This window comes from Arthrobacter ipis (assembly GCF_014694315.1).
In the GTDB taxonomy this organism is placed as follows: Bacteria; Actinomycetota; Actinomycetes; order Actinomycetales; family Micrococcaceae; genus Arthrobacter; species Arthrobacter ipis.
This window is the reverse complement of record NZ_JAAOXD010000003.1, coordinates 526,929-583,655: the sequence shown is the minus strand read 5'-3', so window position 1 is coordinate 583,655 and position 56,727 is coordinate 526,929. Positions and strand designations below refer to the sequence as shown.

Sequence of the window (56,727 nt, the reverse complement as noted above, 5' to 3'; positions counted from 1 at the left end):
GTTTCGGCGGGATCGTCCCCGGCGGAGCTGTGGCCGTGATCGCCGAGGACTGACAGGAGTATTTGTCCAGATAATGGCCGCTAAAGGCCCCCGAAGTGGCCGCGCGCCGGGGACAAGACTAGGGCTTTGCCGGGACCAGCAGCACGTCGACGAGCTCCGCCAGGCCGCCGGCCATGTCCACTTTCTTGTCGTACAGCCACTGCAGCTGAAGGCCGTCGAATGCGGCGATGACCAGCCGCGCGAGTGACTCCGCCGCGACATCAGACCGGACCTCGCCCGCCTCCTGGCGCCGGCCGATGTCGAGCGCCAGCTCCTCCACCAACTGGGAGTATCTGTCCTGGAAGTAGCCGTGCGAAGCGTGCCCGGGATCGTTGGCCGTCGCCGACGCCACGGCGTAGAGCGTGGTAAGCCCGGGCTCCTTCTCGTTCCGCTCCGCCACGGTCGCCAGGGCGGGCAGGCCAAATTCTGTCAGTCCGCCAATATCCCTGCTGCGCCGGTCACGCTCGGCAAGCACCGCAGTCAGCAGCTCCTGCTTGCCGCTGAAGTAGTGGAAGAGCGTTGCTTCCTTGACCCCCACAAGCTCGGCCACGCGCTTGAGGGCCGTACCCTCAAAACCTTCGGTGGCAAAGACATCGGTGGCGGTCTGGATGATCTGCTCGCGGCGTTCGGCGCCTTTGGCGTACTGCCCGCGGGGCTTGGAGGGAGACATTTCGACAGTTTATTTCACGGCCCCGGATCACGGGCGAGAAGTCAATGTTGAGCAAAACCTAGTCACACTAGATTTTTGCCGCTACGCTTTCTCCGAGGCCCAACGGTGGGTCACTTTTCGTCAGGAGGCAATGTGGCCATCGAATCCCTATCCGAAGAGACCACGGCATCACCCGCGCTCTCATCAACCGCCGGACCGTCCGTCAAGGCTCCGCGCGCCTACGTCATCGGCATGCCCATCGCCAGCGCCGGCCTTTGGATGGCCCTGCTCGCACCCGCCCTCGTCGTCCTCGCCATCAAGGTCTCCGAGATCACCACCCCGGAAACCCGGGCCGGAGCGCTGAGCCTGGTGGCCGGCGTCGGGGCTGTCATCGCCCTCGTGGCCAATCCGTTCTTTGGACGCCTGAGCGACCGCACCACCTCCCGGTTCGGCATGCGAAAGCCGTGGATTGTAGGCGGCTCACTGATCGGACTCGGCGCACTCTTCTTCCTGGGCCTCGCCGGCGATGTAGCCGGCGTCCTGTGTGCCTGGGTGGTGACGCAGCTGGGATTCAACGCTGCGCTGGCCGCCCTCGTTGCGACCCTTCCGGACCAGGCCGCCCCCGCCGAGCGTGGCCGCCTCTCCGGACTCATCGGCATGACCCTGCCGATCGGCCTCGTGGCTGCGGCCTACTTCGCGCAGCTCTTCGACAACGCCTTCCAGATGGCGGTGGTTCCCGGCATCGTGGGCACCGCCCTGGCCGTCGGCTTCGCGTTCACGTTCAAGGACCGTGTGCTCACTGAACGGCCGGCACCCCTGAGCCTGAAGGAGATCCTCGGGTCCTTCTACTTCGACCCGCGCCTCCACCCCGGCCTCGGCTGGGCATGGCTGACCAAGTTCATGGTCTACATGGGCTACTGCGCCGGCCTGCTATACCTGCCGTACTTCTTCGCGGACCAGCTCCACGTGGCAGAGGAAAACATCGCCTCCCTGGTCTTCCAGGCCACCCTGGTCAGCTCCGCCGGAACCGTCGTCACCAGCATCGCGGGCGGCTGGATCAGTGACCGGATCGGCAAGCGGAAGACCCTGGTCATCGCCTCCAGCCTCATCATCATGGCCGGGCTCATCGTCGTCGCCATGAGCCCCGGCACGGACCAGGTCCTCGTGGGCCAGGCGATCGTGGGCCTGGGCCTGGGCTGTTTCGGCGCCGTCGACGTGGCCCTCATCGCCGACCTGCTGCCCACCGACCAGACCGAAAATGCCAAGACCTTCGGTGTCTTCAACATCGCCCAGGCGCTCCCCCAGTCCATCGTTCCCGCAGTCGCCTTCCCGGTCATCGCCCTCGGCGGCTACCCCGCCCTCTTCCTCGGCGGGGCCGCCGTCGGCATCATCGGCGCCGTCCTCGTCACCCGCATCAAAGGAGTCAAGTAAATGAACCCCACCCTGTCCGCACAAAAGACCACCTTCCGCGCCGCAAACGCGGAACTGTCGACAGAAGCCGAGGCGCGCCTGCGCGAACTGGCCGCAAGCCTGAGCCTCGAACAGCAGGTGACCCTGCTTACGGGTGCCGACGTCTGGTCCACGCACGCACTGCCGGAAATCGGACTGAGCCGGATCGTGCTGTCCGACGGCCCCGCCGGCGTCCGCGGCGAAGACTTCGACGAGCGCCACGACTCGGTCTCCCTGCCGTCGTCGTCCGCCCTGTCCGCCACGTGGAGCGTGGACATCGCCCGCCGCTACGGCCAGGTCCTCGGCCAGGAGGCGCGCCGGAAGGGTGTCCACGCAGTCCTCGGGCCCACCATCAACCTGCACCGCTCCCCGCTGGGCGGCCGCCATTTCGAGTGCATGAGCGAGGATCCGCGCCTCACCGCCACCCTGGCCGCGGGCTACGTTTCCGGCGTGCAATCCATGGGCGTGGGCGCCACCCCCAAGCACTACCTCGCCAACGAGGCCGAGACGGAGCGCTTCACCTCCGATTCCGTGGTGGATGAGCGGCCCCTGCGGGAGCTCTACCTGGCCGCTTTCGAGGACGCCATCACCGAGGCCCGCGCCTGGCTGGTCATGAGCTCCTACAACTCCATCAACGGCACCACGGCCAGCGAGAACAAGCTCCTCGAGACCCCTCTGTCCACCGAGTGGGGCTTCGACGGCGTCGTGGTCTCGGACTGGACCGGCGTTCGTTCAGTGGATGCCGCAAACGCCCACCAGGACCTGGAAATGCCGGGGCCGGTGGGCCACTGGGGCGCCAAGCTGCTCGCCGCCGTCGAGGACGGCCGCGTCAGCCGGGACGCGATCCTGGAAAAGGTCATCCGTATCCTGCGCCTCGCCGCCAGGGTCGGCTCGCTCGAAGGCTTCGAGCCGGTCACCGCCTACCCCGCAGAGCTCGACGGCGCACAGGTGGCCCGCGAAGTGGCAGTCCGCGGCGCGGTGCTGGTCCGCAACGAGGGCGGCCTGCTGCCGCTCGACGCCAGCATGTTGGGCAGCGTTGCCGTCATCGGGCACAACGCCGAGGAGGCCCGCACGCAGGGCGGCGGCAGCGCCACCGTCATGCCCAAGTACACCGTCTCGCCGCTAAAGGGCCTGCGCAAGGCACTGCCCGACGACGTCACCGTCACCTACGCCCGCGGCGCCAAGGTGGCCGAGGGGCTGCAGCCATTCGCCCGCAACGCCCTGCACAACCCGGTCAGCGGCGCGCCCGGCATGCGCGTCACCTTCCTGGCCGCCGACGGAACGGAGATCTCAGGTGAGGACCGGCTGGCTTCGCACCTGATCTGGTTCGGCGTCGGCATTCCGGAGGGCACGGCGGCCATCCGCATGCAGACCGAGTGGACAGCGGAATCCGCCGGCGTCCGCCACCTCGGGGTCGGAACGGTGGGGCACATCGCCGTCTCCATCGACGGCACCGAGGTCTTCAAGGGTGAACTGGAGGACGACACCGATGTCCTGGGCGCTGCCCTGTTCGATCCGCCCCAGACCATCCATGCCTTCGAGGCCGCCGCCGGCCAGCGGTTCGCCATCGACGCGCTGTACCAGCTGCCGCAGCAGCAGGAGATTCCACTGACGGCCATCCTGCTCGGCGAGGAGGCCATCGTCGCCGACCCGCAGGCCGAGATCCGGGCGGCCGTCGAGGCGGCACGGACGGCGGATGTCGCCGTCGTCGTGGTGGGCACCAACGCCGCGATCGAATCCGAGGGCTTCGACCGCAAGGACCTGGACCTCCCCGGCCACCAGAACGAGCTAGTTGAGGCCGTGGCCGCGGTCAACCCGCGCACCGTCGTGGTGGTCAACTCCGGTTCGCCGGTGCTGATGCCGTGGCTGGACAGGGTCAGTTCGGTGCTGCTGGGCTGGTTCGGCGGGCAGGAGTTCGGCACCGCGGTGGCGGACATCCTGCTCGGCAAGGAGGAGCCCGGCGGCCGGCTTCCCACCACCTGGCCGACCGCGCTCGAAGACGTACCCGTGCTGAGCACCACGCCGGTTGACGGCAAGGTGGTCTACAGCGAGGGCATCCACGTGGGCTACCGTGCCTGGCTCAAGCAGCAGGCTGCGGGCGGCCCGGCCCCGCTGCTGCCGTTCGGTTTCGGCCTCGGCTACACGACGTTCGAGCTCGGCACCGGGCACGCGCCGCAGTCGGTTCCGGCGGGCCAGGACATCGTGGTGCACGTCCCCGTCCGGAACACCGGCACGCGCACCGGCCGCGAAGTTGTCCAGGTCTACCTTGCCCGTGAGGATTCGGCGGTGGAGCGGCCGGTCCGCTGGCTGGCCGGATACGCCGGGACGCACCTGGCGGCGGGCGGCACGGACACCGTGGAGGTGCGGATCCCGGCCCGCGCCTTTGGCCATTACGACGGCGGCTGGCAGGTTGAGCGCGGCTCCTTCCGCCTGCTGGTGGGCCGGCACGCGGCGGACGACTTCCAGACGTTGGAGGTCGAAGTCCGCTAACTCCGCTTCGCCTTGGAGTTTTTGTCCAGATATCGCGAGTTAAAACCCCGTTTGGGCCATCAACTGGACCAAAACTCCACCCAGGCCAGCTACGGAAGCCGGGCCGGGTCCGAATCCTTCGGGCCCAGCCCGGCTTCTTTGTAGTACCCCCGGATGTGGGCGGCAACAAGCTCGGCCGCCCGGCCGCCGTCGTCCTTCCGGATGGCCGCGAGGATCTCACGGTGCTCGGCCCGGAGGCGCGAGGCGGTGACGTCCCAGTCCGGCAGGTTCGCGGTCAGCTGCCCCGCGTACCCTTGGATGGCCTCGCGCAGTGACCCCATCATGGCGCTGACAACCGCGTTGCCGGCGGCGTCGGCGAGAGCCAGATGGAAGCGGACGTCCAGGGCAAGGAAGTCGTCGACGGCGTGCCCCTCGTCCATGTCGTCGAGCAGCGCCCCGGCGAGGTCGAGCTCGGGGGCATCCGGCCTGGCCCGGGCGGCCGCCCAGGACTCGAGCAGCACGCGGGTCTCCACTACGTCCTCCACGGGCAGGTGCTGCGTGGCGACGTGCAGCCGCAGCGCGGAGCCGAGTGCCGCCGTCGGATCCGAGATCACCACCGTTCCCGCCTCCGGACCGGAACCTACGCCCGCCCGGACCACGCCCATGGCCTCGAGGACCCGGATGGCTTCGCGGACGGAAGTGCGGGAGACGCCGAGCTGTTCGGCCAGGGTCCGTTCGGCCGGAAGGCGGCCACCGACGGCGAGCTGGCCGCCGGAGAGCTGGTCCTCGATCCACCGAAGGACGAGTTGGTGCGTGCGCATGAGCCCATGGTACTTGATGTGGTTGGACCACATGCTCTAGAGTGTGGTTAGACCACAGCGGGGAGGCTTCTGTTCAGCATCTCCCGGCATGCCCACGGAGGAAAGCCATGACCCACACCATCCAGCCGAGCAACCCCGAGACCACCCCGGCCGCGGACGCGACGGACATTCCGGCCACCCGGCCCGCCACCGGCGCCGCTGCGGCAGCCGCTCCGGCCGCCCTGAAGCGCCGCATCCCGAAGTACTCGGACCTCGCCCCGCTGATGCAGTTCAAGAAGCCCGAGTTCAGCAAGGAAGCACGGCTCAGCCGTGCCAGCACAGTCTGGGAACTGCGCGACATCGCCAAGCGCCGCACCCCCCAGGCGCCGTTCGACTACACGGACGGCGCTGCAGAGGAAGAGATCACCCTGCGGCGTGCCCGTGAGGCGTTCCTGGACATCGAGTTCCGCCCGGGCATCCTGCGGAATGTGTCCAGTATTGACCTGAGCACCGACATTCTGGGCCAGACCTCCCGGCTTCCCGTGGGCATCGCACCCACCGGCTTCACCCGGATGATGCAGTCCGAAGGCGAATACGCTGGCTCGCAGGCTGCCGAGGCCGCCGGCATCCCGTACACGCTCTCCACCATGGGCACCGCCTCCATCGAGGACGTGGCCGCGGCGGCACCCAACGGCCGGAACTGGTTCCAGCTGTACCTCTGGACGGACCGGGACCGCTCCCTCGAACTGATTGAGCGGGCAGCCAAGGCCGGGAACGATACCCTGATGGTCACGGTGGACACCGCCGTCGCCGGGGCACGCCTCCGAGACGTCCGCAACGGCATGACCATCCCGCCGGCCCTGACGCTGAAGACGGTCCTGGACGCGTCCTACCGGCCGGCCTGGTGGTTCAACTTCCTCACCCACGAGCCGCTCACCTTCGCGTCGCTTTCGCGGTACACGGGCACGGTGGCCGACCTGATCAACTCGATGTTCGACCCAACCCTCACCTTCGAGGACCTGGACTGGCTGCGTGAAACCTGGAAGGGGAAGCTCGTGGTCAAGGGAATCCAGACCGTGGACGACGCCCGCAAGGTGGTGGACCATGGCGCCGACGGCATAGTGCTGTCCAACCACGGCGGCCGCCAACTGGACCGCGCCCCCATCCCCTTCCACCTGCTCCCGGAAGTTTCCCAGGCGCTCAAGGCGGACAACAGCAACGCCGCGATCATGCTGGACACGGGCATCATGAGCGGCGCGGACATCATCGCCGCCCTGGCCCTCGGCGCCGACTTCACGCTCATCGGCCGCGCCTACCTGTACGGGCTCATGGCCGGCGGCCGGGCCGGCGTCGACCGCGTCCTGCAGATCCTCGAAAAGGACATGGCCCGCACCATGGCGCTCCTCGGCGTCAGCAGTATTTCCGAGCTGACCCCGGAGCACGTGCGGATCCTCGGCAAGTAGCATGCTGCGGCAACTGACTCGCATTTGTTGTCGTTTTGAGGCCTCATAACGACAACAAATGCGAGTCAGTTGTGTGCGGTTACTTTTTGCGGCCGAACTTGGGCAGGTTCGCCAGCAGGTCGGCCGCCTTCGTCGCGGCGCGGCCCACGGTGCGGCCGATCTGCTGCGGCACAGTGTCGTCCTGGCCGGCGCTCCCGGGCACCTGTCCGCCGGGAACCACGACGGCGGGACTCAGCTGGCCGCTCGCCGGCCGCCCGGGTGCGTGGGTCGCGTCGTCCGGGGAGCTGCCGGCATGTGCCGCGGCGGCTGCGGCGAAGGCGTCCGGGACTTCCGCGGCAGAGCTGGCCGCGGCGGGCGCAGGACTTCCGGCCGGGCTTGCGACAGTGTCGGCCTCCTGAGGTGCGGCGTCCGGTGACGCTGCGGCGGAAGCCGCGCGTCCGACGTCGAACGTCTCCAGCCAGCTGGCCACACCCGCCAGCGGTTTGCGATTGAGGGCGTAGTAGCGCTTCTGGCCCTGCGCGCGCATGCTCACTAGGTCGGCTTCACGCAGCACCTTGAGGTGTTTGGAGATGGTGGGCTGGCTGGCGGCGAGCTCCTCGACCAGCTCCCCCACTGCCTTGTCCCCCGCCTGGAGGGACACGAGAATGTCGCGCCGCGTTGCCTCCGCAATGACGGCAAATACGTCGTCTGTCACCATGAGACCCACCCTAGCGACATATACGCCGAATGGCATCTACTATTTCGCCCGTGGCCCGGCCCGGTGAAGAAAACCGGATCTAGTCGAACCAGGGAACTAGTCGAACCAAAGAACTAGTCGAACCAGGGATCAAGGCCGTACAGCGGGAAGACTTCCTTGCGCGTGGCCATCACGGTGCGGTCGATGTCGTCGTTGGGATCGAAGCCCACCTCCCACGACCGCCACCAGACGCCGGCGTCGTCGCCCATGCGCTCCGGCGTGTCGACGCCGTAGCGCTGGCGGACGTACGTCCGCCACGCCTCAGGCACGGGCGTTCGCAGCGGCACCGGCCGGTTGGCAGCGATGCCAATCAGGTGGCTCCACGTCCGCGGCACAACGCCCGTGATGTGGTAACCGCCGCCGCCGGTCGCGACCCAGCGGTTTCCGCAGTACCGGGCTGCAAGGCTCGCGACGGCGGTGGCGGCCTCGCGCTGTCCGTCCACACTCACGTTCAAATGGGTCAGGGGATCAAGCCGGTGCGAGTCGCAGCCGTGCTGGCTGACGATGACCTCGGGCGCGAACGCGCCCACCAGCTGCGGGACCACGGCGTGGAACGCCCGCAGCCAGCCGGCGTCACCCGTTCCAGCAGGCAGTGCCACGTTCACCGCGCTGCCGAGGGCTCCGGGGCCGCCAATCTCGTTGGCGAAGCCGGTGCCGGGGAACAGGGACATGCCGGTTTCGTGCAGCGAGATGGTGAGAACGCGGGGGTCGTCCCAGAAGATGCTCTGCGTCCCGTCCCCGTGGTGGGCGTCGACGTCGATATATGCCACCCGCTGCACGCCGCCGTCGAGCAGTTTCCGGACGGCCAGGGCGGCATCGTTGTAGACGCAGAAGCCGCTGGCGCGGTCCCGGGATGCATGGTGGAGGCCGCCGCCGAAGTTCACGGCCCGGACCGCCGAGCCGTCCAGGATCGAGTTCGCAGCGAGCAGGGAGCCGCCGGCCAGGCGCGCCGCAGCCTCGTGCATGCCGGCAAAGGCGGGGTCATCCTCGGTGCCCAGCCCGTAGGACTCGTCCGCGGCGGCCGGGTCGTCGCTGGCGCGGCGCACCGCGGCCACGAAGTCGGGGCTGTGCACGGTGGTGAGCTCGCCGTCGTCGGCCACGTCCGGGGCCGCCAGGGTGACGTGCCCAAGATCCAGCAGGCCCAGGCTGCCGGCCAGCCGCGCTGTCAGGTCCAGGCGCTCAGGCGCCATGGGGTGGCCCGGGCCGAAGTTGTACGCCGTCATGGCGGCGTCCCACACCACCGTCGTTGGCAGTGCGGGGAGGCTGAGTCCGGGCTGGAGTGTCATCACTCACAGGCTACCGGAGCCCCGTCTGTTCCCAGGCCCGGCCACGGCGCGGTGTTTAGTGGTTTACTACTGGAGGAAGCAGAGTCAATCGAGGAACAGCCGCACATGACCCAAAGCCAGTCGAGGTCCAAGAGCCCGGCCAGCTGGCAGCCCGCACCGCCGGAGCGTGAGGGCCTGTGGATATTCACGGGCATCCGTGACTTCATCGATGACATTGCCAACACATCGCCGGCCCGTCTTGCCCTGAGCGCCTTCGTGGTGGTCATCGTCCTCTTCACCGCCCTCCTGTCGCTGCCGGCCTCCTCGGCAACCGGTGACTTCACCCCGCTCCACCAGTCCCTCTTCACCGCCGTCTCGGCCGTCTGTGTCACGGGCCTGACTGTGGTGTCCACCGCCGTGCACTGGTCCTTCTTCGGCCAGCTGATCATCCTTGTCGGTATCTTCGTCGGGGGCCTCGGCACGCTGACGCTGGCCTCGCTGCTGGCCCTCATGGTGAGCAAGAAGCTGGGCGTAAGGGGCAAGCTCATCGCCCAGGAGGCCATGAACAACGCTGGCAGGCTTGGCGAGGTGGGTACGCTGCTGCGGATCGTCATCACCACCTCGGTGGTCATTGAGGCCACCCTCGCGGTCGCCTTGATCCCGCGCTTCATGGTCCTCGGCGAGCCCTTTTGGCAGTCCGTCTGGCACGGCGTCTTCTACTCGATCTCGTCCTTCAACAACGCCGGCTTCACCCCGCACTCGGACGGCATAGTCCCCTACGAAACAGACCTCTGGATCCTCATCCCGCTCATGCTCGGCGTGTTCCTGGGCAGCCTCGGCTTCCCCGTCGTCATGGTCCTGCAGCAAAACGGGCTCAACTGGAAAAAGTGGAACCTGCACACGAAGCTCACCATCCAGGTTTCGTTCATCCTGCTCGCGGCCGGAACCGTGCTGTGGGCGCTCATGGAGTGGGACAACACCCGGACCATCGGCGGCATGGACCTTGGCGACAAGATCACGCACTCGCTCTTCGCCTCCGTCATGACACGCTCCGGCGGCTTCAACCTGGTGGACCAGAACCAGATGGAATCCACCACCATGCTGCTCACCGACGCCCTCATGTTCGCCGGCGGCGGCTCCGCTTCAACGGCCGGCGGCATCAAGGTCACCACCATCGCCGTCATGTTCCTGGCCATCATCGCCGAAGCCCGCGGCGACGCCGACGTCAAGGTCTACGGCCGCACAATCCCCGAGGGCACCATGCGCGTGGCCATCTCCGTGATCGTTGCCGGCGCAACGCTGGTGTCCGCCTCTGCCTTCCTGCTCCTGCACATCAGCGGCGCATCCCTGGACCGGGTGCTGTTCGAAACGATTTCAGCCTTCGCCACGGTGGGCCTCAGCACAAACCTCAGCGCCGAACTGCCGCCTGAGGGCGTGTATGTGCTGTCGGCACTGATGTTCGCCGGCCGCGTCGGCACTGTCACGCTTGCCGCTGCCCTGGCCTTGCGCCAGCGCAGCCAGCTGTACCACTACCCGGAAGAGAGGCCAATCATTGGCTAATTCGTCAGGCGCCCCCAACCGCCCCGCCCACAACGCGCCGGTACTGGTGATCGGGCTGGGCCGCTTCGGCGCCTCCACTGCCGAGCAGCTGGTGAAGCAGGGCCGGGAGGTGCTGGCCATCGAACGCGACAGGTCCCTGGTCCAAAAGTGGTCGCCCGTCCTGACCCACGTGGTGGAGGCGGACGCCACCAACATCGACGCGCTGCGCCAGCTGGGTGCACAGGAGTTCAGCTCGGCCGTGGTGGGCGTGGGGACGTCCATCGAGTCCTCGGTGCTCATCACCGTGAACCTCGTGGACCTCGGCATCGAGCACCTGTGGGTCAAGGCGATCACGCCCTCCCATGGCAAGATCCTTACCCGCATCGGCGCCAACCACGTCATCTACCCCGAGGCCGACGCCGGCGTCCGTGCGGCGCACCTGGTCTCCGGGCGCATGCTGGACTTCATCGAGTTCGACGACGACTTTGCGATTGTGAAGATGTATCCCCCGCGTGAAACGGTCGGTTTCACGCTGGACGAGTCCAAGGTCCGGTCAAAATACGGCGTGACTATCGTGGGCGTGAAGTCCCCGGGCGAGGACTTTACCTACGCCCGCCCCGAGACCAAGGTGTCGGCCCGCGACATGCTGATCGTTTCCGGCCACGTGGACCTGCTGGAGCGGTTCGCCGCCCGGCCGTAGCGGGCGGTCCGTAACGCGCCCGACGACGGCGCGCCCGCTATCGCCCGCTATCGCTCGACGACGGCCGGCCCGCCGTCGTCCGCAACGCGCGGCCCGCCGTCGGCAGAGTTTTTGTCCAGATATCGGGCCCTAAAGGGCCTTTAAGTCACGGTATCTGGACGAAACTCCAATTTTTGAGCGGGTGGGGACTAGCCGAGCTGCTTGGTGATCTCGGCGGCGCGGTCGGCCGCGGCGCGTGCGCCCGCGGCGATGATGGCCGGCATGCCGCGGTCATCGAACGTGGCGATGGCACGCTCGGTGGTGCCGTTGGGGCTTGTCACGGCTTTGCGCAGGGCAGAGGGTTCGGCGCCCGGTTCCGCAAGCATGAGGCCTGCTCCGGCCACGGTTTCGCGTGCCAGCAGGAGCGCCAGCTCCTTGTCGAGGCCGAGTTCAACGCCGGCGGCGGCCATGGCCTCGGCCAGGTAGAACGCGTAGGCCGGGCCTGAGCCGCTGATGGCGCCGAGCGCGTCCACCTGTTCCTCGGGGATTTCGACGACGGTCCCCACCGCGCCGAGAATGTCTTTTGCCCGCTTGAGCTGCTCGGGCGAGCAGTTGGTGCCGGCGGACACCGAGACCACTCCGCGGCCCAGCTTCGCCGGGGTGTTGGGCATCGTCCTGATCACGGGCTGGCCCGGCGGCAGGGCGGCTTCGAGCTGGGCGATGGAGACGGCGGCGGCAACGCTGATGACGATCGCATCAGGAGAGAGCGAGCCGCTCACTTCCCGGGCAAGCTCGGCGATACCCACAGGCTTCACGCCGAGAATCACGACGCCGGCACCCTTCGCCGCCTGCTTGTTGTTGTCGGGCTCTTCGCTGCCGGCGATGGCCGTGATGCCCGTGTGCCGTTCGGCCAGCTCCGCTGCCCGCTCCGCGCGCCGGACGGTGGCCACGATCTCCATGGGATCCGTGCCGCTCTCCAGCAGGCCGCCCAGAATGGCCTCGTTCATTGATCCACAGCCAAGGAATGCGATTCGGTTGCTCATTGCTCCATCATTGCAGTTCATCGCGCCCGATGCAGTCCGCGGCCGTTCACAGGAAGCTCACATGTTGGTCGAAGCGTTCACACACCTTCGGCCTCTAACTTAGGTATTACCTCATTGAGGGTGCGAGTGATGAAGCAAGCATGGGGATGCTTGTCAGGCACCGACGGTCTGCAGTGGTTTTGCCCATTTTTCTGCAGCAGGCCGTCGGTGTCTTCGCTTTTAGAAACCCTGTCCGGCGGGCCGCGGATTCCCAGCCGGCTTTCAGGTAAATCCCCCAGAACACCCATACTCCCCGTTTAGAGTTTTAAATGCCTCACAGGTGCGAGTGATGGAGCCGGTTCCTTCGGGACTGGCGCGGCGCCGGTCGGTTGCAGAAGTGTTCCCCCCAGCTTCTTCTGCGTAACCGGCCGGCGCTTTGCTCGTTTAAAGCGGCGGCGAGGGGAAGCGGCACTAAAACCCTAGATGGCTGGCAGCGCGGAAACCTGCGGGACGCCCACGTGCGGTGCAGGTTCAAGCGGTCCGTCGACGACCAGTTGGTCGAGCCGGCGGAGGATAAGGCCCTCGCGCAGCGCCCACGGGCAGATCTTGATCTTCTTGTACTCAAAGAGCTCCATGGCCGCTTCAGCCACCAGCGCACCGGCAAGGAGCTGGTTGGCGCGGGCCTCCGAGACGCCCGGCAGGTGCAGCCGGTCTTCGGTCTTCATGGCAGAGATCCGCTGCGCCCAGATGCCGAGGTCCGTCCGGTTCAGGTCGCGCTTCACGTACGGGCCGGCGGCGCTGGGGGCTGCACCGGCGATCCGCGCCAGGGAACGGAACGTCTTCGAGGTGCCGGCCAGGACGTTCGCCCTGCCCACCTCGTTGAAGTTGCGCACCACCGGTTTGAGCGTGGCCCGGATGTAGCGGCGCAGTTCCTTGACGCTCTTCGCGGAGGGCGGATCCTCGTGCAGCCAGTCCCGGGTCAGCCGGCTCGCACCGAGGGGCACGGAGGTTGCCAGTTCCGGCAGTTCGTCCTGCCCGAGCGCCATTTCGAAAGAACCGCCGCCGATGTCGAAGTTCAGGACGGTGCCGGCCCCCCAGCCATACCACCGGCGGACGGCGAAGAACGTCATGGACGCTTCCTCGCTGCCCGTGAGTTCCTGCAGCGTCACCGTGGTTTCGTGCTTAACCCGCGCCAGCACCGCCGGTCCGTTGGTGGCCTCGCGAATGGCTGACGTACAGAAGGCCAGCAGGTCATCGGCCTTGTGCCGCGCCGCGAACTCCCAGGCCTCGAGCACGAACTCCGTGAGCTCATGCTGGCCCACGTCGGTGATGTTGCCGTCCTCATCGAGGTACTGTACCAGCGAGAGGGGGCGCTTGTGCGAGGCGAAAGGCACAGGCTGCGCCCCGGGGTGGGCATCCACCAACAGGAGGTGGACAGTGTTTGAACCGATGTCGAGGACGCCTAGCCGCATCCTGCCATTATTCCTCCCGCCGGCGCAGCGGACGCAACCTGGCCCTTACATTGCGGGCTTTAGTGCGCGGACAGCCGCGTTTGCGGGCTACTCGCCCTCGAGGCCCGCCGGGTTGGGGTCCACTTCATCGGCGCGCTTGAAGTCGCGCTTGATGTTGGCGATGCCCTCGGGATTGATCTCGAAGCCATAGGCCGCACCGGGGTTGATGACCATTCCCAGCTCATCCCCAATGTTGGCGATGATCGCCGCGCCCTGCGTGCCCAGCACGTTCGGGGCGGCCTCCAGGTACTGCGAGTCCACCCGGCTGGGGTGCGAGAACACCGCAAGGACCGGCTGGCCGTCCGCGTTGCCCAGCACCAGCGGCTCAACCTGGGAATCCTCACCCTCCAGCGCGTCGGAACTGATGATGTAGACCTCGTTGTTGAGGAAAGACAGGATGACGTCCACCGGATCGGCGTCCGGCTGGCCGCCCTGGGCCAGCTTCTCCTCAAGGTCGTTCAGCGGCGTGGTGTCTGCGGGTTCCGGCTGTTCAGTCATGCATCTACTCGACCACGTTGCACGGCACGACGCAATTCGCTTCCCTTTCCTTCTCCCCTAACGCCGAGCGTCACCCTTACTTCTTTGCTGCGGCCTTCTTCGCCGGGGCCTTGCGCGTGGTGGTGCGCTTGACCGGGCCCTTGGCCCGCTTTTCGGCGAGGAGTTCGACGGCGCGTTCCCGGGTCAGTTCCTCCAGCGACGTGTCGCGGGGGACGGTGATGTTGGTGATGCCGTCGGTGATGTACGGACCGAAGCGGCCCTCCTTCACCACGATGTTCTTCTCCGACACCGGGTCCGGACCGAACTCGGCGAGCGGCGGCACGGCGGCGCGGGCACCGCGCTGCTTGGGCTGGGAGTAGATCTCCAGTGCCTGCTCCAGCGTGATGGTGAAGATTTCCTCTTCCGAGCCGATGGACCGTGAGTCCGTGCCCTTCTTCAGGTACGGGCCGAAGCGGCCGTTCTGCACCGTGATCGGGTTGCCCTCAGCGTCCTGGCCGAGCACCCGGGGAAGGCTCATGAGCTGCAGCGCCTCGTCGAGGGTGACAGCGTCCACGGTCATGGACTTGAACAGCGAGCCGGTGCGCGGCTTGGCCTTGACGGGCTTCTTCGGCGGCTTGGGCTTGCCGTTCTTGTAGTACTCCACGGGCTGGTTGGCCAGCTGTTCCTCGGTCATCTCCGGGATGATCTCGGTGACGTAGGCGCCATACCGGCCGTTCTTGGCCACAACCGTGTGGCCGGTGTGGGGATCGGCGCCCAGGACCCGTTCCTCAGGAGCGGCCGTTTCCATGAGCTCCACTGCCTTCTGCGCCGTGAGCTCATCCGGGGCGAGGTCTTCCGGCACGTTGGCGCGGGCGGACTCCACCACCTCGCCGGTCTTGGGGTCGACCGTGGGCAGGGAGCTCTCCAGGTAGGGGCCGAACTTGCCGACGCGCAGCGTGATGCCTTCCGCGATGGGCACGGAGTTGATCTCGCGGGCGTCGATCTCGCCCAGGTTGTTCACGATGCTCAGCAGGCCGGGGTCGGCGTCTTCACCGTAGTAGAAGTGCTTGAGCCACGCGGCACCCGCGGCCTGGCCGTTGGCGATCTTGTCCAGGTCGCCTTCCATGTCGGCCGTGAACTCATAGTCCACATAGTCCGTGAAGTGCTGTTCAAGGAGCCGCACCACGGAGAACGCGATCCAGCTGGGCACCAGCGCCGAGCCCTGCTTCCGCACGTAGCCGCGGTCCTGGATGGTGGAGATGGTGGAGGCATACGTGGACGGGCGTCCGATGCCCTTCTTTTCCAGCTCGGCGGTCAGGGAAGCTTCCGTGTAGCGCGGCGGCGGCGAAGTCTCGTGGCCGACGGCGACGATCTCCGACGCGGTCAGGCCGTCACCCTTGGCGACGTTCGGAAGGCGGCGGGCCTCGTCGGAGTCGTCGTCGCCGCGGCTTTCGTCCTTGCCCTCTTCATAGGCGGCCAAAAAGCCGGGGAACGTGATGACCGTACCGGAGGCGGAGAACTCAGCGTCGCGGCCGTCGGCGGCCACGGCGCCCAGCCGGATGGTTGCTGTGGAACCCTTGGCGTCGCCCATCTGGGAGGCGACGGTGCGCTTCCAGATCAGCTCGTACAGGCGGAATTCGTCGCCACTGAGCTGCTTGGCCACCTGGGCCGGAGTGCGGAACGAGTCACCGGCGGGACGGATGGCCTCGTGGGCCTCCTGCGCGTTGGCAGCCTTGCTGGTGTAGACCCGGGGCGACTGCGGAACGTATTCGGGACCGTACAGCTCGGCAGCCTGCCGGCGCGCGGCCGTGACGGCCTCGTCACTCAGCGCCGAGGAGTCCGTACGCATATAGGTGATGTAGCCGTTCTCATACAGCCGCTGGGCGATCTGCATGGTGCTCTTGGACGAAAACCGCAGCTTGCGGCCGGCCTCCTGCTGCAGCGTGGAGGTGGTGAAGGGCGCGGCGGGGCGGCGCGTGTACGGCTTGGTGTCCACCGAGCGGACCCGGAAGTCGGCGTCCTGCAGGGCGGCGGCCAGCGAGGTGGCGAGTTCCTCGTTGAGGTGCGCGACATTGCGCGAGGTGAGGACGCCGTCGTCGTTAAAGTCCCGGCCGGTGGCCACCTTGGCGCCGTCAACGGCGGCGAGTTTTGCTTTGAAGGAGCCGGCGTCGGCACCGAACTGCCCGGTCAGGTCCCAGTAGGACGCGGACCTGAACGCCATGCGCTCGCGTTCGCGGTCCACCACCATGCGCGTGACCACGGACTGCACGCGGCCGGCGGACAGTCCGCGCGCCACCTTGCGCCACAGCACCGGGGAGATCTCGTAGCCGTAGAGGCGGTCCAGGATGCGGCGGGTTTCCTGCGCATCAACCAGGGCGGCATCGACGTCGCGCAGGTTGTCCATGGCGCGGTGGATGGCTTCCTTGGTGATTTCTCCGAAGGTCATCCGGTATACGGGGACCTTCGGCTTCAGGACCTCCAGAAGGTGCCACGCGATGGCTTCGCCCTCGCGGTCCCCATCGGTTGCGAGATAGAGCGCGTCGGCGTCTTTGAGCTGGGCCTTGAGCTCGGCCACCTTTTTCTTCTTGTCCGGGGAGACCACGTAATAGGGCTTGAAGTCGTTTTCGACGTCGACGGCGAACTTGCCCAGGGAGGTTTTCTTCAGGTCCGCGGGGAGCTCGGACGGCTGCGGCAGGTCGCGGATGTGACCGATGGAGGCCTCAACGATGAAGCCCTCGCCCAGGTACTTGGCGATGGTCTTGCTCTTGGCCGGAGACTCCACGATCACGAGTTTCTTGCCGGTTTTGGCCTTGCTTGGCACAGTGCTCCTACAGAAAAAGGTTGCTCGGGCAGATCAGCCCATACTGGCCTAGTTCACCATATTTTGCAGAATTCTGCGCTGTCATGTGGAAAACGGTGGCCCCCGTCACGGCCGTGGATGCCGGCCGCCCGGACAGGTCCCCGCTGGCCGGCACAGCCCCGTCCGCCGCGCCCGTCAGGTGCCGCCGTGGCTACCGGAGGCCCCCGGCGGGGTGCGGTCGTCCGGAATCATTGACCACATGGTGGCGATCCGCTCGGCGCCTGGTGGAATGCAGTTTGGATCCTCCAGTTCGTAGTGCCGGAGCAGATCAAAGACCCTTTGCGTCAGTTCACTGCGCTGCTCGGCGGTCAGATAGAGAAGGTTGTGCGCGAGCAGCACGGCCGACGCCGGCTCGGCGGACTCGACATGTTGGCGCTGTTCGTCGCGGGCCCGGGCATAGGAGCGGGCGCGGCGCCGGAATGCGTCCAGTTCGAGGTCGATCACCGCGAAGTCCGGACCGGCCACCGCCCCGCCGGAGTTGATCGCAAAGTCCGTGCCCGCCGCCTTCCAACGGCGTTCGCGGGCGTCGGCGGACGCCTCGGCCGGGACCACGATGCCCCACTTCTGCAGTGCCCGCAGGTGATAGCTCATGGCACTGGGGGTGAGCCCGGTCTGCTGGGCAAGTTCCGTGGCCGTGCGGCTGGACTGCGTGGAGTACAGCTCGGAGATGACCTCCAGCCGGGCGGCATGGGCCAGGGCCCGGATCGCCTTGGGGTCGGTGATTTCCACCTTCTTTTCCGGCCGGTTCCTCCGGCGCGGCGCGGCTTCCCGCGCCGGTCCCGGGGACGGCGTGTCAGTACTCACTTCATCAGTTTACGCAGCACCAGGGAGCTCTGAAAGAAATGCTTGATATTCACGGCCCATCGCCCGCGGGCTTGCCCCGGAAATACTAAGCATGCTTTGCTTATATGCGAAACAGACCTCCCGCAAGCAGTTCGCGGCGGGGCCGCCAGAGTTGGCAGCCCCGTGAGAAGCCCAAAGGATGACCATGATTACCCTCGACGAAGACGCTTTGATGCCGGCTGCCCAGTCCGCCGGAGAACTGACAGGCTCAAGCCTGGACGGGGGCACGGCCGCCGACAGCTCCCTGCTGGCGGCAACGGGCACCCCTCGGCACTGCCGTCGGTCCATGAAGCGTCTGGATCAGGAATTCTCCCTGGAAATGGCCATTCGGGTGGACGGCCAGCGCCTGATCCGCTCCATGAAGGCCGTCGGCGCCGCCGACGCCGTGACCTACCGCTGCATGTGCGGCTTCACCATCGACGTCCCAGCTCCCGGGATGGGCCGCGCCCTGATTAACTGAAAGTGCCTCCGCGCTCCGAGCGCGAAAAGTACAGCGCGAAAAGTACAGCGCGAACGTACAGCGCGAACGTACAGTTGCGGCCCCGGATCCGGTGAGATTCGGGGCCGCAACTGTCCGTTCGCGAGATGGGGCCGGCGTCACTCCGGAGAAGCGGGCAGCAGGAATCCGTCCCGGACCAGATTGGCCACTTCGGTGAGCAGGCCAGCCCGGAAGGTCTGGCCGTCGAACCCCTCCGTTCCGCCCAGCAGCGCCTCAAGGGCGCCGATAATCTGCCCGGCGGTCAGGTCGCCGTCGCACGCGGAGACAAAGCCTGCCAGTTCGGTGCTCAGCAGGTTGGTGCGGCGGAGGCCGGCTCCCTGGCGCAGCAGGATGACGCCGGGGTGTTCGGCGCCGGGGCGCTGGTGGCGCTCCTCGGTGACGTCCTCGGCCACCAGAAGGTGGGCCGCGGACACGTCGTGGTCCGCCAGCCAGTCGGCCCGCTCCACTGCTGCGGCCAGGTGGGGGCCGACGGGCTGTTCAATCGGATAGGTGATCTCCTCAAACCGGCGGATTCGCCGTTCACCGGCCGGCCGGCGCAGGAAGACCATGCCGAAGCCGATCCCGCCGACATTCCGCGACGCGAAGTCCGCCAGGTACGCGGCGAAGGCCTCCTGGTAGTGCCGGCGGTCCCGGGTTTCGGAGGCGTCCTGCAGCCAGGTCTCGGCGTACAGCTCCGGGCCCACCTGTTCGCGCTGGATGAACCAGGCGTCCGTGTCCGGACCGGCCCAGCTTTGGGGCCGCTCATCCCACGCCGAGCCGTCCGCGATTTCCCAGTTGCCCAAAAGCTGGGCCGTTCCGCCCGGGGCCAGCACATCCGGCAGGGAGCGGATGAGCGACGCGACGATGTCGTCCCCCGGCAGGCCGCCGTCGCGGTAGGTGAACTGGTCCACCGCGGCCTCCCCCGCAGTGCGCGGCGTGATGACGAAGGGCGGATTGGACACGACGAGGTCAAAAACCTCGCCGGCAACAGGCTCGAGGAGCGATCCGATCCGCAGGCTCACCCGCTCTTCCAGCCGCGCCGGGTCAATGGCCAGGGCCTCGGCGTTGAGCAGGAGGTTGAAACGCGTGAATGCGAGGGCTCGCTCCGAGATGTCAGTGGCGGTGACGTGGCCGCTGTGCTGCAGGAGATGGAAGGTCTGGATGCCGCAGCCGGCGCCCAGGTCCAGTGCTCTTTCGGCAGGGCGGCGGATGGTGGTCTGGACGAGTGTGGTGGATGCCTGCCCGATGCCCAGGACGTGGTCGTGCCGGAGGACGCCGGGCCGCTGGTGCGCGGCGAGGTCGCTGGCCACCCAGATTTCGACGCCGCCGTTCCCGCCCGACTCCCAGCCATAGGGGCGCAGGTCCACTTCGGCGGCCAGCTCGGTCCCGGTGGTTTTCGCCAGACCAAGGGCCACAAGGCCGTCGGCGCGCGTCCGCGGCAGCGCGGCGTCGAGCACCTCCGCTTCCTGCGGAACGGCCAGAAGCCAGAAACGCACGACGGCGGCCAGCGCCGCGGTGCCCGGCTCGCCGGCGGCTGCTGCTTCAGTCGCGATCAGTGCCGGGATGAGCTGGTCCCGGTTCAGGGCCGCGTACGCCGAGTCCCCCAGCAGATCTGCCACGCCTTCCAGGGTGTAGCCGACGTCGCGGAGGTCTGCGGCCAGGGCCTGCAGGAGGTCGGGCAGGTCGCTGCGCGGTGCGTCGGGAGTGTTGCCGGCGGTGAAGTGCATTGGTTCGGTCACCGGCCAAGTCTATTTGCCGGCCATGACTGTATGGCCCGACCCTTTCCAGTCACGCCGCCCGCCTCAAGGCCGAGGACCAGGCCACGGCGTGGGGTGCCTCATTGTTGTCCTCGACTGATTATTGTCGGCGCCTGAAGCTACAGTTGGGCCATGCTCGGAACCCAGGCAGTGGCGGCCGATCCCGATTGGCTGCGGTACGCGGCGGAATTCGCCCCGCTGCTGGCTGCCGTCATTGCCGGCTGGATCGCCTGGCGCACCCTCGCCCAGCGCCGCCAGGCGGACCGGCGGGACCAGTGGTGGAAACGGACCCAGTGGGCCATCGACCTAGCCATGGACCGCGATTTCAGCAGGGCAATCGTGGGCCTGGTCGCACTGAAGCACCTGGCGGCCAGTGATCTGTGCACGGACGAGGACTACGAGCTGCTGGACAAAATCGGCGGCGCCAAGATCGATGCCCTGACCCTGTCCGAGGAGAGCGCCAGGCGCGAGGCCGCGAAACCCCCACCCTTGGAAACGCAGCGGCCGGAACCGCAGCCCCCACGTCACGAGACTGCGGTGCCGCCCGGCGCGGGACGGGCCACGGTCATTCCCGTGACCCTGGAGTCCAGCGGCGAGCGGGTGCTGGCGACCTCCGCTGGCATGGCCAAGGTGCTGGCTGAGGCAGACAGACTTGTCTCTTTTGTGGCCACGCGGCGGAGCGGGAGAAAAGGGACGGAAACCGGCAGCACCTCAAACGGGTAAGTTTGAAGTCATGCCTGACCGTTATCCTCTGATGTCCCGTGCCCTGGGCGGGGCGGCCGCGTCCGCCGTCATTCTGCTGGCAACCGCTGCCTGCTCCCCCGTGGTGTCGATCGAAAATGCCGATGTTCCGCAGTGGCGGGCCACCGCTCTGCCCTCCGACGGCCAGGCAGTGCTGGAGGACTCGGGCAAGATCCTCAACCGGGACAGGATCATCCAGACGGCGGCCAGCGTCCCGGCGGGCGGCTACACGCTGACCATTACCTGCGACGGCGGCGGGAAGGCGTTCTTCGCGGTGACGCTCGCGGGCAAGGAAGTGGCGGAGGCGGGAGCGGCCTGCAACGGCAGCCGAGAAACCGCGGAAATCACGGTACCGAAGGCCGGGCGGATGGAGATCAGCGCCTCCAGCGTGGACGCGCCGCTCCTGTACGCCTACCACCTCGTTCCAGCGCGCTAATCCGGGGCCCCAATCGCGCCGGAGCCGCATGAACCCGCAGCTCCGGGACAGCGCGGCATAATTTTTTCTCGCCGCAGATTGCCATCTGTACCGGCGCCTCCGGCAGGCCTAAAGTCGGGGTATGCCCACGGTGCGGATGGCCTCCGCGCATCGTTTCCTGGGGCGGGCGCAACGCACGCTTTGGCTGCGGGCGCCGGCAGCCGCCGTCGTGCTTTTCCTTGTGCTGGTTGCCGCCGTCCTGGGCGGCTGTGAATACAACTATGACGACGGCCGGGGCGAGCTTCCAGACGCCCCTGTGGTGACGGATCCCGTCTTGCCCCGGGACCCGCTGGAAAACGTGCCGGTCTCGGGCGAGGAGCTCACCGAATGGGCGAAGGAAGTCATGCCTGACGCCGAGGGACAGGTTTTCAAGACGAACTACGGCAGCGTTGAGAGGGGACACAGCAAGACGGAGTCCACCGGCCAACTGCCGAGCGGCACGTACTCCCTCACCCTTGCCTGCCGGAGCGAGCGGCGGGTCTCATTCACAGTCCGCGACGCCGAGTTCGCTTTGGTTGACCTGAGCCTCCGTTGCGGCACGTCCCGCGTCAATGTGGTGCACCTGTCCGAGGACTCCGTGCTTCGGGTGACGGTGGAGGTGCGCTCGGACGCGAATTTCGCCTATCGGATCAGCCGGATCTGACGCAACGGCTTTCCAGCCGTCCTGCAGTTCAGGCGGCGCAGCCGTCCGGGCAGCGCAGCGTCTCCGGGTGGGCCGCGCACCCGGCGCAGTACAGGGTGAGCGTGCGGCAACTCGGGTTCGAGCAGTTCTCGAACTTGCTTGTGGGCGCCTGGCACCGGACACACTCGCCGATGGTCTTGGCATCCTCGCTGAACTCGAGGTGCATGCGCTTGTCGAAGACGTACAGGGAGCCTTCCCAGAGGCCCTGGTCCTTGAACTTTTCGCCGTAGCGCACGATGCCGCCGTCCAGCTGGTACACCTCTTTGAAGCCGCGGTTCACCATGAGGCTGGACAGCACCTCGCAGCGGATGCCTCCCGTGCAGTACGTGACGACGGGCTGGTCCTTGAGGTGATCGTACTTGCCGGAGTCGAGCTCGGTGATGAAGTCGTGGGTGGTGGCGACGTCAGGGACAACGGCGTCCTTGAACTTGCCGATCTGCGCTTCAAAGGCGTTGCGGCCGTCAAAGAACACGACGTCCTGGCCGCTGGCCTTCCTAGCGTCGACGAGTTCGTGGAGTTCCTCGGGCAACAGATGCGTCCCGCCTCCCACGACGCCGTTATCGTCCACCTTCAGTTCGCCGGGCGCACCGAACGAGACGATCTCGTCGCGGACCTTGACGCTCAGTCGGGGGAAGTCCTCCGCGCCGCCGTCGGACCACTTGACGTCGATGCCGTGGAAGCCCCGGTATTCACGGGTAGTTTTCACGTACTGCTTGACGGCCCCGATCTCCCCGCCGACCGTGGCGTTGATGCCGTCCTTGGAGATGAGGATCCGTCCCGTCAGGCCGAGCTTTTCGCACAGGGCACGCTGCCAGAGCCGAACAGCGTCCGGGTCTGCGATGGGAGTAAAGCCGTAAAAGAGTACGATTCGGTTCAAAGCCACGTATTTAAGGGTACTTGGTGGCCGGCGGGGACGGATTCGGACCCGGGAAGAGCGTCCTATCACAATTGCATAAGCAAGCGCCCAAGCCCTGTTGCTTATGACAGCGCTGGAATACTCTCATCACATGACGCCAGAAGCCATGGTTGGAGACATCACTCATCTGCTTGAAGTCTGGGTAGCCGGTTGGGCTGGTTGCCGGGGCTATGAGACGCGCACCGAGGGACGGTTCCCCGCCGCCCTGCGAGCGGACACGACCGGGGACTGGGAATACTTCGCCTCTGATCCGACGGACGCCGAGTTCGCGGACCTGGCGGCAAAGACTGCCGAGGCCCCCAAGCGGGTCCTGACCATCCTGACCAACGATGTGGGGCGCTACAAGCTCCTGGCTGAACAACACAACCTCAACGCCACGTCAGCGTCCCAGACCATGATGGTCGTGGACATGGAGACCCAGGATTCCGAGGACCCGTGGCTCTCGGACGACGACCTGTCCCTGAAAACGTGGGAGTCCGAGGGCGTCCACTTTGCCGAAGTACGATCCGGCGACACGCTGGCCGTGAGCGGCCGCGTGATGGTCATCAACGGCACTGCCGTGTTCGACAAAATCGTCACCGAACCCTCCTTCCAGCGCCGGGGCCTGGGCAGCTTCATCATGAAGGCGCTGGCGGCGCAGGCGTTTTCGCACGATGTGGAGGACGGCCTCCTGCTGGCGTCCCTGGACGGGCAGAAGCTGTATTCGCACCTGGGCTGGTCCTCGGTGTGCCACGTCCTGATGCTCTCCGCCTCTGATGAGGGCTCCGACCTCTCCGTGGTCTGACCCTCCCCTGCATATGCCCCTGCCGGGTTCTGTCCCGGGCCAGCAGGCGTGTGCGATATCGCCGTTCTGTGCGGGTTCGCTGTTCGGCGCCGGCGATTTTTGCCCGGATGAAACAATGTTGGGGTGAACCCCCATGACTCGCTGATTCCGTTGCTGGGCCGCGGCCCGGACCCGGAGCAGCTTCGGCATGTGCGGACCATTCCGGCCCGCAACGCCGTGCACGAACCGTGGCCGGCCTGGGCACACCCGGACCTTGTCGCGGCCTACGGCAAACTCGGCATCCACCAGCCCTACCGGCATCAGATCCGGGCGGCGGACATCGCCCACGGCGGCGGACACGTGGTGATTGCAACCGGGACGGCGTCCGGGAAATCCCTGGCCTACCAACTGCCGGCGCTGGATGCGATTCACCGGTCCGAATTACGCGTCCTGTCGGACCCCGGAAAAATCCACGACGACGGCGCGGTGACGCTCTACCTCTCCCCCACCAAGGCGCTGGCTGCTGACCAGCTTGCGGCCATCCGGTCCCTGAATCTGCCCACCGTCCGGGCTGAAACCTACGACGGCGACACCGACCAGGCCTCCCGCCGCTGGATCCGGGACCACGCAAACTTCATTCTGGCCAACCCCGACATGCTGCACTTCGGCATCCTGCCGAACCATGCCTGGTGGGCGGGGTTCTTCCGCCGCCTGCGCTACGTGATCGTGGACGAGGCGCACAGCTACCGTGGTGTCTTTGGCTCCCATGTGGCCAACCTGATGCGCCGGCTGCGGCGTATCTGCGCTTACTACGCGGCCGATGGCAGCTCCGCCGGGCCGGTGTTCATCGCGGCGTCCGCCACCGCTTCCGAACCGGAAAAGTCCTTTGGCCGGCTCATTGGTGCCGCCGTCCAGGCAGTCTCGGAAGACTCCTCGCCGCACGGGTCCACGACGGTGGCGTTCTGGGAACCCGCGCTCAGCGAGGTGCGCGGCGAAAACGGGGCCAAGGAACGCCGGACGGCGGTGGCCGAGACCGCCGACCTTCTCGCGAACCTGGTTTCGTCACGGATCCGGACCATCGCTTTCATCAAATCCAGGCGCGGCGCCGAGACCATCTCTTCCATCACCAAGCGACTCCTGGACGAAGTCGACCCAAGCCTGCCGCAGCGGGTGGCGGCCTACCGCTCCGGATACCTCCCGGAGGAACGCCGCGCCTTGGAAAGGGCGTTGCGGACCGGGCAGTTGCTGGGCATTTCGAGTACTTCGGCTCTCGAACTGGGCATCGACATCTCGGGGCTCGACGCAGTGCTGGTGGCCGGCTGGCCCGGCACTAGGGCGTCCCTTTTCCAGCAGATCGGCCGGGCGGGCCGCGCCGGACAGGACGCCATCGCCGCCTTCGTGGCCAGCGATGATCCGCTGGACACCTACTTGGTCAATCATCCGGAAGCCATCTTCGATGTGTCCGTTGAGGCGACGGTGTTTGATCCGTCCAACCCCTATGTCCTGGGGCCGCACCTCTGTGCCGCCGCCGCTGAGCTCCCCCTCGGCGTGGCCGAGCTGCCGCTGTTCGGAGCCACTGCAGAAAAACTCCTTGGGCAGCTGGTGGCACAGGGGTACCTGCGGCGGCGCCCGGCCGGCTGGTTCTGGACCCACCCGCAGAGCGCGGCCGCCATGGTGAACCTGCGGGCCGACGGCGGCGGCCCGGTGAGCATCGTGGATGCCGACACGGGCTCGCTGCTGGGAACCATGGATTCGCCGCAGACGCACTACCAAGCGCACACGGGCGCCGTGTACGTCCATCAGGGCGCCAGCTACGTGGTGGAGGACCTGAACGAGGACGATCACTGCGTGGTGGTACGCCGGGCCAACCCCGACTACTACACGACTGCCCGGGACATCACGCAGATCGAGGTACTCGAGACCCAGCGGACGGAGCAGTGGGGCGATGTCGCCGTGCACTTCGGTGACGTCAAGGTCACAACGCAAGTGGTCTCCTTTCAGCGGAAGGCCCTGATTTCGAATGAAGTCCTGGGCGAGGAACCCCTCGAACTGGGAGCCAGGGACCTGTTTACGAAGGCCGTGTGGTTTGTGGTGGAGAACCGGTCGCTCACAGGCGCCGGACTTATCGAGGCGCAGTTCCCCGGAGCCCTTCACGCGGCCGAGCACGCCGCCATCGGACTGCTGCCGCTGGTTGCCTCGAGCGACCGCTGGGACATCGGCGGGGTTTCGACCGCAATCCATGCGGACACCGGTGTGCCGACGATTTTCGTGTACGACGGGCACCCCGGCGGCGCTGGATTTGCCGAGCGGGGCTTCGAGAAAGCCAAGGTGTGGCTCTCGGCCACGCGGGACGCGATCGAGGCCTGCGAGTGCGAATCAGGTTGCCCTTCCTGCGTCCAGTCCCCGAAATGCGGCAACAAGAACAACCCGTTGGACAAGGACGCCGCCGTCGCGCTGATCGATGTCCTGCTGAAGGACGCGCGGGACGCGGCAGCGCCACAGGATTCCTGGACGGACGCGGCGGCGCCGAACGCGGTCTAGGGAACGAACACGGTCCGCGTGACGAGCCGCGCCTATGTCAGGGCGGAGGTCCCGCCCTGGCACGGCCGGTGGCGACGCCGAGGAGGGGTCCAGCGGGCAGTTCGGTACTGACTTCGACGGACTGGTCGCCTCCGGCGGTGCAGCTGGTGAGCGTTGCTTTGTGGCGGGCAGCCACCGCGGCAGCCACGAGGCAGGGCTCCCCCGCTGAAACACCACGGAGCGCGTCAGCCGCGGCCAAAGCGGCGAGGTCGGCCGCGGCGGCGGCCCTGGACGCCGCCGCCGAAGCCTGTGCCAGCAGGAGGAGCAGTGACATGACCATGACAAGCACCAAGCCGAGCCCCGCGGCCAGCACAGTGCCAGATCCGCGTTCGGATCCGACTCCCAGCACCGGATTCCTGCGCTGGCCGAGGGGCTGTTTGTGCCGCCGGTTCACAGAGGCCGCCGGGCAGGAACGCCTAGACCAAGCTCGGCCGGTGCTGCCTGCGCCTTCCGGACGGTTCCCGCGGTCGGCGCCGATGATGCCATTTCGCTGCGTGCCTCGGCCCTGGCGGTCAGCGTCCACGGCACCATGCGTCCCAGGGGTCCCGCCGCCCGGCCAGACACTGTGATGCTCATCCATTCGCCGCCGGGCACCACTGCCGACGAGGCCGAAGGGCCTGCCAGCTTCCGGACGATACCGTCGACGGCAGCGGGATCCTCACCCCTCGCGAGTGCTCTGGCGCCAGCCCGGGCGGCATCCTCCAGCCGCAGCTGGGTGATCCCCGCCGCAGACCCCGCCAGCAGCATCGCCAGGAGCAGCAGGACCGCCGGAAGAGCGACCGCAAACTCAGCGGTCACCGCGCCATGGCTGTTCCCGTGATGGCTCTCGGCGCCGCGGGCCTTCCCCTGTCCGCGGCTGCCAGCCTCATCTCCGGTTGGGTTCCTGTGCTGCCGGCAGGACACAAGTCCGGCCGCCGTAAGGGTCTGCGGAGCGGGTGTCACGGCAGGGCCAGCGCCGTACGGATCAGGTTGAGCAGGAAGCCACGGACTTCGTCGCTTCGCAGGATGAACACCAGGATCCCGGCGAAGCCTACGGCCGCCAGCGTGGCGATGGCATATTCGGCAGTCGCCATGCCGGCTTCCGAGCCCATCAGACGCCTACGTGGCCGTGGCTTAACCCGCGGCGCCATGCTGGCTCCCGGGTAGATCTCCAGCACATCGGCTTCTTCGGAGTCGTGGCGCAAGGGCCGGGCGGTTTCACCCGTGGTGTGGTGGTTGAGGGACATGAATTTTCCTTTCTGGAGTCCCGGCGAGTTGCCGGTGCAATCGACTCTCCCGTCCGCCGCCCGAACCGGTAAGGCTCGACCTTCCCTAAGTGGAAAAGCGACCAGTCGGCCGCATGTGGAGGGAGAGTACCGGTGTATCCGCGCGGCCGCACGCAGTCTGCCCGCGCGGCTGTGCCCAAATACGAGGGAGCGGTGATGCATGGCAGCGAAGCATAGATGCCAGCGCGAAAAGTACAGCTGCCTGTGGGGACTCAGCTGCCCGAGGGGATCAGGGCGAGCAGCACTGGAACGACTCCGAGGCATATGAAGGCCGGCAGCGAACACAGCCCCAGCGGAACCACCAGCTTGACTCCAAGGGAGGCCGCGCGCTTCTCCGCGGCCCGGAAGTGTTCCCGCCTCATTCTGGCCGCCTGGGCATAAAGGATGGACGACGACGGGGCACCAGTCAGCGCGGCGAAGCCCAAGGCGTCGCGCAGGGCCAGTATCCCCGGCGAGCGCACGTCTGCACTCCGCCATGCCGTCTCCCAGTCGGCACCAATGGCCATGGCTCCCACGACCGGCCGCAGGGTGCGGCCGTACTCGGGTGCGGCCGCGGCGGCCACCAGTTCCAGGGCTCGTCCGATACCCGCACCCGCATGGAGCATGGCGGCAATCAGCTCGAGCATCATGGCGATATCCCGCAATCCCGGGGACTGCCCTGCCCGATCTTGGGAGTCATCGTCCCCATCCGCAATACCGTCGCCCGCTGACCCGCCGCGCTGGCGGAGGAGCCCTGATCTCCCGTGCGCCGTTCGACTAAAAGCGAGGCCTGCGGCGGCAGCCAGTGCCAGGAAGATAAGGGCAGCGGCCAGAACCGATCCGCTCATTGGGCAGGTCCGGTCATGCAGCGGCGGCCCGGCTGGCGGGTCATCATGGCGCAGCCTCGCCGGCCGCTGCCCGGACAAGCCTCGCGGACCAAATGCGGCCAGCAACGGTCAGTCCGATGCCCGCGACCAGCGCAGCCATCCCGAACGGCGTGCCCAGCAACATCGCCAGCGGGTCCACGCCTAGGCAGACACCCAGTCCCAGTCCCAGCAGAGGGAGCCAGGTCAGAAGTGCCACGGTCGCCTTCGGTCCGGCGAGCGCCGTCTGCCGGGCTGCTTCAGCGTCGTCCTCAACCTCCAGCTGAGCCGCAAAGCGAGTCAGGACGTCAGCCAGCGGACAGCCGCTGGCTGCCGCTATGTCGAAGCAGGCTGCCAACTCAGCCCAGATCCGCGGCTCTCGGCCACCGGCTCCGTAACGGGCGGGCGAACTTGCTGACCGTATTGCGTCCGCCACCGGCGCTCCCCGCAGGGCTGCTCCCCGGGCGGCCGACAGTACGGCGGCCGATCCGGGGCTGAGCCGTGGCTGGCGGGCGTCGTCATCTGCGGACGCCTGCTCCACGTAGAGCTGCCACAGTTCGTCCCACAGGCGCGAAGGAGACCGGCCACCCTTCAGCAGGGCAGCCAGTTGCTGAACCACAACCGTTAGGGACACGGTGATCTCCTTGCGGCGGCCCCAGGCGAGGCCCAACTCGCCCCGGCCCGTCTTGGCAGGCCTGCCGCTGCGGCGAACACCGCCGCCGGTTGCGCCACCGAGGCCGAAGGCGCTGCGTGCCCGTCGAAGTGGCCCACGCGCGGGGCTCAGGATCAGCCACGCGGCAAGCGCCAGTACGCCAACAAAGACCGCGGTCATGCTGCTGCCCTGCGGGCTCCGCGTTTTTCACTCGTGATCCCCGGACCGGCCTGTCCCGATGAGACTGCTTCCGCCCGCGGCAGCGACTGCTCCGGCCCGCCAGCCGGTGGCCCGGCCAAGCGGGCATTGGGTGCGGGGCCGGAGTTGCCGGCAGGGATGGAGCCGCCTACGTGGCCAGCGCTTGCATTGGGGAGTGTGCCTGCCTCCAGGGCTAAGCCCGGATCGAGGGCCAGTCGCTGGGCAAGGATCTCCCACGCCGGCCCGGGAACCGGCCTGCCGGTTGAAACGTCCAGGGCTACGGCGACGTCGAGACCACCCGGCCGCTCGGCCAGGACGCCGACGCACGCGACGTAGCGTCCCTGCCTCGACCGGGCCACATGCACCACCACATCAAGGGCGCTGGCAACCTGCAGCCGGACCGCATCCTGCCCCAGCCCAGCCAGGGCTCCGAGAGCGGTGAGCCGGGCCGGAACCGCACCTGCGGCGTTGGCGTGGATGGTGCCGCCGCCTCCGGTGTGGCCCGTGTTCATGGCCGTCAGGAGTTCGCGCACCTCGGCACCCCGGCACTCTCCCACAATCAGGCGGTCCGGCCGCATCCTCAGGGCCTGCCGAACGAGTTCCCCGAGGTCCACGGCGCCGCCTCCCTCGAGGTTGCCATGCCGCGACTCCAGCGAGACCACGTGCGGGTGCACCGGGTTCAACTCCGAGGCGTCCTCGATCAGGACCAGCCGCTCCCCCGGATGGCAGAGCCCCAGCAGGGTGGACAGGAGAGTCGTCTTTCCGGAGCCGGTTGCTCCGCTGACCAGGAAGCTCAGCCGCTGCTCCACCATGCGTTCCAGAACGCATTGAACCAGCGCCCCGAACATCCCCCCGTCCCGGAGCTCGCCCATGGTGAAGACCTGTTCCCGCCGGATCCTGATGCTGAGCAGCGTGCCGGCCGCCGAGATGGGCGGCAGGACGGCATGGACCCGGTAGCCGCCCTCGAGCCGCACATCCACGCACGGCGACCCGTCGTCGAGCCGCCTGCCGCCCGATCCCACCAGTCTGGCGGCAAGGGCCCTGAGCTGGGCCTCCCCTGCGAAGGTCACGGTTGTCCGTTCGATGCCGCGGCCCCTGTCCAGCCAGACGGAGTCCGGGGCGTTCACGAAGATGTCCGTGACCGACGGGTCCCGGACCAGGTGCTGCAGCGGCCCGAGGCCATTGAGCTCAGCGCTGATGCGTTCAGCGGCGGCGAGGGAACCGGCTGTGCCGAGCAGCTTCCCGGTGGCCTGCACCGCTGCCGCCACCCGTGACGGGGTCACCGGCCCGGCATCGGCCATGACCGACTCGCGGACGGTTTCGAGAAGTCCCGCGTCCAGGACCCGGGCCGCACGCCGCCGCCCGGCAGTCTCTGCGAGCGCGGCGCGGGAAGCCGATGCCCCCGGAAATCCGGGGGCGGCGCGGCCGCCGGCGTCGGCGCCGGCCGGGGGCACACCCAGAGGGGCACTCACCGGAGGTCCTCGGCCTGCAGGTCGCCGGCGAGGAGGCCCAGCACCGACGAGGCGAAACGCCGGACACTCTTCCGCCTGCCCTGGTCGAGCAGGCGGCCCAGTTCAGTGGCCGAGGCCGTCCCCCGCACCTCTGGCATCATTCCGTGCAGCGGGAGCCCCACGGACTCGGCGACCAGCGCGGCGTCAAGAGCAACCCCGGCCTTTGCCCGGATGACCAGGGCCGATTCGACCGGCGGAAGCTCCTGCAGCAGCCGTGCGGAGGCGACTGCAGCCTTCAGCTGCGCCGGGACAACGACGAGGAGGCGGTCGCAATCCCAGGCGAACGTGCGCAGCGGCTCGGCGTTGCGGCCGATGTCGACAATCACCACCTCGTAACCCCGGCGCGCGGCGTCGAGGACGTTTCCCACGGTAACCGGGTCCACGAGCGGCGGCCGTTCCCTGCTTCCGGGCCAGGACAGAAATGAGAACCCTCCGGCGACGGGTAAGGCGTCCGCGAGCTGCTGCGGGTCAATGCTGCCACTGGCATCGGCCAGGTCCGGCCAGCGGAGACCCGGTGACTCCTCCGCGGCCAGGGCCAGTTCGAGTCCGCCGCCCCAGGGGTCGGCGTCGACGAGCAGGACCCGGGCACCGAGTTCAGCTGCGGCCTGCGCGAGCCAGGCCGCAGCGGTGGTGGCACCTGCCCCTCCGCAGCCCCCGGTGATGCCGAGTACCAGGCCTCCGGCCTCGGGGGAACGTGACCGGCTGAGGTACTCGGCCAGCCAGGCGGCGGCGTCCGGAAGAACGGCGACGCGTTGGGCACCCAGGGCAGCGCCCAGATGCCAGAGAGTATCCCCTTTCCCGCTCAGCCCAACGAGGACGGCAGGGGCACGGCGCCGGGGCGGCAGTTCGCGGACATCGCTGCCTACCAGGACGTCGGCGGCGGAATCCCAGAATGGCGCGGCCTCCGCCACGTCGTCCACCACCCGGAGCCGCCCTCCGGCGGCTGCAACTATCCGTTCCACTTCACCCCGCAGGAACTCAAGTCCCGTGACCAGCAGGACGTCGCCGCCGTCAGCGGGGAGCCAGGTTCCGGGTTCAGAGCCGGTCAGTGACCCCACCCGTGCCGGCCTGGGCTGGGCCGCTGGCCGCCGGCTGCTCCACGGCGCCGGTGAGGGTCCATCCGAGAAGCCACGCGCCGGCCCTGCCCAAGGACCGTCGGCACCAGACGCCTCAACACCGGGCGCCGTAGCACCGGGCCGCCTGGCTTCCGGCGGCGCAGCATCCGGCAGCGCGGTGTCCGGGTCTGATGGGAGTCGCCGGTTCCGGGCGTGGTGCCTGCTCATGCAGCAACTGTGCCCAAAGGACCGGCCGCCCGATAGAGGCGGATGAGTCTATGTGGAAAACCGGCCGCCGCCTCAAGCGAGGAAAGGCCGGTTTCCGTGGAGGGACAAGAAGCAGAGCCTAACGGCACAGGACAGGAGCGGGGATCATGCGGCCCCTGGTGGCGCAGGAGCCGCTGCGCGCGACGCCAAACAGCGTGGCGGCAAGGCAGAATTAGACATATGTATCTGTTGCTCGCCGCCCACCACAACGGCGCAGCCATCCAGGAACTCACGGCGGAGGGCCTGCCCCACCCCGCCAATCCGGAACCACAAATCGTCAGCCTCACCCCGCCGGGAGCCTGCCAGGAAGCCCTGCCACCCGCAGCGCAACCCGCACCGCCCCAGGCCGCACCCCAGGCGGCGCCCCAGGCCACTCCCCAAACCGCGCCCGGCAACGGCACCGGACTGGCCGCCGCCGTCCGCGAGCTCGAGAAGCGGCGCCCGCGCTGGATCTGGCACCGCACCCAGGACTGGTACCCGTCGCTGCTGGCGGCGGGCGTGGACGTGGAACGCTGCTACGACCTCTCGCTGTGCAGCGCCATCCTGGCCCATTCCGAGTTCACGGCCCACACCCCGTACGCCAAAAACGCCGAGAAACTCACCCAGGACGATGAACTGCAGCCGCCCCGGACGCTCCAGCCGCCCCCTCCGCCCGCGGACCAGGCCGCCCTCTTCGACGACCCGGGCACGGCAACCCAACCGCGGCAGACCCTGGCCGAGCTGCGCGCCGAATATGCGGCCCAGCAGGAGGCCCTCGCAGCCGCCGCAGGAGCCGACGCCGCAGGCAACGGCAACCGGCGGCAGCGGCTCCAGCTCCTCCTCGCCGCAGAGTCGGCCAGCGCCCTCGTTGCGGCCGAGATGCAGCATGCCGGGGTGCCCTGGCGTGAGGAGCTGCACGAGCACATCCTGGCCGAGCACCTGGGCCCGCGGCCGCCCCTTGGCCACCGCCCGGCCAAACTCGAGGCCCTGAACACCGAGCTCCGGGACCTGCTGAACGCGCCGAGCCTGAACCCGGACTCGCCGCAGGAGCTGATGCGCGCCCTGCACCGCAACGGCATCGAGGTGAAGTCCACCCGTCAATGGGAACTGAAGGGGTCCAGTCATCCGGCCATCGCGCCACTGCTGGCCTATAAGAAACTGTCACGCCTGCACACCGCCAACGGCTGGGCGTGGCTGGACGCCTGGGTGCGGAACGGGAGGTTCCGGCCCGAATACGTGGTGGGCGGAGTTGTATCCGGCCGCTGGGCGTCCCGCGGCGGCGGGGCGCTGCAGATCCCCCGCCAGGTCCGCGGCGCCGTGCACGCAGACCCGGGGCACAAGCTCATCGTGGCTGACGCGTCCCAGCTGGAGCCCCGTGTTCTCGCGGCCCTCGCGCAGGATTCCACCATGGCCGAGGCCGCCCGGGACCAGGATCTCTACGCCGGGATCGCCGCCAAGGGGTTCGGCGGCGACCGGGCCAAGGCGAAGATGGCCCTGCTGGGTGCGATGTACGGCGCCACCTCCGGCGAGGCAGGCCGCCTGATGCCGCAGCTGGCCAAGACCTACCCGCGCGCAGTGGGCTTCGTCGAGCGCGCCGCCCGCGACGGCGAAGCCGGCAGGACCGTCACCTCGCGCCTTGGGCGCAGCAGCCCGCCGCCGTCGGAACGGTGGTTTCTCAGCCAGCGGTCCACCTCGGCGGAGGAACAGCGCCGCGCGGACTCAATCGCCAGATCCCGGGGACGTTTCACGCGCAACTTTGTGGTCCAGGGGTCCGCGGCGGACTGGGCGGCCTGTTGGCTGGCGGAATTACGACGGCGGCTGCGCACCATGCGTGCCGACGGCTCAGTCACTGGGGAACTCGTGTTTTTCCTGCACGACGAAGTGATGGTCCACGCCCCCGAATCCGCCGTGGACGCCTGCATCCGGGCCATTGAGGACGCCGCCAACGCCGCCAAAGAGCTGCTCTTCGGCCCCATTCCGGTCGAATTCCCGGTGAGCGTCGCCGTCGTCGATTCCTACGACAACGCAAAGTAGCCTGCGCCCAAACCAGGAGAAGCCGGCCGAACCGAAACGGGGCACTTTGACACGTGACGCGCCGGGCGCCGTCGTAATTCACGACGGTGGGACCGCCAAAGTGCCCCACGACGGCATCGCCCGGCCCGCTTTGGCCGGGTGGCGGCCGGAGGGTAGCCCCTCCCCACGGGAAACAAAAGTCACATGCGCCACAGACGGAACATGCGGTTGTACTGAGTAATGTACCGGCGAGTAGCTCGCTTCGTGTGGTGTGGGCCACTAAGCTCTATGGTGGCCGGGCAGTGGCAATAAGTTGGCCCGGCACGTGCGACGAAGCATCAGCAGGGGGTTTCCACGCCAATGGCGGGCGAGTTTGAAGTTCACCAGGACAGCGATCAGTCTTACAAATTCCGTCTCATGGATGGGGACGGAAACATCGTGGCAGAGTCGCCGCGGTTCAAGAGCGTTTCGGGAGTAGTGGCCGGCATCAACGCATTGCGCGAAAACGCGGCCACCGGCCAGGTGGTGGATCTGCGGAAATCGCAGCACTGACACCAGCGGGGTAGCCAGCGGAAACGCCGGCCACGGAACGGCCAAAGTCAGCAGTACTGCCTACAGGTCCAGCGGGTGAAGCCTGGTCCTGTCCCAGGGGACGGCCCAGCCGAGCTGGTCGAACAGCTCATTCAGGATCATGCCCGTGAAGCCCCAGACCACCAGGCTGTTCACGTTGAACGCCGGGCTCTGGAAAGTCTGGTTCATGCGCGTCACGGCAGCCATGGTGCGGTTCTCAGGGTCCAGCAGGTCGCGGACCGGCACCCGGAACACCTGGGCGGACTCGCCGTAGTCCACCACCCGGACCGGCGACGGCGAGGCCCACCAGGCCAGCACAGGGGTCACTAGAAAGTTTCCGCGCGGAAGGGCCAGTTCCGGCAGGGCACCCAGCACTTCGACGCCTGAGGGGTCCACGCCGGTTTCCTCCTCCGCTTCCCGAAGCGCGGCCTCCACCGGGGTTTCCCCCACGTGGATGCCGCCGCCCGGAAAGGCCACCTGGCCTGGATGGTCGTCGAGGGTATGGGCGCGTTCCAGGAGCAGGACGTCCAAGTCGGCAGCCACGAGCGGCTTGCCGGAGGCTGCCGGCACATCGTCCAGGGCGCCGAAAAGGATCAGGACGGCCGCCTTACGGGCAACGGACTCGTCAACGGTCAGCTTGCGCCAGTAGGGATTCCGGGCAGGACCTGTTCCCGCCCTGATTGCTTCGACGAGGTCCACCAGGTCCTGGCGCGCTGTCATAAAGTCCTCCGCTGTGATTCCATCCGGATCTCGGCGGCGCGGTGGGTCTCGGCCAGCAGCCTCGCCAGAAGCTCCTCGCTTCCGGGCGCAAGCTCGTACTTCAGCAGTTTCGCGGCCTTGGCGGGGTTCGTCTCGCCCGAGCCAAAGCTGGGGCACCAGTTGGCCACGGCGCAGGCCCCGCAGGCCGGCTTGCGGGCGTGGCACACCCGCCTGCCGTGAAAGACGACGCGGTGGGACAGCATGGTCCAGTCCTTGGGCTCAAACAGCTCCGCCACGTCGGACTCGATCCGGACCGGGTCGTCTGATTCCGTCCAGCCGAAGCGCCGTGCCAGTCGCCCGAAGTGGGTGTCCACCGTAATGCCCGGAACACCGAACGCATTGCCCAGCACCACATTCGCGGTTTTCCGTCCGACGCCGGGCAACGTCACCAGGTCTTCCAGCCGGCCGGGCACCACGCCGTCGTACTCGTCCACCACCCGGTTGGCCAGCGCAAGGAGGTTCCTCGTCTTGGCGCGGAAAAACCCGGTCGGCTTGATGATCGCCTCCAGCTCCGCGGTGTCCGCTTCCGCCATGGCGCGCGCGTCCGGAAAGCGGGAGAAGAGCAGGGGCGTGATCAGGTTGACCGTCACGTCCGTGGTCTGCGCGGAGAGCACCGTGGCCACGAGGAGCTCAAACGGGTTCCGGAAGTCGAGCTCGGCGTGCGCGTATGGGTACTGCTCGGCGAGGGCCCGGTTGATCCTGCGTGCCCGGCGCTTCAGGGCCAGCTGCGACTCGCCGGAGCGGGCCGGCGGGCTGGCCGCCGGCCCGCTTTCGGCGGGAACCCCGGCGGGCATGTCCGCAGGAACCCCGGCGGGCACATCCGCAGCGGCCTCCCAGGAGGCGCCCGCGGGAGCGTCCCCGGAAGCAGGTGCCACCGGGATGCCCGGCATGCCGCGCCGGCGCGAAACGGAATCGGCCACGGCGGCCGGCTAGCCGCGCTCGATGTTGCTCAGGTCGCGCAGGACGCCCACCCGGCCGTCCGTGTGCTGGACCAGGAATTCGTCCCCGCGGTCCTCCAGTGCCAGCACCCAGCCTCCGGGCTCGATGCCGAACAGCGGCGCGCCGGTGCGCTCATCAACGGCAGTGCGGTGCTGGGCGACTGCGAACCAGAAGGCCTCGTGGACCTGCTCATGCTCAGACTCCTCCGGCCGGCTTGCCGGGTCGACGGTGGCACCGATCGGTTCCTGCGACCGCACCTGCTGCTGCACATCCACCCTCGGGTGGACGGCGGTGGCAGGCGTGGCCGAGGCGGCCCGCGCAGCCTCTTCCGCAGCTTCACGCGCGGCAGCGTCGGACTTGCCTTCCGCGACGGGGGCTTCCGGTGCGGGCGCCTCCGTGGCCGCCGCTTCCGCTGCGGGCGCTCCTGCGCTGGCCGCGCCTGCGCCAGCAGCGGGGGCTACCGTTGCTCCGCCGGACCGGGTCTGCTCGGCCTCCGATGTGGCCGGCTGCGCGGCCACATCGGTTTTGGCGGACGGCACTGAGCTGGTCTGCGCAGCGCTCTTCTGCGCCGCGCCTGCCTGCGCGACGGCGGCGTCCCCCGTCTGCGCGGACGGCACGACCGCGGCCGGTCCCGTTTCCGGCGATGCTGCGGCACTGCTAGCCGCGTTGGCGGCGGGCCACATCCCGGTCGCCGGCGCTGCACCGGCCGTTCCGGAAATGTCAGCGGTAGCGCCGGGAATTACGGCACCGGCGGTGCCGGCCGGGGCCGCACTCTGCGCCGGCTGGCCGACCGCCGTCGCACCATGGGAAACATGCCCGGAGGAAACCTGACCAGAGGAAACAGGGCCGCGGGCTTCAGGACCCGCAGGGACTGCGGCGCCAGCGGCAGCGCTGCCGGCCCCAGCACCCCCCGAAACAGCGCCCGGCTTGGCAGCGGCAGCTTTCGGTTCCTTGGGTGCTTTGGGCTTGCGCACGGGAACGGCTGAGTCGCGGGCCATGATGTGGGCCGGGACGTCGGAGCGGTCCAGGAAGTCGCCGGCGAAGAACGGGATGAACCGGGCCAGCACTGTGGCGGCCAGCAGCACGAGGGAGCCGATCAGACCCACGAGCAGGCTGGGCGTGTAGGCGCCGGCAACGGACAGGAAGAAGAAGGCCACCGCGAACGAGGCCACCACGGAACCGAACTGGTCCACCGAAAGGGATCCGATGCGGACCTTCGTGTCGGGGGCGAGCCGGCGGGCCACAAACAACGCCGCAACAATGAGCGGCAGAACCACGCCGAGCCCCAGGAAGAATAGGCTTCCGAGGTTCCACAGGTTGTAGCGCACAGCGAACATCGGAATCAGCGATGCGATAAAGAGGACGAGGGTGGCCGCGAAGACGGTCAGGTCCCGGACGGTGAAAGGTCCGGCAACGGCCTCATTCCGCACGCCCTGCTGCTTCATGAAATTCGGCGCCGCATTGTGCGCTTCCGGCCGCCCGGACAGTCCCGCCCCAAGCGGTGCCTGGCCCTGGCCCGGCTGGGCTGGGTCCTGCCGGGCCGGGCCCGGCTGGCCCTGGCTTTGCTGATTCATTCTGTTCTCCTTAGCGTGGCGGCGCCCGGACGGGTGTCCGCTGCGTGGTTCCGCCCTACGGCCGGAACCTGACCACAAGCGGTCTGGCTGCCTCCGGCCCCTGTCACGAGTCCATCTCAGCCTAGCCAAGTGGAGGGTGCTTCACTAGCTGACTGGCCGCAGTGCGGCGCGCTCACAGAAGCGGCACAGGTCGCCCACAGAACCATTCACCGCTAAATGGGCACCGCTCGCGGCTCCTAAAGTGACGCGGCCCACGCGCAGATGCCTGACGCGCTAGTCTGGTCTCGGAACAGCTCTTTGCGGTTTATCCGTGACGGGCCGTTGCCCGACGCCGTGCAGCGGCGGGGCAGTGGCCGGGACCGGCGCACCGCGCAGGAAAGATCGATGAATGATGAGGTTCACCATGTCCCAGGACACCCCCGGCTCGACGACGGCCACCGCTGCCACCCCCAGCCAGCAGGGCGATGCTCTTGAAAACCTGCTGCATGAGAACCGCAAGTTTGCCCCTTCCGAGGAGTTCGCCGCCAACGCCGTGGTGGGCGCCGAAGTCTACGCAGAAGCAGCAGCGGACCGGCCCGCGTTCTGGGCCAAGCAGGCCCGCGAACTGCTGACCTGGAACAAGGACTTCACCGAGGCCCTCGACTGGTCCAACCCGCCGTTCGCCAAGTGGTTCGTCGGCGGGGAGGTCAACGCCGCGTACAACGCCCTGGACCGGCACGTGGAGAACGGCCTCGGCGACCGGGTCGCCATCCACTTCGAGGGCGAGCCGGGCGATTCCCGCTCCTACACCTACGCGGAGCTGACCGAGGAAGTGAAGAAGGCCGCGAACGCGTTCGAGTCCCTCGGCGTGGCCAAGGGCGACCGCGTCGCCGTCTACCTGCCCATGATCCCCGAGGCCGTGATCACACTGCTCGCCTGCGCCCGGATCGGCGCGGTGCACTCGGTGGTGTTCGGCGGGTTCTCCGCCGACGCGCTCCGGTCCCGGATCGAGGACGCCGAAGCCAAGCTTGTGGTCACCGCGGACGGCACCTACCGGCGCGGCAAGCCCAGCGCCCTGAAGACCGCCGTCGACGCCGCCCTCGAGCAGGAGGGCCACACCGTGCAGAACGTCGTGGTGGTCAAGCGCAACGGCCAGGACGTCGACTGGCACGAGGGCCGGGACCACTGGTGGGCGGACACCGTCGGGGCAGCCTCCGCCGAGCACACCGCCGTCGGGCACGACTCAGAACACCCGCTGTTCATCCTCTACACCTCCGGCACCACCGGAAAGCCCAAAGGCATCCTGCACACCACCGGCGGCTACCTCACCCAGACGGCCTACACCCACAAAGCCGTCTTCGATCTGCACCCCGAAACGGACGTGTACTGGTGCACGGCCGACGTCGGATGGGTCACCGGCCACTCCTACGTCGCCTACGCGCCGCTCATCAACGGGGCCACCCAGGTCATGTACGAAGGAACCCCGGACTCCCCGCACCAGGGCCGCTGGTGGGAGATCGTGGAAAAGTACAAAGTCTCCATCCTCTACACCGCCCCCACCGCGATCCGCACGTTCATGAAGTGGGGCCGGGACATTCCGGACAAATACGACCTCTCCTCCATCCGGGTCCTGGGCTCCGTGGGCGAACCCATCAACCCCGAGGCCTGGATGTGGTACCGGGACGTCATCGGCGGCAACAAAGCCCCGATCGTGGACACCTGGTGGCAGACCGAAACCGGCGCGCAGATGATCGCCCCGCTGCCCGGCGTCACGGAGACCAAGCCCGGCTCCGCGCAGGTGCCGCTGCCCGGCATCGCCGTTGACGTCGTGGACGAGAACGGCGCCTCCGTGCCCGACGGGCACGGCGGCTTCCTCGTGATCCGCGAACCCTGGCCGGCCATGCTCCGCGGCATCTGGGGCGACCCCGAACGGTTCAAGGACACCTACTGGTCCCGCTTCGAAACCATGTACTTCGCCGGGGACGGCGCGAAGAAGGACGAGGACGGCGACATCTGGCTCCTGGGCCGCGTGGACGACGTCATGAACGTCTCCGGGCACCGGCTCTCCACCACGGAAATCGAATCCGCCCTGGTGAGCCACCCGGCCGTGGCGGAGGCCGCCGTCGTGGGTGCCACGGACGAAACCACCGGCCAGGCCGTCGTCGCGTTCGTCATCCTCCGCGGGGATGCGGTGGACTCCGGGGACGAGATCGTCCAGGACCTCCGCAACCACGTCGGCAAGGAAATCGGCCCGATCGCCAAGCCGAAGACCATCCTGGTGGTGCCCGAACTGCCCAAGACCCGCTCCGGCAAGATCATGCGCCGCCTCCTCAAGGACGTTGCCGAGGGCCGCGACGTCGGAGACGCCACCACGCTCGCCGACAACACCGTCATGCAGCAGATCGCCGCATCCCTGAAGAAGTAGCGGAACCCAACGAGGGCCCGCCCGGAGCGCAGTTCAGCGCCGGGCGGGCCCTGCTTTTGCTGACCAGCCGTGGTCCCGCCGCCGGAGACCGCGTGTTATTTAACGATCTTTCCTGTTCCCTTTTGCGAGGTTATAGTCGTGGTATGTGACACATGTCACAAAGCTCCACTTCCCCGGGAGAGATCATGGCAGCACATCCGGAAGCGTCTACCAGCGCCGGCCCGGTCCGGCGGACATTCCTCAAAACTATCGGCGTGAGTGCAGCCGGCCTGGCGGGCGTGCCGCTGGTGGCGGCGTGCACCGGCGGCAGCGGCCCGTCCGCCGGAGGCTCGGAATCCTCCGGCCTGTCATTCGGCTCAGGTTCCTCCGACGAAGTTCCCAAGAAGGCCTACCAGGCAGTCACCGATGCCTTCACCCAGAAGACGGGCAAGACGGTCCGCACCAACGTGGTGCCGCACAACGACTTCCAGAACAAGATCAACTCGTACCTGCAGGGCTCGCCGGACGACGCCTTTACCTGGTTCGCGGGCTACAGAATGCAGTTCTATGCCAGCAAGGGGCTTCTGGCACCGGCTGATGACGTCTGGGCCAAAATCGGGGGCAACTTCTCGGACGCCCTGAAGAAGGCGTCCACCGGCCCGGACGGGAAGATGTACTTCGTCCCCAACTACAACTATCCGTGGGGTTTCTTCTACCGGAAGAGCGTGTGGGCCGACAAGGGTTACGAGGTGCCGGAAACCTTCGATGCCCTTAAGGCCCTGGCGGCCAGGATGAAGGCCGACGGCATCATCCCGATCGGTTTTGCGGACAAGGACGGCTGGCCCGCCATGGGCACGTTCGACTACATCAACATGCGCCTCAACGGCTACCAGTTCCACGTGGACCTGTGCGCCCACAAGGAGTCCTGGGACCAGAAGAAGGTGACCGACGTCTTCGACACCTGGTCCGCGCTGCTGCCCTTCCAGGATCCTGCGGCGCTCGGCCAGACCTGGCAGGACGCGGCGAGGGCGCTGGCTGCCAAGAAGACAGGCATGTACCTGCTCGGCTCGTTCGTCACGCAGCAGTTCACCGATCCGGCGGTCTTGAAGGACATCGATTTCTTCGCGTTCCCGGAGATCGCCACCGAGGGCAGGGATGCAGTGGAGGCACCCATCGACGGGCTGCTGCTCTCCACCAAAGGCGGCGGGAACGCGGCCGCGCACCAGTTCATGGAATTCATCGGCACCCCCGAGGGCCAGGACGCCTACGCCTCGGTGGACGCCTCCAACATCGTCACGGCCAAGGGTGCGGACACTTCCAAGTTCACGCCGCTGAACAAGAAATGCGCGGACACCATCGCGCAGGCGAAGTCGATCAGCCAGTTCTTCGACCGGGACGCCCTGCCCGCCATGGCCAACAACGTCATGATCCCGGCCCTGCAGACCTTCCTCAAGAACGGCAAGATGGACGTCAAAAATCTTGAGGCGCAGGCCAAATCACTGTACGCGGCCCAGTAGCAGTCCGAGGACGGCCATGAGCGCTACAGCAAGAGACCTGGTCCCGCCGGAGTCCCGGGCTCCGTCCGGGGCGCCGGCGAAGCAGGTCCGCAGCGGAAAGGTCCGCCGGCTCTCCAAACGGGACAAGGCGGTCCTGTCCCTCATGGTGGGCATTCCCACCCTGATCCAACTGGTTTTCATCTGGCTGCCCACGGTGATGTCCGTCGGGCTGAGCTTCACGCGCTGGAACGGGCTGGCGCTGGGCGACATCAGGCCGGCAGGCGCCGATAATTATCAGTACATCTCGCAGGACTACCCGCCGTTCTGGCCCGCCATCCAGCACAACATGCTGTGGCTGGCGTTCCTGGCCCTGGTGGCCACCCCGCTGGGCCTGCTGCTGGCAGTGCTGCTGGACCAGCAGATCCGCGGCAGCAGGATCTACCAGAGCATTTTCTTCACGCCGGTGATGCTGTCGCTGGCACTGATCGGCATCATCTGGCAGCTGTTCTACCAGCGTGACAACGGCCTGCTGAACTTTCTGCTCGGAACCTCGGGAACGCAGCAGGCCGTTGACTGGTTCGGCGACTCCTCGATAAACATCTGGGCAGCCATGATCGCCGCCACGTGGCGGCACGCGGGCTACGTCATGCTGCTCTACCTGGCGGGCCTCAAGGGCGTGGACCCCAGCCTGAAGGAAGCCGCCGCCATCGACGGCGCCAACGCGGCGCAGACCTTCTTCCGCGTGGTGTTCCCGGCCATGCGACCCATCAACATCGTCATCGTCGTCATCACCATCATCGAGTCGCTGCGGGCGTTCGACGTCGTCTACGTCATCAACCGCGGCACCAACGGCCTGGAGCTCCTCAGCGCCCTGGTAATCCAGAACCTCGTGGGCGAAGGCCAGGTGATCGGCGTCGGATCCGCACTTGCCGTGGTCCTGCTGGTCATCTCCCTCGTGCCCATCGTGTTCTACGTCAGCCGCACCTTCGGCAAGGAGAAAAGGTCATGAGCGCCGCCGTCTCCCCCGGCAGGGCCATGACCGGGAAATCTGGACGCTCCGGCAGCAAGCCGAAGCGGCATTACGGCACGCATATCTTCCTGACGGCCATGGCGGTCATGTGGCTGATTCCCCTGGTCTGGGCCGTGTTCACCGCCCTGCGGCCGATCGCCTCCACCAACGAGCACGGCTACTTCAGCCTGGCCGGCGACTTCAACTTCGACAACTTCATCCAGGCCTGGTCCCAGGGCGGCTTCGCCAAATACCTCTGGAACTCGGTGATCATCTGCGTCCCCGCGGTACTGCTGGTGCTCTTCTTCGCGTCCATGATGGCGTTCGCCGTCAGCCGGGTCAGCTGGAAGTTCAACGTCACGCTGCTCATCATGTTCACGGCAGGGAACCTGCTGCCGCCCCAAGTGCTGGCGGCGCCGCTGTTCGAGATGGCCAAGCACTTTCAGGTGCCATACTCCTTCAGCGACTCGGGCAACATGCTGAACACGTACATCATCGTCATTGCCGTGAACATGGCGTTCCAGATGGGATTCTGCACCTTCGTGCTGTCCAACTACATGAAGGCGCTCTCCGCGGACCTGACCGAGGCCGCACTCGTGGACGGAGCCGGGATCTGGCGCCAGTACCGGGAGATCATCATGCCGCTGTGCCGGCCGGCTTTCGCCGCCCTGGCAACCCTGGAAGTCATCTTCATCTACAACGACTTCTTCTGGCCCCTGCTGTTCATCCAGAGCGGCGACCGGCTCCCCGTCACCACCGCGATCAACAACCTCCAGGGCGAGTTCCTGAACAACTACAACCTGCTGGCGGCCGGCGCCGTCATCACGGTCATTCCCACCCTGATCGTTTACCTGCTCCTGCAGCGGCAGTTTGTTGCCGGCCTGACTCTTGGTTCCAGCAAGGGCTAGGCGATGATGGGCAGTACCAGGTTTCACCCACTGAAAGGATCCCGATGCTTCCCGCGGCCCGCCACCAGTCCATAGTGGACGCCGTCCGCCGCGAGCGGGTGGTCCGCGTGTCCGATCTGGCCCAGCAGCTGGGCGTGTCCCTGATGACGGTGCGTCGCGACATTGAGATGCTGGAGGAGAGCGGCCAGGTTGAGCGGATCCATGGCGGCGCCAAGCTCCCCGGGGATGCCAGCACGCATGAGCCCGGGTTCGAGCTGAAGTCCACCCAGCTGACGGCGCAGAAACGCGCCATTGCTCTGGAAGCCGCAGCCCTGGTCCATGAGGGCATGGCGGTGGCCATGAGCGCGGGCACCACCACCTGGGCGCTGGCCAAGGAACTCGCCAACGGCCCCCGGATCACCGCGGTGACCAATTCGGTGAAGATCGCCGACCTCTTCCACCATGCCTCCGCGGCGGGGTCCGGGCGCCACGCCTCCACCGTGATCCTCATCGGCGGCGAGCGCACGCCGTCGGACGCCCTCGTGGGTCCCATCGCGACGGCGGCGCTCCGCCAGCTCCATCTGGACCTGCTGTTCCTCGGGGTGCACGGCATGGACGCGGATGCCGGCTACACCACGCCGAACCTGCTGGAGGCGGAAACCAACCGAGCTTTCATCGCCGCGTCCCGCAAGGTGGTGGTCCTGGCGGACCATACCAAGTGGGGCACGCAGGGAATCAGCACCATCGCCAAGCTCGAGGAAGCCGACGAGGTGATCTGCGATTCCGGCCTGTCCCCCGACGCCCAGCGGATCCTCCGCAACCGGGTGGGCCGGCTGAGACTGGTTTAGGAGCAGGCTGCTCTAAGCGAGCACCGGCTGGTGTAGTCGGCCAGCCCTACGGGCAGCCGCAGGACTGTCGGACCAGGAGCTTCGTCGGGAAGACGCGGTGCTGGGCTGGCGCGCCCCGGTCCGCTCCGACCAGTGCCCGGACCGCTGCCTCGGCCATGTCGCGCACGGGCTGTTCCACTGTGGTCAGCGTGGGCCAGGAGTATTCGGCGTCCTCCGAACCGTCGAACGACGCCAGGGCGATGTCCCCCGGGACGGACAGGCCGGCCTCATGGAGCGCACGGAGGATGCCGATGGCCTGCATGTCGGAGCTGGCGAAGATGGCGGTGGGCCGGTGCCCCGACGCCAGAAGCCGCTGCCCTGCCGCGTAGCCGCCAACCCGGGTGAAGGCGCTGCGGGCAATGGGGCCCTCCGGCAGGCCCGCATCCCGGAGCGCCTGCACCCAACCCTCTTCGCGCGCGTCTGCTTCGTTGCCGGTGGTGGTGCCCATTGCCAGGCCAATGTTGGTGTGGCCATGGCTGATCAAATGCTCGACGGCGGTGCGGGCTCCCTTAGCCAGGTCCACGCCCACTGTGGTGACCCCGGCGGAGCTCCCGCTGTGGCTCAGGAGCACGGACGGGATCTCCGCGGCCTCCAGGTCGGCCAGCTCAGGTTCGAACAGGACGCTGGCGAGCACCACGCCGTCCACCTGGCGGGCTGCGAGGTTCCGGATGTTCCGGCGCTCCTTGGCCAGGTTGCCGTCTGAATTCGTCAGGACCAGGGCGTACCCGAGCGCCCCCGCCGCGTCCTCCACGGCGTGGGCAAGCATCGAGAAGAACGGGTTGCTGTTGTCCGGAATGACCAAACCGATCGTTTCGCTGGACCCCAGCTTCAGGGCCCGCGCAGCGGCGTTGGGGCGGTAGCCCAGCTGCCGGATGGCTTCCTGGACCTTTGCCTCGGTGGCAGGTGCCACCTTCTTCGGCCCGCCATTCACCACGTAGCTGACGACGGCGGTGCTCACCCCGGCGTACCGGGCAACATCCTTGCGGGTCACCTGGGTCCGAGGGGCGGGCGCTGCCGGAATGGTCATAGTGTCCATGCTAGCTACAGCACGTCCTGAACCGTGTCCGGGGCGTCGCCGAAGTCGCGGATGGGCAACCGTTCGCCGTTCCGCCGCGCGGACTCGTGGGCAACGATGCCGGGCAGGGTGAACCGCGCGGCCGTCCAGGCGTTGACCGGCGGCAGGGACCCCGTGTTCACGGCCGTGACAAAGTCGTCCACCAGGAACTGGTGGCTGCCTTCGTGGCCGTTGGGGGCACCGCGGAACTCCTCCGGCAGCCTGCCGCTGTCATGCACCGGCGCCAGCCCGGACACAAAGGCGTCCCGCAGTTCGGGGGCCACATTGGCGAGCGACGGATCATCCAGGGACACGCTGGGCCGGGACTCCACCTGTTCCGAGATGTCGTGGACGTTAACCTTGTCCTGCCACACCGTCACCTTGGCCAGCTGCTCAAAGCTGGCCAAGGTGCCGAAGAACCGGAAGCGGGACTCACGGATGTGCGAGGGGTAGCCCACCCGGCGCATCTCGTTGGTCCGCATGGCACCGCCGTCGTTCAGTTCAAAAAGGGCCGTGGCGTTGGAGAAGTCGTTCCCGAACATGCTGATGTCCTTGTCGAACACCCCGTCCTGGCGGTCGTCCTTCACGCCGACGCAGCTGACGCTCACCGCATGCGCCGGCAGGGCGCCGAGGACGCCGCCGATCGCGTGGGTGGGGTACAGCATGGGCGGGTAGCTGGCAGTTTCCTTCCACCGCTCCCCGCCGCTGTACTGGTAGGCGTCGTAGAAGCCGAGGTCCATGTCGTGAACGTAGTCGCCTTCGGAGTAGAACACCCTTCCGAACCGGCCGGCCGCGTGCTGCTGGCGCGCATACACCGTGGCCGGGTTGTAGTAGCTGGTCTCACCCATCATGTAGACGTTGCCGGTCTCACGGACGGCGTCGATGATTTTCGCGATCTCGTCCTCGGTGACGGCCATGGGCACGGCCGAGTAGACATGCTTTCCGGCCAGGAGGGCTCGCTGAACCAGCGGCCCGTGGGTCCACCGCTGAGTGAAGATGGCGACGGCGTCGACGTCGGACGCCAGCAGCTCATCGAAGGTGCCAATGGACCCGGCAAGGCCATACTGAGCGACCGCCTCGGCCGCGCGGTCCGCCCGCTCGTCCACGACGAAGACCTCGCTGACCCCGGGGTGGAGGTTGAAGAGATGGGCGAACTGGCCACCGAACTGCCCCACCCCGACTACACCGATTGAAAACGTCATTGTTCCTGCCTTCCTAGGCCTGGTCGGCACCGTCTTCCGGTGCGCGCACTTGTTTGCGCCACAGTCTTGCATCGGAATCTACTCGAGTCAATGTCTACAACGCTGGAGAAATTTGGTCCAGTAATCATGCCGAAATATTCCTTGCGCTCTCTTATCTACTCGTGTAGATTCGTTGGCGATTGTTAGTTCCATCACACACCCAGGAAGGGTCGATGATGACCACCCTCACTAAGAACCCTGCAGCCAGGAGCGATCAGCGTCCGGCGCGGTCCGGCAGGATCCGCCGAGGCGGCATCCGCCGGTATGGCGACCTCAAGATCGCCCTCTTCTTCATCGCCCCGGCAATGATCGGCTTCGTCCTCTTCTACGTAGTGCCCACCATCCGGGGGATCTACCTGAGCTTCACGGAATACAACATCCTCGGCGACCCGGAGTGGGTGGGCCTGGACAACTACGCGGCGATTGCGAAGGATCCGCTGTTCTGGAATTCCCTGGCCGTCACAGGGCAGTACGTCCTCATGAACATCGTGCTCCAGACGGCACTGGCCCTCGGTCTGGCCCTCCTGATGGACAGGGTAGCCAAATCCACTCTGGTCCGGGGCGCCCTGCTCCTGCCCTACCTGATGTCGAATGTCATCGCGGCCCTGCTCTGGTTCTGGATGCTGGACTACCAGATCGGCATCGTGAACCAGTTCATCGAATGGGCAGGCCTCCCCCGCGTCGCATTCTTCGGCAGCGAGGAGTGGGCTATTCCCACGCAGGCCCTGATCAACACGTGGCGGCACATGGGCTACACCGCCCTGCTGATCTTCGCCGGCCTCCAGTCCATCCCGCAGCACCTCTACGAGGTGGCCAAACTGGACGGCGCGTCACCGTTCCAGACCTTCCGGAAGATCACCATGCCGCTGCTTCGCCCGGTTCTGGTCCTGGTGCTCGTCGTCACCGTGATCGGTTCCTTCCAGGTCTTCGACACCGTGGCAGTGACCACGCAGGGCGGACCGGTAAACGCCACCCGCGTGATCCAGTACTACATCTACCAGCGCGCCTTCACCGAGTCGGATTTCGGCTACGGATCCGCCATCGCCGTCATCCTCTTCCTCATCCTCGCCCTCGTTGCCTTCATTCAAATGAAGTTCCTCAAGGGCAACGAGTCGGACCTGGACTAAGGAGTCCCGCATGACCACCACCACCAGCCGCGCGCCGCAGCCGGCCGCCGCCCGCCGCCCGGCAACCACCCGCCGTCGTCCTTTCAACGCCCGCCGCGCCTGGGCCTGGGCCCTGCTGGCCCTCGCCATCGCCGTCTCGGTGCTCCCGTTCCTCTGGGTGTTCCGCACCGCGCTGTCCACCAACGGAGCGCTGGCTACGCAGTCGGCCAGCCTGCTTCCGGCAGACTTCACCGTTGGCGCCTTCATGCGCGTCTTCGGGCTGCAGAGCCCTGCCGACGCCGTCACGGAGGGCGGTTCCGGTGCCGCCATCGACTTCTGGCTGTACCTGCGGAACTCGATCGTCTTCTCCTCCATCACCACCGCCGGGGCAGTGTTCTTCAGCGCCATGGCTGCCTACGCCTTTGCCCGGCTGCGCTGGAAGGGCCGGAACGCTGTATTCAGCCTGTTCCTGGGCACCATGCTGGTCCCGCCGATCTTCACCGCGCTGCCCAACTTCCTCCTGATCAAGAACCTGGACCTGCTCAACACCATGCTCGGAATGGTCCTGCCGTACGTCTTCATGACACCCTTCGCCATCTTCTTCCTCCGGCAGTTCTTCCTGAACATGTCCCGTGAAGTAGAGGAGGCAGCCATGCTCGACGGCGCCAAGCACCTGCGCATCTTCTTCCAGATCGTTCTCCCCAACGCCGCAGCACCCATCGCCACCCTTGCCCTGCTGACCTTTATCGGCCAGTGGAACGAGTACTTCTGGCCCCTGCTGGTCGGATCCCAGGACGAGGTACGTGTCCTCCAGGTGGGGCTCGGCGTCTTCAAATCGCAGTCGCCGCAGGGGGCCCCGGACTGGTCCGGCCTCATGGCCGCAACCCTGGTCTCGGCGCTGCCTGTCCTGGTCCTCTTCGCCGCTTTCGGCAGGAAGATCGTCAACTCCATCGGATTCTCCGGAATCAAGTAAGCTCCCCCGCTCCCTCCTCTCTCCACCCCATCCCGAACGGAAAGAAAACAATGAAGAAATCCCTCGGCACCGTCGCCGTCGCCGCGGCCATGGCCCTCTCCCTCTCCGCCTGCGGCGGCTCAGGATCCTCTGCAGAATCGGCCAAGGGCGAGATCAGCTACTGGCTCTGGGACGCCAACCAGCTTCCCGCGTACCAGCAGTGCGCCGACGACTTCACCAAGGCCAATCCCGACATCAAGGTCAAGATCACCCAGCGCGGGTGGGACGACTACTGGAGCACCCTCACCAACGGGTTTGTCGGCGGCACGGCCCCCGACGTCTTCACCAACCACCTCGGGCGCTACGGCGAACTCGCCGAGAACAAGCAGCTGCTGCCCATCGACGACGCCGTCAAGAAGGACAACGTTGACCTGGCCGCCTACAACGAGGGCCTCGCGGACCTGTGGGTGGGCCAGGACGGCAAGCGCTACGGCCTGCCGAAGGACTGGGACACCATCGGGCTCTTCTACAACAAGGCGATGCTCGCCAAGGCCGGCATCTCCGAGGACCAGATGAAGAACCTGACCTGGAACCCGCAGGACGGCGGAACGTACGAGAAAGTCATCGCCCACCTGACCGTTGACAAGAGCGGCAAGCGCGGGGACGAAGCCGGCTTCGACAAGAACAACGTGGCCGTCTACGGCCTGGGACTCAACGGCGGCGGCGACTCCTCAGGCCAGACGGAGTGGAGCTACTTCACCAACACCACCGGCTGGTCCCACACCGACAAGAACCCGTGGGGCACGCACTACAACTACGACGACCCCAAGTTCCAGGCCTCCATCGACTGGTTCGCCGGACTGGTAAAGAAGGGCTACATGCCCAAACTCGAGTCCACCGTCGGCGCAGCCATGGCAGATACCTTCGCTGCCGGCAAGTCCGCCATCAACGCCCACGGCTCATGGATGATCGGCCAGTACACGGGCTACAAGGGCATCGAGGTGGGCATCGCCCCCACTCCGACGGGCCCGGAGGGCAAGCGCGCGTCCATGTTCAACGGCCTGGCCGACTCGATCTGGGCCGGAACCAAGAAGAAGGATGCAGCCATCAAGTGGGTGGAATACCTCGCCTCGGCACCGTGCCAGGACGTCGTTGCGTCCAAGGCTGTGGTCTTCCCGGCCCTCAAGGCCTCGTCTGACAAGGCCGCTGCAGCGTTCAAGGCCAAGGGCGTTGACGTCACGGCCTTCACCGAGCAGGTGAAGAACAAGACCACGTTCCTGTACCCCATCACTGACAACACCGCCAAGGTCAAGGGCATCATGGAACCTGCCATGGACGCCGTGGTATCCGGCAAGCAGCCCGCCAGTTCCCTGACCGAAGCGAACAACCAGGTCAACGCCCTCTTCAAGTAGGGCCGGAACTGGGCGAAAATCAAAGTCCAGGCATCCACACCTGCGGGGCCGGGATCGCGCACACCGCGCCCGGCCCCGCAGCACCCCTCATACCTATCTGCTCATCACGAAAGAGACTTACCTATGGATCCCCTGCACCTCCGTTCCGCCGGCACCAGCCTGGCGATCAGCTTCAGCAGCGGGGAGGCCGAGGTCATCCACTGGGGTGCCGACCTTGGCAGTGAACTCCCTGACCTGTCCATCCTCACGGAGGCCATCCCCAACTCCGCCATCGACGCCACCGTGCCGGCCGGGCTGCTCCCCCAGGCGTCCTCCAGCTGGCGCGGGCGGCCGGGCCTGCGCGGGCACCGGATTGCCGACGGCCTCTCCGGACTCGACTTCTCCGTTCGCCTGCGCGCCGTGCGCGCCACAGTCAACGGCCGCTCCGCCGTCGTCGTCCAGCAGGATGCCGACGCCGGCATCACCGTGGAATCCACGCTCACCCTGCACGACGGCGGTCTGCTGGAACTGCAGCACACCGTCACGAACACCGGAACCACGCCGTTCCAGCTCGACGAACTGGCCGCCGTCCTCCCGGTGGCTCCAGACGCCGTCGAACTCCTCGACCTGACCGGGCGCTGGTGCCGGGAACGGCACCCGCAGCGCCGCCCCATCCAGCAGGGCACCTGGGTGCGGACCGGCCGGCACGGCCGTACCGGGCACGACTCCTCCCTGCTGTTCGCGGCCGGCACCGCCGGCTTCGGCAACCGCCACGGCCGGGTCTGGGCCACGCACCTGGCCTGGAGCGGCAACCACGAACAGTTCGCGGACACCCTCGCCGACGGGCGCACCATGATCGGCGGCTCTGAACTGCTGGGCCCGGCCGAGGTCATCCTCCAGCCCGGCGGAAGCTACTCCACCCCCAAGCTCTACGCCGCCTACTCGGACCGCGGCCTGGATGGCATCAGCGAGGCTTTCTACAGCTGGTTCCGCTCGCGCCCGCACCACGTGCTCCCGGCCGCGGGCGGCGGAAAGCCGCGCCCCGTGGTGCTCAACACGTGGGAAGCCGTCTACTTCGACCACAACCTGGATACCCTGATCGAACTCGCGGACTCTGCCGCAGACCTCGGCGTGGAGCGCTTCGTCCTCGACGACGGCTGGTTCCGCGGCCGCCGCGACGACACGGCCGGCCTCGGGGACTGGTTCGTGGACGAGACGCTCTGGCCCGACGGGCTGACACCGCTCATCGACGCCGTCACGTCCAGGGGCATGGAGTTCGGCCTGTGGGTGGAACCCGAGATGATCAACCTCAACTCGGACGTGGCACGGGCGCATCCGGACTGGATCGTTGGACCGGCCGCCGCCTCGCACAAGGACGGCGGACGCCTGCCCCTGGCCTGGCGGAACCAGCACATCATCGACCTGGTGAACCCGGAGGCATGGGAGTACATCTTTGACCGGATCAACGCCCTCCTGCGCGAAAACAACATCAGCTACCTGAAGTGGGACCAGAACCGGGACCTCACCGAACACGGCCACGCCGGACGCTCCTCTGTCCACGAACAGACCCTTGCCGCCTACCGCCTGTTCGATGAGCTCCGTAAGGCCCATCCCGGCGTCGAAATTGAAAGCTGCTCCTCCGGCGGGGCACGCGTGGACCTCGGCATCCTCGAACGCACCGACCGTATCTGGGGTTCGGACTGCAACGACGCCCTGGAGCGGCAGACCATCCAGCGGTGGACCGGCGTCGTGGTTCCGCCTGAAATGGTGGGCGGCCACATCGGCCCCACCACGTCGCACACCACCGCCCGCACCCACGACCTGTCCTTCCGCGCCATCACCGCGCTGTTCGGCCACTTCGGGATGGAATGGGATGTCCGGGAGGTCCAGGGAGAGCAGCGTGAGGAGCTCAGGCGCTTCATCGAGCTGTACAAGGAGCACCGCGGGCTGATCCACAGCGGCCGGATGGTCCGGGCCGACGTGCCCGACGAGTCGCTCATGCTCCACGGTGTGGTGGCCGGTTCCGCTGCTGGTTCCGGTCCCGGTGCCGTTGCCCTTGCTGCGGGCACGACGGCGGCGCTGTTCGCCCTGGTGAGCACGCGCACCTCGTTCGCCGAGCAGCTGGGACGGGTCGCCCTGCCAGGGCTCGAGGCGGATTGCCGCTACCGGGTGGAGGCCATCTTCCCGGCCCCGGTGGACGCCGATTACGGCCACACCTTCACCCAGGTCCAGCCGCCGGCATGGCTGGCTTCCGGCGCGGAGGCCAGCGGCCGCTTCCTGGCCGAGGTGGGGCTCCCGATGCCCAGCCTCAACCCGGAGCACGCGCTGGTGCTGAAGGTCACGGCCCTCTAGAAACGCGAACTTAAGCCCCGCACCGCCGGCCCTCCAGCCGGCGGTGCGGGACGCCGCGTTTTCCGTAACGAAAGCCTCGCCCTCGGAGCCCGGCAACCCGACGCGATAGATTTGCAGGCATGACTGAAGCCCCCTCCGCCACCGAAGCCGGCCGCGGCACCATCCTCGTCCTCAACGGCCCCAACCTGAACCTCCTCGGCACCCGCGAGCCGGAAAAGTACGGCACAGCCACGCTGGCCGACGTCGAGCAGCTCGCCAAGGACACTGCCGCCGCCCTCGGGCTCGACGTCGAGTGCTTCCAGTCCAACCATGAGGGCGCGCTGGTGGACGCCATCCACGCCGCCCGCGGCAAGGCCATCGGCATCGTCCTGAACGCCGGGGCCTACACCCACACCTCTGTGGCCATCCGGGACGCGATCTCCGCCGTCCAGGTCCCCGCAGTGGAAGTCCACATCACCAACGTGCACGCCCGCGAGGAATTCCGCCACCACTCCTACCTCTCCGACATCAGCAAGGCCGTGATCGCCGGTGCCGGGGTTCTGGGCTACCGGTTCGCCGTGGAGTACCTCGCCGACCTGAATGCCGGCAAGGCCTGACCATGACGGCGGCGGCCCTCGGCACCGCAGAGTGGTACCGGCATTTCGGCACTGTTGATGCCCCCGGTTCCTCGCCCTGCTATGCGAACTGGTCGCTGCACATCGCCAACGATCCTGAGCTGATCGCCCGGATCGACCGCTGGCCGTACAACAAGCGCCAGCCCCTGCTGATGCTCGCCGCCGCCCGCTTACTCGGCGCCAAGGTCTCCGCGTACCCGGAGTTCCGGGCCTTCCTGGACGAGCACTGGGCCGAGGTCTCGCGCACCGTCATGTCCCGCGCCACGCAGACAAATGAGGTGGGCCGCTGTGCCACCTTGCTTCCGTCGCTCGAGGCCATCGCGGCCGCCGAGGCCCGGCCGCTCGCGCTGATCGAGGTGGGCGCCTCCGCCGGGTTGGCCCTGTTCCCGGACCGCTACAGCTACGAGTTCGACGACGGCGCCACAGTCACGCGGCTGGATCCCGGCGCGTCCGCCGAACTGCACGCCGGGTCCGGCGAAGTGCCGGAGCCTCCCGTCCTGCGCTGCAGGACAGCGGGCCCGGTTCCCCTGCCGGACAGCTTGCCCTCTGTGGAGTGGCGGGCCGGGATCGACCTCAATCCACTGGACGTACGGAATCCCGACGACGTCACCTGGCTTGAGGCACTGATCTGGCCGGAGCAGGAGTTTCGCCGTGAGCGGCTGCGCCGGGCCATTGCTGTTGCGCGCCAGGATCCGCCTTTACTCGTTGCCGGCGACCTCAACGAACAGCTGCTGTCGCTGGCCGAGCAGGCCCCTCCCGACGCCGCACTGGTGGTGTTCCACAGTGCCGTCATGGGCTATGTCAGCGCTGACGGGCGCGCCAGGTTCCGGGCCACCATACAGAGCCTTGCGCGGGACCGGAGTTGCCACTGGCTGTCCAACGAGGGCGAGACCGTGATCATTCAGGAGGACGGTTCCGTGGTTGTTCCCGAGATGGATCCCGGCCGGCTCCGTGGCAACTTCCTGCTGCTACACAACGGGCAGCCGGTGGCCATCACCGGCCCGCACGGCCAGAGCCTGGACTGGCTGTAACCGGGTGGTCCTCCCGCTGAATGCCCGATTGCCGGATGCCGCTACTGCTGGATGCACTGCCCCGACGACACGGGGCTGGACAGGCTCGGTGCCTCTGCTGCCACCGGCCGGAGGTCAATCATCGGAATCGCGAAGCCCAGGGCTGCGTTGGATGTTGTCTTCGCGAAGATGACGCCTGCCACCTCCCCGTTGGTGGTGAGCAGGGGCCCGCCGGAGTTGCCGGGCTGGACGTCGCCGGCGAGCTTGTACACCTCGTCGGGAACAGGGTTGTTGCCATAGATGTCCGGCACCAGCACTGTGGAAATGCCCTGCACAGTTGCCGGCTTGGACTGGTAGGGGCCGCCATGCGGGTAGCCCGCAAACGCGGCGGCGGTTCCCGCGGGCAGGTCAGGACTCAGCGGCAGCGCCTCGGTAGGCAGTCCGTCCACCGCCAGGACTGCGAGGTCACGCTTGCTGTCAAAGTAGACCACCCGGCCCGGCATGGCGCCGCCACCTGGGACCTCCACAACGGGCTGCGACACACCCGCAACGACGTGCGCGTTGGTCACCACGCGACCTGATGACACCACGAAGCCTGTTCCGGTCTGGTTCTGCCCGCACTGGAACGCGGTTCCCGCGATCTTCAGGACCGAACCGGCTGCCCTGTTCAGGGCCGGTGTGTCCGTGCTGGCGTTCGGGGCCGGAACCTGCTGCTGGTCCTGGCCAATGCCCTCAAAGAGAGTCGGGATGCCGTCACCAATAACCGCCGAGCGCAGCTGCGCCATCGCGGATTTGACCGGGTTGGGCGTCAGTCCGTCTATGAAACGGATCACCTTGGACTCGGCCAGCTGCTGCGAGACGAAGGGCACACCAAGTGCGCTGATACTGAAAGCCAGCATGGACATGACCAGCGCGGACACGACCAGATTGACGGCCCCGCCAACGAGTCTGTCCACAGCCCGGAGCGGCCGCATGCGGACGGCGCTGCGGATACTGCGCCCGATCATTGTTCCGAGCGCGTTGCCGAGGACCACCAGAAGGACGGCTGTGCCGATGATGGCGGTCAGGCGCCACCCACTGTCCTCGACGAAGTCACTGACCAGCGGAACGGAGAGGAATGCGGCCACCGCGCCCGCAGTGAAGCCGGCCAGGCCGCCGACGGTCACCAGGAAGCCGTTGCGCAGGCCGTAGATAAGATAGGACAAAAGCGTGAGTATCAACGCAAGGTCCAGAACGGTCAGGCCAAACACCGGGTCTCCTCATAAGCAGCTAAGCCCCGATTCTACTGGTGAAGTCTGACAAATTGCCGTGGATGCGTGGGGCCTGCGCTGGTCTCGCGGCGTCTTTTAGGGCGTTTCAGCTGCCAAGTACGTCACAGAACGTTGAAAATTCTGAAACAATGGCACAAGCGCCCCAGACGACACTTTTACTCAGGAGAATTCATGGACATCGAGGTATTGCGACGCGCACCCCTTTTCGCCACGCTGGACGACGACGCGTTCCGCCTGCTGACGGACGAACTGACCGAAGTCGACCTGTCCCGCGGTGCATCCGTCTTCCGTGAGGGCGACCAGGGTGACCAGCTCTACTTCATCGTCTCCGGCAAGGTGAAGCTCGGCCGCACCTCCCCCGACGGCCGCGAATCCCTGCTGGCCATCCTCGGCCCCGGTGAGCTCTTCGGCGAGATGGCCCTGTTCGACCCGAGTCCGCGCACCGCCACGGCCACCGCCGTCTCGGAGACCCGCCTGGCCGGCCTCAAGAACGAGAGCCTGAACTCCCTGCTGCGGACCCGTCCGGAGGTCTCGGCCCAGCTGCTGCAGGCGTTGGCCCGCCGCCTCCGCCGCACCAACGACTCTCTCTCCGACCTGGTCTTCTCTGACGTGCCCGGCCGCGTGGCCAAGGCCCTCCTGGACCTCGCCGACCGCTTCGGCCGCCCTGCCACCGACGGCGTTCTCGTGGCACACGAGCTCACCCAGGAAGAGCTGGCCCAGCTCGTCGGCGCGTCCCGCGAAACCGTCAACAAGGCTCTGGCCGAGTTCGTCCAGCGCGGTTGGCTGCGCCTCGAAGCCCGCGCCGTCGTGATCTTGGACATGCAGCGCCTCCGCCAGCGCTCCCGCTAAGTCCCGCTAGCAGCAAAGGCCGCCCCGTTCTTCGGGGCGGCCTTTGTCCTTTAACTCACCACCGGCTTCAACTCACCACCGGCGGAAGCGGCCCTTCGGCGTCGCTTAGCGCGTAGGTCCCTTCCCAACACTCGCAAGCTCGCGTCGGGGCTTACGTCGAAACTGCCCCATCGGTCGCTGAGCAACCTACATGCCGCGACCGCCGCGATGCGCTCCTTTCCGAAGGTCCGCAACCCGCCTCAGTTGGTGGTCAGGAAAGGCGACAAGACCTGAGGACGCGTCGGGAAAAGGCGACAGGATCTGAGGACGCGTCGGGGGCAGGTTCAAGGGGTCGTTGCAACACCTGAGTGATTGGTGTTGTTGTGGGACGTTTTGGTCGGCCTGAGGTGTTGCGTGAGGTTGTGCGGG

The 56,727-nt window shown here is 67.3% G+C and carries 50 protein-coding genes (1 of these 50 cut by a window edge); 26 read left to right on the top strand and 24 right to left on the bottom strand.

What is annotated here, in order from left to right; translation table 11 throughout:
• Positions 1 to 53, top strand: partial view of a beta-galactosidase gene (locus G9E11_RS09725; protein WP_190605126.1) — the 3' portion only. The gene continues 1,963 nt to the left of window position 1, outside the view; 53 of the gene's 2,016 nt are visible here — the last part of the coding sequence; the start codon falls outside the window, past its left edge; the stop codon is at positions 51 to 53.
• A 65-nt stretch (positions 54 to 118) separates the two neighbouring features.
• Here G9E11_RS09725 and G9E11_RS09720 read toward each other — a convergent pair whose 3' ends face one another.
• Entirely contained in the window at positions 119 to 709 is a 591-nt protein-coding gene (locus G9E11_RS09720; RefSeq protein ID WP_190605124.1) for a TetR/AcrR family transcriptional regulator, read from the bottom strand.
• Positions 710 to 841: 132 nt separating this feature from the next.
• Here G9E11_RS09720 and G9E11_RS09715 point away from each other — a divergent pair, with 132 nt between their 5' ends.
• Together G9E11_RS09715 and G9E11_RS09710 are read left to right on the top strand one after the other, a co-directional pair.
• On the top strand, positions 842 to 2,119 hold the full coding sequence (locus G9E11_RS09715) for an MFS transporter (RefSeq protein WP_190605122.1): 1,278 nt from the start codon (positions 842 to 844) through the stop codon (positions 2,117 to 2,119).
• Positions 2,120 to 4,627: a beta-glucosidase family protein gene (locus G9E11_RS09710; protein ID WP_190605120.1), complete on the top strand. Its 2,508-nt coding sequence runs from the start codon at positions 2,120 to 2,122 to the stop codon at positions 4,625 to 4,627.
• Between the two features lie 89 nt (positions 4,628 to 4,716).
• Here G9E11_RS09710 and G9E11_RS09705 read toward each other — a convergent pair whose 3' ends face one another.
• Positions 4,717 to 5,427: a FadR/GntR family transcriptional regulator gene (locus G9E11_RS09705; RefSeq protein ID WP_190605118.1), complete on the bottom strand. Its 711-nt coding sequence runs from the start codon at positions 5,425 to 5,427 to the stop codon at positions 4,717 to 4,719.
• A 107-nt stretch (positions 5,428 to 5,534) separates the two neighbouring features.
• Here G9E11_RS09705 and G9E11_RS09700 point away from each other — a divergent pair, with 107 nt between their 5' ends.
• Positions 5,535 to 6,869, top strand: coding sequence for an alpha-hydroxy acid oxidase (locus tag G9E11_RS09700; protein ID WP_284691172.1), 1,335 nt, complete (start codon positions 5,535 to 5,537; stop codon positions 6,867 to 6,869).
• A gap of 79 nt (positions 6,870 to 6,948) precedes the next feature.
• On the opposite strand, the gene G9E11_RS09695 is transcribed toward G9E11_RS09700, so the two are convergent.
• Positions 6,949 to 7,566 (bottom strand): ArsR/SmtB family transcription factor, encoded by a 618-nt coding sequence (locus tag G9E11_RS09695; RefSeq protein ID WP_190605116.1) that lies wholly within the window; start codon positions 7,564 to 7,566, stop codon positions 6,949 to 6,951.
• Between the two features lie 113 nt (positions 7,567 to 7,679).
• Positions 7,680 to 8,891 (bottom strand): acetoin utilization protein AcuC, encoded by a 1,212-nt coding sequence (locus G9E11_RS09690; RefSeq protein WP_190605114.1) that lies wholly within the window; start codon positions 8,889 to 8,891, stop codon positions 7,680 to 7,682.
• Positions 8,892 to 8,996: 105 nt separating this feature from the next.
• Between G9E11_RS09690 and G9E11_RS09685 the strand changes: the two genes are divergently transcribed.
• The gene (locus G9E11_RS09685; RefSeq protein WP_190605112.1) at positions 8,997 to 10,430 is read left to right on the top strand and encodes a TrkH family potassium uptake protein; all 1,434 of its coding nucleotides are present in this window, start codon (positions 8,997 to 8,999) and stop codon (positions 10,428 to 10,430) included.
• On the top strand, positions 10,423 to 11,109 hold the full coding sequence (locus tag G9E11_RS09680) for a potassium channel family protein (protein WP_102971650.1): 687 nt from the start codon (positions 10,423 to 10,425) through the stop codon (positions 11,107 to 11,109). The genes G9E11_RS09685 and G9E11_RS09680 overlap by 8 nt, the downstream gene beginning before the upstream one ends.
• A 188-nt stretch (positions 11,110 to 11,297) precedes the next feature.
• On the opposite strand, the gene proC is transcribed toward G9E11_RS09680, so the two are convergent.
• The 5 genes from proC to G9E11_RS09655 form a co-directional block, all read right to left on the bottom strand.
• The gene (proC, locus tag G9E11_RS09675; RefSeq protein WP_190605110.1) at positions 11,298 to 12,131 is read right to left on the bottom strand and encodes a pyrroline-5-carboxylate reductase; all 834 of its coding nucleotides are present in this window, start codon (positions 12,129 to 12,131) and stop codon (positions 11,298 to 11,300) included.
• A 458-nt stretch (positions 12,132 to 12,589) separates the two neighbouring features.
• Positions 12,590 to 13,582, bottom strand: coding sequence for a Ppx/GppA phosphatase family protein (locus G9E11_RS09670; RefSeq protein WP_190605108.1), 993 nt, complete (start codon positions 13,580 to 13,582; stop codon positions 12,590 to 12,592).
• A gap of 87 nt (positions 13,583 to 13,669) precedes the next feature.
• A complete protein-coding gene (locus tag G9E11_RS09665; RefSeq protein WP_190605106.1) occupies positions 13,670 to 14,119 on the bottom strand; it encodes an SseB family protein in 450 nt (149 codons plus the stop codon).
• A 76-nt stretch (positions 14,120 to 14,195) separates the two neighbouring features.
• Positions 14,196 to 16,919: a type I DNA topoisomerase gene (gene topA / locus G9E11_RS09660; protein ID WP_190605104.1), complete on the bottom strand. Its 2,724-nt coding sequence runs from the start codon at positions 16,917 to 16,919 to the stop codon at positions 14,196 to 14,198.
• 174 nt (positions 16,920 to 17,093) lie between these two features.
• Positions 17,094 to 17,762 carry an ArsR/SmtB family transcription factor gene (locus tag G9E11_RS09655; RefSeq protein WP_190605102.1) on the bottom strand — a complete coding sequence of 223 codons (669 nt, stop codon included), beginning with the start codon at positions 17,760 to 17,762 and terminating at the stop codon, positions 17,094 to 17,096.
• Between the two features lie 184 nt (positions 17,763 to 17,946).
• Between G9E11_RS09655 and G9E11_RS09650 the strand changes: the two genes are divergently transcribed.
• Positions 17,947 to 18,261, top strand: a complete 315-nt coding sequence (locus G9E11_RS09650) for a hypothetical protein (RefSeq protein ID WP_194717993.1) — start codon at positions 17,947 to 17,949, stop codon at positions 18,259 to 18,261.
• A gap of 137 nt (positions 18,262 to 18,398) precedes the next feature.
• Here G9E11_RS09650 and G9E11_RS09645 read toward each other — a convergent pair whose 3' ends face one another.
• A complete protein-coding gene (locus G9E11_RS09645) occupies positions 18,399 to 20,006 on the bottom strand; it encodes a DUF7059 domain-containing protein (protein ID WP_190605957.1) in 1,608 nt (535 codons plus the stop codon).
• 162 nt (positions 20,007 to 20,168) lie between these two features.
• Between G9E11_RS09645 and G9E11_RS09640 the strand changes: the two genes are divergently transcribed.
• From G9E11_RS09640 to G9E11_RS09630, 3 genes are all read left to right on the top strand, one after another.
• Positions 20,169 to 20,759 carry a hypothetical protein gene (locus G9E11_RS09640; protein WP_190605098.1) on the top strand — a complete coding sequence of 197 codons (591 nt, stop codon included), beginning with the start codon at positions 20,169 to 20,171 and terminating at the stop codon, positions 20,757 to 20,759.
• 10 nt (positions 20,760 to 20,769) lie between these two features.
• Positions 20,770 to 21,213: a hypothetical protein gene (locus G9E11_RS09635; RefSeq protein ID WP_190605096.1), complete on the top strand. Its 444-nt coding sequence runs from the start codon at positions 20,770 to 20,772 to the stop codon at positions 21,211 to 21,213.
• A gap of 121 nt (positions 21,214 to 21,334) precedes the next feature.
• Positions 21,335 to 21,895 carry a hypothetical protein gene (locus tag G9E11_RS09630; protein WP_190605094.1) on the top strand — a complete coding sequence of 187 codons (561 nt, stop codon included), beginning with the start codon at positions 21,335 to 21,337 and terminating at the stop codon, positions 21,893 to 21,895.
• Positions 21,896 to 21,923: 28 nt separating this feature from the next.
• On the opposite strand, the gene trhO is transcribed toward G9E11_RS09630, so the two are convergent.
• A complete protein-coding gene (gene trhO, locus G9E11_RS09625) occupies positions 21,924 to 22,817 on the bottom strand; it encodes an oxygen-dependent tRNA uridine(34) hydroxylase TrhO (protein WP_190605092.1) in 894 nt (297 codons plus the stop codon).
• Between the two features lie 124 nt (positions 22,818 to 22,941).
• Here trhO and G9E11_RS09620 point away from each other — a divergent pair, with 124 nt between their 5' ends.
• Positions 22,942 to 23,634, top strand: a complete 693-nt coding sequence (locus tag G9E11_RS09620; RefSeq protein WP_190605091.1) for a GNAT family N-acetyltransferase — start codon at positions 22,942 to 22,944, stop codon at positions 23,632 to 23,634.
• Positions 23,635 to 23,757: 123 nt separating this feature from the next.
• A complete protein-coding gene (locus G9E11_RS09615; RefSeq protein ID WP_190605089.1) occupies positions 23,758 to 26,154 on the top strand; it encodes a DEAD/DEAH box helicase in 2,397 nt (798 codons plus the stop codon).
• 37 nt (positions 26,155 to 26,191) lie between these two features.
• Here G9E11_RS09615 and G9E11_RS09610 read toward each other — a convergent pair whose 3' ends face one another.
• The 7 genes from G9E11_RS09610 to ssd form a co-directional block, all read right to left on the bottom strand.
• The gene (locus tag G9E11_RS09610; RefSeq protein WP_190605087.1) at positions 26,192 to 26,542 is read right to left on the bottom strand and encodes an Rv3654c family TadE-like protein; all 351 of its coding nucleotides are present in this window, start codon (positions 26,540 to 26,542) and stop codon (positions 26,192 to 26,194) included.
• A gap of 41 nt (positions 26,543 to 26,583) precedes the next feature.
• A complete protein-coding gene (locus G9E11_RS09605; RefSeq protein ID WP_311764332.1) occupies positions 26,584 to 26,991 on the bottom strand; it encodes a TadE family type IV pilus minor pilin in 408 nt (135 codons plus the stop codon).
• A 140-nt stretch (positions 26,992 to 27,131) separates the two neighbouring features.
• A complete protein-coding gene (locus tag G9E11_RS09600) occupies positions 27,132 to 27,419 on the bottom strand; it encodes a DUF4244 domain-containing protein (RefSeq protein WP_190605085.1) in 288 nt (95 codons plus the stop codon).
• A 251-nt stretch (positions 27,420 to 27,670) separates the two neighbouring features.
• Positions 27,671 to 28,285 (bottom strand): type II secretion system F family protein, encoded by a 615-nt coding sequence (locus G9E11_RS09595; protein ID WP_190605083.1) that lies wholly within the window; start codon positions 28,283 to 28,285, stop codon positions 27,671 to 27,673.
• Positions 28,286 to 28,328: 43 nt separating this feature from the next.
• The gene (locus tag G9E11_RS09590) at positions 28,329 to 29,132 is read right to left on the bottom strand and encodes a hypothetical protein (RefSeq protein WP_190605081.1); all 804 of its coding nucleotides are present in this window, start codon (positions 29,130 to 29,132) and stop codon (positions 28,329 to 28,331) included.
• Positions 29,129 to 30,622: a TadA family conjugal transfer-associated ATPase gene (locus tag G9E11_RS09585; RefSeq protein WP_414635184.1), complete on the bottom strand. Its 1,494-nt coding sequence runs from the start codon at positions 30,620 to 30,622 to the stop codon at positions 29,129 to 29,131. Before G9E11_RS09585 ends, G9E11_RS09590 begins: the two co-directional genes overlap by 4 nt.
• Positions 30,619 to 31,719, bottom strand: a complete 1,101-nt coding sequence (ssd, locus tag G9E11_RS09580; RefSeq protein ID WP_311764331.1) for a septum site-determining protein Ssd — start codon at positions 31,717 to 31,719, stop codon at positions 30,619 to 30,621. Before ssd ends, G9E11_RS09585 begins: the two co-directional genes overlap by 4 nt.
• 444 nt (positions 31,720 to 32,163) lie before the next feature.
• Between ssd and G9E11_RS09575 the strand changes: the two genes are divergently transcribed.
• Complete coding sequence (locus G9E11_RS09575; protein ID WP_190605079.1) at positions 32,164 to 33,996, top strand: bifunctional 3'-5' exonuclease/DNA polymerase; 1,833 nt, start codon at positions 32,164 to 32,166, stop codon at positions 33,994 to 33,996.
• Positions 33,997 to 34,335: 339 nt separating this feature from the next.
• A complete protein-coding gene (locus G9E11_RS09570) occupies positions 34,336 to 34,527 on the top strand; it encodes a YegP family protein (RefSeq protein ID WP_190605077.1) in 192 nt (63 codons plus the stop codon).
• A gap of 60 nt (positions 34,528 to 34,587) precedes the next feature.
• Here G9E11_RS09570 and G9E11_RS09565 read toward each other — a convergent pair whose 3' ends face one another.
• The 3 genes from G9E11_RS09565 to G9E11_RS09555 form a co-directional block, all read right to left on the bottom strand.
• Complete coding sequence (locus G9E11_RS09565; protein WP_190605075.1) at positions 34,588 to 35,265, bottom strand: NUDIX hydrolase; 678 nt, start codon at positions 35,263 to 35,265, stop codon at positions 34,588 to 34,590.
• Positions 35,262 to 36,098 carry an endonuclease III gene (nth, locus tag G9E11_RS09560; RefSeq protein WP_190605951.1) on the bottom strand — a complete coding sequence of 279 codons (837 nt, stop codon included), beginning with the start codon at positions 36,096 to 36,098 and terminating at the stop codon, positions 35,262 to 35,264. Before nth ends, G9E11_RS09565 begins: the two co-directional genes overlap by 4 nt.
• A 135-nt stretch (positions 36,099 to 36,233) precedes the next feature.
• Positions 36,234 to 37,817: a hypothetical protein gene (locus tag G9E11_RS09555; RefSeq protein WP_190605073.1), complete on the bottom strand. Its 1,584-nt coding sequence runs from the start codon at positions 37,815 to 37,817 to the stop codon at positions 36,234 to 36,236.
• Positions 37,818 to 38,220: 403 nt separating this feature from the next.
• On the opposite strand from G9E11_RS09555, the gene acs reads away from it, so the two are divergent.
• From acs to G9E11_RS09530, 5 genes are all read left to right on the top strand, one after another.
• Positions 38,221 to 40,221, top strand: coding sequence for an acetate--CoA ligase (gene acs / locus G9E11_RS09550; protein ID WP_190605949.1), 2,001 nt, complete (start codon positions 38,221 to 38,223; stop codon positions 40,219 to 40,221).
• A gap of 185 nt (positions 40,222 to 40,406) precedes the next feature.
• Positions 40,407 to 41,717, top strand: a complete 1,311-nt coding sequence (locus G9E11_RS09545) for an ABC transporter substrate-binding protein (protein WP_190605070.1) — start codon at positions 40,407 to 40,409, stop codon at positions 41,715 to 41,717.
• 16 nt (positions 41,718 to 41,733) lie between these two features.
• Positions 41,734 to 42,705: a carbohydrate ABC transporter permease gene (locus G9E11_RS09540; protein ID WP_190605069.1), complete on the top strand. Its 972-nt coding sequence runs from the start codon at positions 41,734 to 41,736 to the stop codon at positions 42,703 to 42,705.
• On the top strand, positions 42,702 to 43,613 hold the full coding sequence (locus G9E11_RS09535) for a carbohydrate ABC transporter permease (protein ID WP_190605067.1): 912 nt from the start codon (positions 42,702 to 42,704) through the stop codon (positions 43,611 to 43,613). Before G9E11_RS09540 ends, G9E11_RS09535 begins: the two co-directional genes overlap by 4 nt.
• 44 nt (positions 43,614 to 43,657) lie before the next feature.
• On the top strand, positions 43,658 to 44,440 hold the full coding sequence (locus G9E11_RS09530; RefSeq protein ID WP_190605065.1) for a DeoR/GlpR family DNA-binding transcription regulator: 783 nt from the start codon (positions 43,658 to 43,660) through the stop codon (positions 44,438 to 44,440).
• Positions 44,441 to 44,486: 46 nt separating this feature from the next.
• Here the strand turns inward: G9E11_RS09530 and G9E11_RS09525 are convergent, their stop codons facing one another.
• Both G9E11_RS09525 and G9E11_RS09520 read right to left on the bottom strand, forming a co-directional pair.
• The gene (locus G9E11_RS09525; protein WP_414635183.1) at positions 44,487 to 45,506 is read right to left on the bottom strand and encodes a LacI family DNA-binding transcriptional regulator; all 1,020 of its coding nucleotides are present in this window, start codon (positions 45,504 to 45,506) and stop codon (positions 44,487 to 44,489) included.
• A gap of 14 nt (positions 45,507 to 45,520) precedes the next feature.
• Positions 45,521 to 46,735, bottom strand: coding sequence for a Gfo/Idh/MocA family protein (locus tag G9E11_RS09520; protein ID WP_190605061.1), 1,215 nt, complete (start codon positions 46,733 to 46,735; stop codon positions 45,521 to 45,523).
• 215 nt (positions 46,736 to 46,950) lie between these two features.
• Here G9E11_RS09520 and G9E11_RS09515 point away from each other — a divergent pair, with 215 nt between their 5' ends.
• From G9E11_RS09515 to G9E11_RS09490, 6 genes are all read left to right on the top strand, one after another.
• The gene (locus tag G9E11_RS09515; protein WP_190605060.1) at positions 46,951 to 47,901 is read left to right on the top strand and encodes a carbohydrate ABC transporter permease; all 951 of its coding nucleotides are present in this window, start codon (positions 46,951 to 46,953) and stop codon (positions 47,899 to 47,901) included.
• A 10-nt stretch (positions 47,902 to 47,911) separates the two neighbouring features.
• On the top strand, positions 47,912 to 48,853 hold the full coding sequence (locus tag G9E11_RS09510; RefSeq protein WP_190605058.1) for a carbohydrate ABC transporter permease: 942 nt from the start codon (positions 47,912 to 47,914) through the stop codon (positions 48,851 to 48,853).
• 50 nt (positions 48,854 to 48,903) lie between these two features.
• Entirely contained in the window at positions 48,904 to 50,244 is a 1,341-nt protein-coding gene (locus tag G9E11_RS09505) for an ABC transporter substrate-binding protein (RefSeq protein ID WP_190605056.1), read from the top strand.
• A 123-nt stretch (positions 50,245 to 50,367) separates the two neighbouring features.
• Positions 50,368 to 52,575: an alpha-galactosidase gene (locus tag G9E11_RS09500; protein WP_190605054.1), complete on the top strand. Its 2,208-nt coding sequence runs from the start codon at positions 50,368 to 50,370 to the stop codon at positions 52,573 to 52,575.
• A gap of 119 nt (positions 52,576 to 52,694) precedes the next feature.
• Positions 52,695 to 53,171 carry a type II 3-dehydroquinate dehydratase gene (gene aroQ, locus G9E11_RS09495; protein ID WP_190605052.1) on the top strand — a complete coding sequence of 159 codons (477 nt, stop codon included), beginning with the start codon at positions 52,695 to 52,697 and terminating at the stop codon, positions 53,169 to 53,171.
• A gap of 2 nt (positions 53,172 to 53,173) precedes the next feature.
• Positions 53,174 to 54,220 (top strand): DUF2332 domain-containing protein, encoded by a 1,047-nt coding sequence (locus G9E11_RS09490; protein WP_190605050.1) that lies wholly within the window; start codon positions 53,174 to 53,176, stop codon positions 54,218 to 54,220.
• A 41-nt stretch (positions 54,221 to 54,261) separates the two neighbouring features.
• Here G9E11_RS09490 and G9E11_RS09485 read toward each other — a convergent pair whose 3' ends face one another.
• Positions 54,262 to 55,449 (bottom strand): MarP family serine protease, encoded by a 1,188-nt coding sequence (locus G9E11_RS09485; protein WP_190605048.1) that lies wholly within the window; start codon positions 55,447 to 55,449, stop codon positions 54,262 to 54,264.
• A 192-nt stretch (positions 55,450 to 55,641) separates the two neighbouring features.
• On the opposite strand from G9E11_RS09485, the gene G9E11_RS09480 reads away from it, so the two are divergent.
• Positions 55,642 to 56,319, top strand: a complete 678-nt coding sequence (locus G9E11_RS09480; RefSeq protein ID WP_003797871.1) for a Crp/Fnr family transcriptional regulator — start codon at positions 55,642 to 55,644, stop codon at positions 56,317 to 56,319.
• The last annotated feature ends 408 nt before the right edge of the window (positions 56,320 to 56,727 follow it).

What these genes read in the sequence shown, in the direction of transcription:
- G9E11_RS09510 (WP_190605058.1), top strand. Translation starts at nt 47,912, where the DNA reads ATGACCACCACCACCAGCCGCGCGCCGCAGCCGGCCGCCGCCCGCCGC.
- G9E11_RS09595 (WP_190605083.1), bottom strand. Translation starts at nt 28,285, where the DNA reads ATGAGCGGATCGGTTCTGGCCGCTGCCCTTATCTTCCTGGCACTGGCT.
- G9E11_RS09720 (WP_190605124.1), bottom strand. Translation starts at nt 709, where the DNA reads ATGTCTCCCTCCAAGCCCCGCGGGCAGTACGCCAAAGGCGCCGAACGC.
- G9E11_RS09630 (WP_190605094.1), top strand. Translation starts at nt 21,335, where the DNA reads ATGCCCACGGTGCGGATGGCCTCCGCGCATCGTTTCCTGGGGCGGGCG.
- G9E11_RS09535 (WP_190605067.1), top strand. Translation starts at nt 42,702, where the DNA reads ATGAGCGCCGCCGTCTCCCCCGGCAGGGCCATGACCGGGAAATCTGGA.
- G9E11_RS09710 (WP_190605120.1), top strand. Translation starts at nt 2,120, where the DNA reads ATGAACCCCACCCTGTCCGCACAAAAGACCACCTTCCGCGCCGCAAAC.
- nth (WP_190605951.1), bottom strand. Translation starts at nt 36,098, where the DNA reads ATGCCCGCCGGGGTTCCCGCCGAAAGCGGGCCGGCGGCCAGCCCGCCG.
- proC (WP_190605110.1), bottom strand. Translation starts at nt 12,131, where the DNA reads ATGAGCAACCGAATCGCATTCCTTGGCTGTGGATCAATGAACGAGGCC.
- G9E11_RS09575 (WP_190605079.1), top strand. Translation starts at nt 32,164, where the DNA reads ATGTATCTGTTGCTCGCCGCCCACCACAACGGCGCAGCCATCCAGGAA.
- G9E11_RS09555 (WP_190605073.1), bottom strand. Translation starts at nt 37,817, where the DNA reads ATGAATCAGCAAAGCCAGGGCCAGCCGGGCCCGGCCCGGCAGGACCCA.
- G9E11_RS09650 (WP_194717993.1), top strand. Translation starts at nt 17,947, where the DNA reads ATGATTACCCTCGACGAAGACGCTTTGATGCCGGCTGCCCAGTCCGCC.
- G9E11_RS09600 (WP_190605085.1), bottom strand. Translation starts at nt 27,419, where the DNA reads ATGTCCCTCAACCACCACACCACGGGTGAAACCGCCCGGCCCTTGCGC.
- G9E11_RS09690 (WP_190605114.1), bottom strand. Translation starts at nt 8,891, where the DNA reads ATGACACTCCAGCCCGGACTCAGCCTCCCCGCACTGCCAACGACGGTG.
- G9E11_RS09705 (WP_190605118.1), bottom strand. Translation starts at nt 5,427, where the DNA reads ATGCGCACGCACCAACTCGTCCTTCGGTGGATCGAGGACCAGCTCTCC.
- G9E11_RS09505 (WP_190605056.1), top strand. Translation starts at nt 48,904, where the DNA reads ATGAAGAAATCCCTCGGCACCGTCGCCGTCGCCGCGGCCATGGCCCTC.
- G9E11_RS09490 (WP_190605050.1), top strand. Translation starts at nt 53,174, where the DNA reads ATGACGGCGGCGGCCCTCGGCACCGCAGAGTGGTACCGGCATTTCGGC.
- G9E11_RS09640 (WP_190605098.1), top strand. Translation starts at nt 20,169, where the DNA reads ATGCTCGGAACCCAGGCAGTGGCGGCCGATCCCGATTGGCTGCGGTAC.
- G9E11_RS09635 (WP_190605096.1), top strand. Translation starts at nt 20,770, where the DNA reads ATGCCTGACCGTTATCCTCTGATGTCCCGTGCCCTGGGCGGGGCGGCC.
- G9E11_RS09570 (WP_190605077.1), top strand. Translation starts at nt 34,336, where the DNA reads ATGGCGGGCGAGTTTGAAGTTCACCAGGACAGCGATCAGTCTTACAAA.
- G9E11_RS09530 (WP_190605065.1), top strand. Translation starts at nt 43,658, where the DNA reads ATGCTTCCCGCGGCCCGCCACCAGTCCATAGTGGACGCCGTCCGCCGC.
- acs (WP_190605949.1), top strand. Translation starts at nt 38,221, where the DNA reads ATGTCCCAGGACACCCCCGGCTCGACGACGGCCACCGCTGCCACCCCC.
- G9E11_RS09620 (WP_190605091.1), top strand. Translation starts at nt 22,942, where the DNA reads ATGACGCCAGAAGCCATGGTTGGAGACATCACTCATCTGCTTGAAGTC.
- G9E11_RS09540 (WP_190605069.1), top strand. Translation starts at nt 41,734, where the DNA reads ATGAGCGCTACAGCAAGAGACCTGGTCCCGCCGGAGTCCCGGGCTCCG.
- G9E11_RS09545 (WP_190605070.1), top strand. Translation starts at nt 40,407, where the DNA reads ATGGCAGCACATCCGGAAGCGTCTACCAGCGCCGGCCCGGTCCGGCGG.
- G9E11_RS09500 (WP_190605054.1), top strand. Translation starts at nt 50,368, where the DNA reads ATGGATCCCCTGCACCTCCGTTCCGCCGGCACCAGCCTGGCGATCAGC.
- G9E11_RS09645 (WP_190605957.1), bottom strand. Translation starts at nt 20,006, where the DNA reads ATGCACTTCACCGCCGGCAACACTCCCGACGCACCGCGCAGCGACCTG.
- G9E11_RS09665 (WP_190605106.1), bottom strand. Translation starts at nt 14,119, where the DNA reads ATGACTGAACAGCCGGAACCCGCAGACACCACGCCGCTGAACGACCTT.
- G9E11_RS09685 (WP_190605112.1), top strand. Translation starts at nt 8,997, where the DNA reads ATGACCCAAAGCCAGTCGAGGTCCAAGAGCCCGGCCAGCTGGCAGCCC.
- G9E11_RS09590 (WP_190605081.1), bottom strand. Translation starts at nt 29,132, where the DNA reads ATGACCGCGGTCTTTGTTGGCGTACTGGCGCTTGCCGCGTGGCTGATC.
- G9E11_RS09670 (WP_190605108.1), bottom strand. Translation starts at nt 13,582, where the DNA reads ATGCGGCTAGGCGTCCTCGACATCGGTTCAAACACTGTCCACCTCCTG.
- G9E11_RS09515 (WP_190605060.1), top strand. Translation starts at nt 46,951, where the DNA reads ATGACCACCCTCACTAAGAACCCTGCAGCCAGGAGCGATCAGCGTCCG.
- G9E11_RS09520 (WP_190605061.1), bottom strand. Translation starts at nt 46,735, where the DNA reads ATGACGTTTTCAATCGGTGTAGTCGGGGTGGGGCAGTTCGGTGGCCAG.
- G9E11_RS09700 (WP_284691172.1), top strand. Translation starts at nt 5,535, where the DNA reads ATGACCCACACCATCCAGCCGAGCAACCCCGAGACCACCCCGGCCGCG.
- G9E11_RS09480 (WP_003797871.1), top strand. Translation starts at nt 55,642, where the DNA reads ATGGACATCGAGGTATTGCGACGCGCACCCCTTTTCGCCACGCTGGAC.
- G9E11_RS09565 (WP_190605075.1), bottom strand. Translation starts at nt 35,265, where the DNA reads ATGACAGCGCGCCAGGACCTGGTGGACCTCGTCGAAGCAATCAGGGCG.
- G9E11_RS09525 (WP_414635183.1), bottom strand. Translation starts at nt 45,506, where the DNA reads ATGACCATTCCGGCAGCGCCCGCCCCTCGGACCCAGGTGACCCGCAAG.
- aroQ (WP_190605052.1), top strand. Translation starts at nt 52,695, where the DNA reads ATGACTGAAGCCCCCTCCGCCACCGAAGCCGGCCGCGGCACCATCCTC.
- G9E11_RS09695 (WP_190605116.1), bottom strand. Translation starts at nt 7,566, where the DNA reads ATGGTGACAGACGACGTATTTGCCGTCATTGCGGAGGCAACGCGGCGC.